51 protein-coding genes (2 of these 51 cut by a window edge) are annotated in these 57,671 nt (G+C 56.7%); 21 read left to right on the top strand and 30 right to left on the bottom strand.

Annotation, left to right across the window (positions count from 1 at the left end; genetic code table 11):
• Both panC and panD read left to right on the top strand, forming a co-directional pair.
• Positions 1-738, top strand: partial view of a pantoate--beta-alanine ligase gene (panC, locus tag CWM53_RS17865; RefSeq protein ID WP_100729980.1) — the 3' portion only. The gene continues 117 nt to the left of window position 1, outside the view; 738 of the gene's 855 nt are visible here — the last part of the coding sequence; its start codon lies off the left edge, out of view; it ends in the stop codon at positions 736-738.
• Between the two features lie 93 nt (positions 739-831).
• Positions 832-1,212 carry an aspartate 1-decarboxylase gene (gene panD, locus CWM53_RS17860; protein WP_008807395.1) on the top strand — a complete coding sequence of 127 codons (381 nt, stop codon included), beginning with the start codon at positions 832-834 and terminating at the stop codon, positions 1,210-1,212.
• A 35-nt stretch (positions 1,213-1,247) separates the two neighbouring features.
• Here panD and CWM53_RS17855 read toward each other — a convergent pair whose 3' ends face one another.
• The 4 genes from CWM53_RS17855 to CWM53_RS17840 form a co-directional block, all read right to left on the bottom strand.
• A complete protein-coding gene (locus CWM53_RS17855; RefSeq protein WP_074386852.1) occupies positions 1,248-2,501 on the bottom strand; it encodes a polysaccharide deacetylase family protein in 1,254 nt (417 codons plus the stop codon).
• Positions 2,502-2,559: 58 nt separating this feature from the next.
• Positions 2,560-3,000 (bottom strand): PTS sugar transporter subunit IIA, encoded by a 441-nt coding sequence (locus CWM53_RS17850; protein WP_061155735.1) that lies wholly within the window; start codon positions 2,998-3,000, stop codon positions 2,560-2,562.
• 122 nt (positions 3,001-3,122) lie between these two features.
• Positions 3,123-3,893 (bottom strand): ABC transporter permease, encoded by a 771-nt coding sequence (locus CWM53_RS17845; RefSeq protein ID WP_044614773.1) that lies wholly within the window; start codon positions 3,891-3,893, stop codon positions 3,123-3,125.
• The gene (locus CWM53_RS17840) at positions 3,890-4,816 is read right to left on the bottom strand and encodes an ABC transporter ATP-binding protein (protein ID WP_008807399.1); all 927 of its coding nucleotides are present in this window, start codon (positions 4,814-4,816) and stop codon (positions 3,890-3,892) included. Before CWM53_RS17840 ends, CWM53_RS17845 begins: the two co-directional genes overlap by 4 nt.
• Positions 4,817-5,000: 184 nt before the next feature.
• Here CWM53_RS17840 and can point away from each other — a divergent pair, with 184 nt between their 5' ends.
• Positions 5,001-5,663 (top strand): carbonate dehydratase, encoded by a 663-nt coding sequence (gene can, locus CWM53_RS17835; protein WP_012542834.1) that lies wholly within the window; start codon positions 5,001-5,003, stop codon positions 5,661-5,663.
• A 58-nt stretch (positions 5,664-5,721) separates the two neighbouring features.
• On the opposite strand, the gene hpt is transcribed toward can, so the two are convergent.
• Positions 5,722-6,258 carry a hypoxanthine phosphoribosyltransferase gene (gene hpt / locus CWM53_RS17830; protein WP_004204384.1) on the bottom strand — a complete coding sequence of 179 codons (537 nt, stop codon included), beginning with the start codon at positions 6,256-6,258 and terminating at the stop codon, positions 5,722-5,724.
• Between the two features lie 4 nt (positions 6,259-6,262).
• Positions 6,263-6,382: a hypothetical protein gene (locus CWM53_RS31195; RefSeq protein WP_012542835.1), complete on the bottom strand. Its 120-nt coding sequence runs from the start codon at positions 6,380-6,382 to the stop codon at positions 6,263-6,265.
• Between the two features lie 79 nt (positions 6,383-6,461).
• On the opposite strand from CWM53_RS31195, the gene CWM53_RS17825 reads away from it, so the two are divergent.
• Positions 6,462-8,852 carry a glucose/quinate/shikimate family membrane-bound PQQ-dependent dehydrogenase gene (locus CWM53_RS17825; protein WP_032732524.1) on the top strand — a complete coding sequence of 797 codons (2,391 nt, stop codon included), beginning with the start codon at positions 6,462-6,464 and terminating at the stop codon, positions 8,850-8,852.
• An 83-nt stretch (positions 8,853-8,935) separates the two neighbouring features.
• On the opposite strand, the gene cueO is transcribed toward CWM53_RS17825, so the two are convergent.
• The gene (gene cueO, locus CWM53_RS17820; RefSeq protein ID WP_100729981.1) at positions 8,936-10,546 is read right to left on the bottom strand and encodes a multicopper oxidase CueO; all 1,611 of its coding nucleotides are present in this window, start codon (positions 10,544-10,546) and stop codon (positions 8,936-8,938) included.
• Positions 10,547-10,692: 146 nt separating this feature from the next.
• On the opposite strand from cueO, the gene CWM53_RS17815 reads away from it, so the two are divergent.
• The 5 genes from CWM53_RS17815 to speD all read left to right on the top strand — a co-directional run bounded on the left by CWM53_RS17815 (position 10,693) and on the right by speD (position 15,307).
• Entirely contained in the window at positions 10,693-11,040 is a 348-nt protein-coding gene (locus CWM53_RS17815) for a YacC family pilotin-like protein (RefSeq protein WP_002888808.1), read from the top strand.
• Positions 11,041-11,293: 253 nt separating this feature from the next.
• Positions 11,294-11,704, top strand: a complete 411-nt coding sequence (locus CWM53_RS17810; RefSeq protein WP_061155738.1) for a hypothetical protein — start codon at positions 11,294-11,296, stop codon at positions 11,702-11,704.
• A gap of 560 nt (positions 11,705-12,264) precedes the next feature.
• On the top strand, positions 12,265-13,479 hold the full coding sequence (locus CWM53_RS17805; RefSeq protein ID WP_165784238.1) for an FKBP-type peptidyl-prolyl cis-trans isomerase: 1,215 nt from the start codon (positions 12,265-12,267) through the stop codon (positions 13,477-13,479).
• Between the two features lie 148 nt (positions 13,480-13,627).
• A complete protein-coding gene (gene speE / locus CWM53_RS17800) occupies positions 13,628-14,488 on the top strand; it encodes a polyamine aminopropyltransferase (protein ID WP_008807405.1) in 861 nt (286 codons plus the stop codon).
• 24 nt (positions 14,489-14,512) lie between these two features.
• A complete protein-coding gene (gene speD, locus CWM53_RS17795; protein WP_008807406.1) occupies positions 14,513-15,307 on the top strand; it encodes an adenosylmethionine decarboxylase in 795 nt (264 codons plus the stop codon).
• Positions 15,308-15,455: 148 nt separating this feature from the next.
• On the opposite strand, the gene yacL is transcribed toward speD, so the two are convergent.
• Together yacL and acnB are read right to left on the bottom strand one after the other, a co-directional pair.
• A complete protein-coding gene (yacL, locus tag CWM53_RS17790; protein WP_004204373.1) occupies positions 15,456-15,818 on the bottom strand; it encodes a protein YacL in 363 nt (120 codons plus the stop codon).
• Positions 15,819-16,005: 187 nt separating this feature from the next.
• Positions 16,006-18,603: a bifunctional aconitate hydratase 2/2-methylisocitrate dehydratase gene (gene acnB / locus CWM53_RS17785; protein ID WP_074386855.1), complete on the bottom strand. Its 2,598-nt coding sequence runs from the start codon at positions 18,601-18,603 to the stop codon at positions 16,006-16,008.
• Between the two features lie 428 nt (positions 18,604-19,031).
• Here acnB and CWM53_RS17775 point away from each other — a divergent pair, with 428 nt between their 5' ends.
• Positions 19,032-20,645: a DUF3300 domain-containing protein gene (locus CWM53_RS17775; protein ID WP_100631615.1), complete on the top strand. Its 1,614-nt coding sequence runs from the start codon at positions 19,032-19,034 to the stop codon at positions 20,643-20,645.
• An 11-nt stretch (positions 20,646-20,656) separates the two neighbouring features.
• Complete coding sequence (locus tag CWM53_RS17770) at positions 20,657-21,463, top strand: DUF2950 family protein (RefSeq protein WP_074386857.1); 807 nt, start codon at positions 20,657-20,659, stop codon at positions 21,461-21,463.
• A gap of 56 nt (positions 21,464-21,519) precedes the next feature.
• Here CWM53_RS17770 and CWM53_RS17765 read toward each other — a convergent pair whose 3' ends face one another.
• The 5 genes from CWM53_RS17765 to pdhR all read right to left on the bottom strand — a co-directional run bounded on the left by CWM53_RS17765 (position 21,520) and on the right by pdhR (position 29,093).
• Positions 21,520-21,804 (bottom strand): hypothetical protein, encoded by a 285-nt coding sequence (locus CWM53_RS17765; RefSeq protein ID WP_074386858.1) that lies wholly within the window; start codon positions 21,802-21,804, stop codon positions 21,520-21,522.
• A gap of 164 nt (positions 21,805-21,968) precedes the next feature.
• Positions 21,969-23,393, bottom strand: a complete 1,425-nt coding sequence (gene lpdA / locus CWM53_RS17760; RefSeq protein ID WP_061155744.1) for a dihydrolipoyl dehydrogenase — start codon at positions 23,391-23,393, stop codon at positions 21,969-21,971.
• A 206-nt stretch (positions 23,394-23,599) separates the two neighbouring features.
• A complete protein-coding gene (gene aceF, locus CWM53_RS17755; protein ID WP_047667434.1) occupies positions 23,600-25,498 on the bottom strand; it encodes a pyruvate dehydrogenase complex dihydrolipoyllysine-residue acetyltransferase in 1,899 nt (632 codons plus the stop codon).
• A 14-nt stretch (positions 25,499-25,512) separates the two neighbouring features.
• Entirely contained in the window at positions 25,513-28,176 is a 2,664-nt protein-coding gene (gene aceE / locus CWM53_RS17750) for a pyruvate dehydrogenase (acetyl-transferring), homodimeric type (protein ID WP_061155746.1), read from the bottom strand.
• 137 nt (positions 28,177-28,313) lie between these two features.
• Positions 28,314-29,093, bottom strand: coding sequence for a pyruvate dehydrogenase complex transcriptional repressor PdhR (gene pdhR, locus CWM53_RS17745; RefSeq protein WP_002888699.1), 780 nt, complete (start codon positions 29,091-29,093; stop codon positions 28,314-28,316).
• A gap of 644 nt (positions 29,094-29,737) precedes the next feature.
• On the opposite strand from pdhR, the gene aroP reads away from it, so the two are divergent.
• The 3 genes from aroP (at position 29,738) to CWM53_RS17730 (ending at position 33,649) form a co-directional block, all read left to right on the top strand.
• Complete coding sequence (gene aroP, locus CWM53_RS17740) at positions 29,738-31,108, top strand: aromatic amino acid transporter AroP (RefSeq protein WP_074386859.1); 1,371 nt, start codon at positions 29,738-29,740, stop codon at positions 31,106-31,108.
• 184 nt (positions 31,109-31,292) lie between these two features.
• Positions 31,293-32,699, top strand: a complete 1,407-nt coding sequence (locus CWM53_RS17735; protein ID WP_100676338.1) for a glycoside-pentoside-hexuronide (GPH):cation symporter — start codon at positions 31,293-31,295, stop codon at positions 32,697-32,699.
• On the top strand, positions 32,699-33,649 hold the full coding sequence (locus CWM53_RS17730; RefSeq protein ID WP_100631619.1) for a family 43 glycosylhydrolase: 951 nt from the start codon (positions 32,699-32,701) through the stop codon (positions 33,647-33,649). The genes CWM53_RS17735 and CWM53_RS17730 overlap by 1 nt, the downstream gene beginning before the upstream one ends.
• A gap of 120 nt (positions 33,650-33,769) precedes the next feature.
• On the opposite strand, the gene ampE is transcribed toward CWM53_RS17730, so the two are convergent.
• Entirely contained in the window at positions 33,770-34,624 is an 855-nt protein-coding gene (ampE, locus tag CWM53_RS17725; RefSeq protein WP_061155750.1) for a beta-lactamase regulator AmpE, read from the bottom strand.
• Entirely contained in the window at positions 34,621-35,184 is a 564-nt protein-coding gene (ampD, locus tag CWM53_RS17720) for a 1,6-anhydro-N-acetylmuramyl-L-alanine amidase AmpD (protein WP_047667433.1), read from the bottom strand. Before ampD ends, ampE begins: the two co-directional genes overlap by 4 nt.
• A gap of 133 nt (positions 35,185-35,317) precedes the next feature.
• On the opposite strand from ampD, the gene nadC reads away from it, so the two are divergent.
• The 4 genes from nadC (at position 35,318) to hofC (ending at position 39,415) form a co-directional block, all read left to right on the top strand.
• On the top strand, positions 35,318-36,211 hold the full coding sequence (gene nadC / locus CWM53_RS17715; protein WP_100676339.1) for a carboxylating nicotinate-nucleotide diphosphorylase: 894 nt from the start codon (positions 35,318-35,320) through the stop codon (positions 36,209-36,211).
• A 181-nt stretch (positions 36,212-36,392) separates the two neighbouring features.
• Positions 36,393-36,824 carry a prepilin peptidase-dependent pilin gene (ppdD, locus tag CWM53_RS17710; RefSeq protein WP_008807418.1) on the top strand — a complete coding sequence of 144 codons (432 nt, stop codon included), beginning with the start codon at positions 36,393-36,395 and terminating at the stop codon, positions 36,822-36,824.
• 10 nt (positions 36,825-36,834) lie between these two features.
• Positions 36,835-38,220 carry a type II secretion system protein GspE gene (gene gspE, locus CWM53_RS17705; protein ID WP_100676340.1) on the top strand — a complete coding sequence of 462 codons (1,386 nt, stop codon included), beginning with the start codon at positions 36,835-36,837 and terminating at the stop codon, positions 38,218-38,220.
• Complete coding sequence (gene hofC / locus CWM53_RS17700) at positions 38,210-39,415, top strand: protein transport protein HofC (RefSeq protein ID WP_100729982.1); 1,206 nt, start codon at positions 38,210-38,212, stop codon at positions 39,413-39,415. The genes gspE and hofC overlap by 11 nt, the downstream gene beginning before the upstream one ends.
• Positions 39,416-39,451: 36 nt before the next feature.
• Here hofC and CWM53_RS17695 read toward each other — a convergent pair whose 3' ends face one another.
• Complete coding sequence (locus tag CWM53_RS17695) at positions 39,452-40,495, bottom strand: GMP reductase (protein ID WP_100729983.1); 1,044 nt, start codon at positions 40,493-40,495, stop codon at positions 39,452-39,454.
• Between the two features lie 342 nt (positions 40,496-40,837).
• Between CWM53_RS17695 and coaE the strand changes: the two genes are divergently transcribed.
• Genes coaE through yacG form a run of 3 tightly spaced genes read left to right on the top strand, consistent with a single transcriptional unit; the run spans position 40,838 to position 42,405 of the window.
• Complete coding sequence (coaE, locus tag CWM53_RS17690; RefSeq protein ID WP_100729984.1) at positions 40,838-41,458, top strand: dephospho-CoA kinase; 621 nt, start codon at positions 40,838-40,840, stop codon at positions 41,456-41,458.
• Positions 41,458-42,201, top strand: a complete 744-nt coding sequence (gene zapD / locus CWM53_RS17685; RefSeq protein WP_100729985.1) for a cell division protein ZapD — start codon at positions 41,458-41,460, stop codon at positions 42,199-42,201. Before coaE ends, zapD begins: the two co-directional genes overlap by 1 nt.
• A 9-nt stretch (positions 42,202-42,210) precedes the next feature.
• Entirely contained in the window at positions 42,211-42,405 is a 195-nt protein-coding gene (yacG, locus tag CWM53_RS17680; protein ID WP_008807425.1) for a DNA gyrase inhibitor YacG, read from the top strand.
• 52 nt (positions 42,406-42,457) lie between these two features.
• Here yacG and mutT read toward each other — a convergent pair whose 3' ends face one another.
• From mutT to mraY, 13 genes are all read right to left on the bottom strand, one after another.
• Positions 42,458-42,850: an 8-oxo-dGTP diphosphatase MutT gene (mutT, locus tag CWM53_RS17675; protein ID WP_012968936.1), complete on the bottom strand. Its 393-nt coding sequence runs from the start codon at positions 42,848-42,850 to the stop codon at positions 42,458-42,460.
• A gap of 57 nt (positions 42,851-42,907) precedes the next feature.
• The gene (secA, locus tag CWM53_RS17670) at positions 42,908-45,613 is read right to left on the bottom strand and encodes a preprotein translocase subunit SecA (RefSeq protein ID WP_074386864.1); all 2,706 of its coding nucleotides are present in this window, start codon (positions 45,611-45,613) and stop codon (positions 42,908-42,910) included.
• 62 nt (positions 45,614-45,675) lie between these two features.
• Positions 45,676-46,173 (bottom strand): secA translation cis-regulator SecM, encoded by a 498-nt coding sequence (secM, locus tag CWM53_RS17665; protein ID WP_061155761.1) that lies wholly within the window; start codon positions 46,171-46,173, stop codon positions 45,676-45,678.
• Positions 46,174-46,496: 323 nt separating this feature from the next.
• Complete coding sequence (lpxC, locus tag CWM53_RS17660) at positions 46,497-47,414, bottom strand: UDP-3-O-acyl-N-acetylglucosamine deacetylase (RefSeq protein WP_002888632.1); 918 nt, start codon at positions 47,412-47,414, stop codon at positions 46,497-46,499.
• A 100-nt stretch (positions 47,415-47,514) separates the two neighbouring features.
• Positions 47,515-48,666, bottom strand: coding sequence for a cell division protein FtsZ (gene ftsZ, locus CWM53_RS17655; RefSeq protein ID WP_002888628.1), 1,152 nt, complete (start codon positions 48,664-48,666; stop codon positions 47,515-47,517).
• A 62-nt stretch (positions 48,667-48,728) separates the two neighbouring features.
• On the bottom strand, positions 48,729-49,991 hold the full coding sequence (ftsA, locus tag CWM53_RS17650; protein ID WP_004204343.1) for a cell division protein FtsA: 1,263 nt from the start codon (positions 49,989-49,991) through the stop codon (positions 48,729-48,731).
• Positions 49,988-50,818, bottom strand: coding sequence for a cell division protein FtsQ (ftsQ, locus tag CWM53_RS17645; RefSeq protein ID WP_004204342.1), 831 nt, complete (start codon positions 50,816-50,818; stop codon positions 49,988-49,990). The genes ftsA and ftsQ overlap by 4 nt, the downstream gene beginning before the upstream one ends.
• Position 50,819: 1 nt before the next feature.
• The gene (locus CWM53_RS17640; protein ID WP_100676342.1) at positions 50,820-51,740 is read right to left on the bottom strand and encodes a D-alanine--D-alanine ligase; all 921 of its coding nucleotides are present in this window, start codon (positions 51,738-51,740) and stop codon (positions 50,820-50,822) included.
• Positions 51,733-53,208 (bottom strand): UDP-N-acetylmuramate--L-alanine ligase, encoded by a 1,476-nt coding sequence (gene murC / locus CWM53_RS17635; protein ID WP_008807431.1) that lies wholly within the window; start codon positions 53,206-53,208, stop codon positions 51,733-51,735. The genes CWM53_RS17640 and murC overlap by 8 nt, the downstream gene beginning before the upstream one ends.
• Positions 53,209-53,256: 48 nt before the next feature.
• Positions 53,257-54,327: an undecaprenyldiphospho-muramoylpentapeptide beta-N-acetylglucosaminyltransferase gene (gene murG / locus CWM53_RS17630; RefSeq protein WP_008807432.1), complete on the bottom strand. Its 1,071-nt coding sequence runs from the start codon at positions 54,325-54,327 to the stop codon at positions 53,257-53,259.
• Complete coding sequence (ftsW, locus tag CWM53_RS17625; RefSeq protein WP_061155763.1) at positions 54,324-55,598, bottom strand: cell division protein FtsW; 1,275 nt, start codon at positions 55,596-55,598, stop codon at positions 54,324-54,326. Before ftsW ends, murG begins: the two co-directional genes overlap by 4 nt.
• On the bottom strand, positions 55,598-56,914 hold the full coding sequence (gene murD, locus CWM53_RS17620; RefSeq protein WP_061155764.1) for a UDP-N-acetylmuramoyl-L-alanine--D-glutamate ligase: 1,317 nt from the start codon (positions 56,912-56,914) through the stop codon (positions 55,598-55,600). The genes ftsW and murD overlap by 1 nt, the downstream gene beginning before the upstream one ends.
• A gap of 2 nt (positions 56,915-56,916) precedes the next feature.
• Positions 56,917-57,671 carry the 3' portion of a phospho-N-acetylmuramoyl-pentapeptide-transferase gene (mraY, locus tag CWM53_RS17615; protein ID WP_008807434.1) on the bottom strand. The gene runs 328 nt beyond the window's last position, so the window shows 755 of its 1,083 coding nt (coding positions 329-1,083); its start codon lies beyond the right edge, outside the window — the gene reads right to left on this strand; the stop codon is at positions 56,917-56,919.

Below are 57,671 nucleotides of genomic sequence, written 5' to 3'. Positions count from 1 at the left end.
CTGGTTGATGAGGCTAAAGCCAGCGCGGACGTGGTGGTGGTCAGTATTTTCGTCAATCCGATGCAGTTTGACCGCGCCGACGACCTGGCACGCTACCCGCGTACCCTGCAGGATGATTGCGAAAAGCTGAACAAGCGCCATGTCGACTTTGTCTTCGCACCGACGCCGGCGGAAGTCTACCCGCAGGGCACCGAAGGCCAGACCTACGTCGACGTCCCAGGCCTGTCCACTATGCTGGAAGGCGCCAGCCGCCCGGGCCATTTCCGCGGCGTGTCGACCATCGTCAGTAAGCTGTTCAATCTGGTTCAGCCGGACGTCGCCTGCTTCGGCGAGAAAGACTTCCAGCAGATGGCGCTGATCCGCAAGATGACCGCCGACATGGGCTACGATATCGAGATTATCGGCGTGCCGATCGTCCGCGCGAAAGATGGCCTGGCGCTGAGTTCGCGTAACGGCTACCTGACCGCCGACCAGCGCAAAATCGCCCCCGGCCTGTACAAGGTGCTGAGCACGGTGGCGGAAAAACTGGCCGCCGGCGATCGCCAACTCGACGAGATCATCGCTATCGCTGAACAGGAGCTGAATGAAAAAGGCTTCCGCGCCGACGACATTCAGATCCGCGATGCCGACACCCTGCTTGAGCTGACAGATGCCAGCCAGCGCGCGGTGATCCTGATGGCCGCCTGGCTGGGTCAGGCCCGCCTGATCGACAACCAGATCGTCACGCTCGGTCAGTAGACAGCGGGTAAAAATCGGGCAATACTTGCCCGGGCTTTTCTCAGGGCGGACGACCTGTCCGCTCTGCTACATTAAGGTTGAAGGGTAGAAGTTATGATGCGTAATATGCTGCAGGGCAAGCTCCACCGCGTAAAAGTCACGCAGGCTGACCTGCACTATGAAGGTTCATGCGCCATTGACCAGGATTTCCTGGATGCGGCCGGTATTCTGGAGAATGAAACCATTCACCTCTGGAACGTCACCAACGGCAACCGTTTCTCCACCTACGCCATTGCCGCCGAACGGGGTTCCAGAATCATCTCCGTCAACGGCGCCGCCGCGCACTGCGCCAGCGTCGGCGATATCCTGATCATCGCCAGCTTCGTCACCATGTCGGACGAAGAGGCGCGCACCTGGCAGCCCAACATCGCCTACTTCGAAGGCGACAACGAAATGAAGCGCCAGGCGAAAGCCATTCCGGTTCAGGTCGCCTGATGACCGCGGCGCTGCGCTCAGGCACAGCGCCGGTGTTACCCCTGCGGCTGGTTACTGATCAGCCGCGACATCGTCTCCAGCGAATCCGTCCGTAAGATATATAACCGCTTCAGCAGAAACGGATTGTCCCCCGGCTTCACCTTCCCCCGCACCGTCGTCACCGCCATATGAAATCCGGCGTCATTCGCCGCCTGCACCGCCGTGGCGTTATAGCCGCCGAAGGGATAGGAAAGGTAGAGAACATGCGGATTAAACTGGCTGAGCGCCCGGCGCGAGTGGGCGAAATCAAACAGAATATTATGGTAATTGCGGCTGAATAAAATCGGCCGGCGGCTGGCGTCAACCCGATGCAGGAAGTGGGTATGCGACTGAATATCAAAAACATCCTGGATCTGCCGTAGCTCAGAAATACTCATGAACTGCAGCGATTTCGGATCCCATTTCTGCGGATGGCGCTTAATACGCGAGGAGATAATAAATGCAGTGGCATGGAAGCCGTACTGTTTCAGCACCGGATAGGCGTAACGGTTTACCGATTTCAGGCCGTCATCGAAGGTAATGACCACTGCCCGCGCCGGAAGGTTGATTTTATTACGCACATAGCCTTCCAGTTGATACAAGGTCAGCGTGGTATAGCCCTGATCACGCAGCCAGGTCATCTGGTTGTTGAAGGCGCGTACCGAGGTGGTGGTCGAGGTATGGCGGAAACGGGTGTTCTCTTCGTCGCGCAGAATGTGGTGATAGGTCAGCACGGGAATACCGTTATCTTCCTGCGCATCCAGACTGCTGACCCACGCCAGCCGGTCGCCAATGCGGATCTGAAACCAGGTCTGATTGAGCCGGTCTTTCAGCTTGCTGAGGATCGGATAGCGCAGATTAGTGGCCAGCGTACCAAACGGCACGCTGCTCACTGAAGGAGCGTCATAGAGCGGCGTATCTTTCCAGGTGAGTAAATTCTGGTTACTCAACGGTTTATTGAGATCCCCCAGTCGGTCCTCCACTCGCTGTTTACCCTGTACCGGCTCGAGGTGGCCTTTATCAATAAACCCGGTGCCGAAGCCGAAGCGAAATTCATAATAGTCAGCCGCCGTCGGGACGACCGCGAGGATCTGCCCGGCACGCACATTGCCGACGCTGACCACACGGTTCCCCACCTGCGCCCAGATAACCGCGTCTTCGGTGGTTTGCATATAGCGCACAGGCTTGCCCTGCTGGCTAAGCAGGCTGGCGGAAGCGCTGAGCGAGGTCAGTAAAAAAAGAAGCGTAAAAAATCGGGCAAGCATGCGCATCGAACCGGTAAACCATCAACGGCAGCTATTGTAACAAAAGCAGCATCTGTCACGCTGCTTAATTTCCGAAGGTATCATGACGCAAGCGGAACGGGGGATTCTTCTGCTGCTGATGCCACAAGCTGCTCACCATCGGCCCGCCCGCACTGACGATAGTCTGACGGAACGCATCGCTGCTTAACGTGCCCCGCAGCAGATACATTCGCTCAAGTAATGAATAGCTGACGCCGGAGATCACTTCGCAATGGGTATGCTTGTGGCTCATCAGCGCGGCGGCCCGATAAGGTGCCGCGCCGGTTCTGTCGGTCAGGAAAATGACGCCATCCCCGGAGTCGGTGGCATGCAGCGCATCGCACATCATCCGGCTCAACATATTGCTGCTGAGATTGCGCCAGTAATTGACCGCCCGACACTGGGCCAGCGGACCAAACTTTTGTTCAAGACGATCCAGCATCTCCTGCGCCAGCTCATCGTGACAGGTAATAACCCAACCAAGCATGCTTCCCTCCTTAGCCAGCAAACAATGTAGCAAGGGGAGGATGGCGTATCGGTGATGGCGGTCAAAGATAAGCGGTTAGCGCTTCGCGTATTGGCGTCAGGAAGCGCTAACCGTGATGAACATCAGCTGCGCAGGCCGCGGCCGCGCTGGATTAACGACCAGCAAAGCAGATAGAAGGCGACGATGAAGACCACCAGCACCGCAAAGGTGGTCACCAGCGGCACATCGTTGATACCCAGGAAGCCGAAGCGGAAACCGCTGATCATGTAGACGATGGGATTCAAATGCGACAGCCCCTGCCAGAACGGCGGCAGCAGGGTCAGCGAATAGAACACCCCGCCGAGGTAGGTCAGCGGCGTCAGCACAAAGGTCGGGATCAGGCTGATGTCGTCAAAGGTCTTGGCAAACACCGCGTTCAACAGGCCCGCCAGCGAGAACAGCACCGCGGTGAGGAGCAGCGTCAGGGCGACAAACAGCCAGGAGTGAACCTGGAACGGCACAAAGAACAACGACACCGCCGTCACCAGGATACCCACGCACAGCCCGCGCGCCACGCCACCGCCAACGTAGCCGGCGATAATGACATGCGTTGGCACCGGCGCCACCAGCAGCTCTTCAATATTGCGCTGAAACTTGGCGCTGAAGAACGACGAGGCGACATTAGCGTAAGCGTTGGTGATCACCGCCATCATGATCAGGCCCGGCACGATAAACTGCATATAGGTAAAGCCATGCATCTCGCCGATGCGCGACCCGATCAGGTTGCCAAAAATCACGAAGTACAGGGTCATGGTGATCACCGGCGGCACCAGCGTCTGGATCCAGATGCGCATAAAACGGTGGATCTCTTTGGTCCAGATGCTTTTCAGCGCGACCCAATAAAGCTGCATCATGCTGACTCTCCTTTTCGCTCATGCACCAGCGTGACAAACAGCTCTTCCAGACGGTTAGCTTTGTTACGCATACTCAGTACCTGCACCCCCTGGGCGCTCAGTTGGGCAAAGACGCTGTTAATCCCCTGCTCGCGCAGAACCTCGACTTCCAGCGTCGAGGTATCGACCAGCTGGTACTGGTAGCCTTCGAGCTTCGGTACCGGGCTTTTTGGCGCGAGGTCGAGAATAAAGGTCTCAGACTTTAGCTTCGACAGCAGCGCTTTCATCGAGGTGTTTTCCACCAGCGCGCCGTGCTGGATGATGCCGATGTTGCGGCACAGCATTTCGGCCTCTTCGAGATAGTGGGTGGTCAGGATAATGGTGGTCCCGCGATCGTTCAGATCCTTGAGAAAGCCCCACATTGAGCGACGCAGTTCAATATCGACGCCAGCGGTCGGTTCGTCGAGGATCAGCAGCTTCGGCTCATGCATTAACGCGCGGGCGATCATCAGGCGACGCTTCATCCCGCCGGAGAGCATCCGCGCGCGTTCGTTGCGTTTTTCCCACAGATCGAGCTGTTTTAGGTATTTTTCGCTGCGGGCGACGGCTTCCTTGCGTTCCACGCCGTAGTAGCCCGCCTGGTTAACGACGATCTGCTGCACGGTCTCGAACGGGTTGAAGTTAAACTCCTGCGGCACCAGGCCAAGCTGACGCTTGGCGTTGACGACATCTTTTTCCAGATCGTAGCCAAAGACATTGACCTGACCGGAGGTTTTATTCACCAGCGAACTGATGATGCCGATAGTCGTGGATTTTCCGGCCCCGTTCGGCCCCAGCAGGGCATAGAAATCCCCCGCCTCGACCTGCAGGTCGATTCCCCGCAGCGCCTGAACCCCGCCGGGGTAGGTTTTTTTGAGCTGTTTTAATTCCAGAGCAATGGTCATTAAATATCTCTTCTCGTGTCGTGACACGTCATTAATCCGCCTGACTCTCGTTTGCGTTCTACTGGCGCTGGCGCCGCTAACGCATCGGTAGCCTGACGTATCACGGGTTAAGATGGTTTTAAAAAAGGTGAGCTTACCCTATATTAGCGCAACGCACTTACTTGGTTACAGGCCGATAACGTCCATGAATGATATAGATACACTCATCAGCAATAATGCACTATGGTCAAAAATGCTGGTGGAAGAGGACCCCGGCTTTTTTGAGAAACTGTCGCAGGCGCAGAAACCGCGCTTTCTGTGGATTGGCTGCTCTGACAGCCGCGTTCCCGCTGAGCGACTTACCGGCCTGGAACCAGGCGAACTGTTTGTCCATCGTAACGTCGCCAATCTGGTGATCCACACCGACCTGAACTGCCTGTCGGTGGTGCAGTATGCCGTCGATGTCCTCGAAGTCGAGCACATTATCATCTGCGGCCATTACGGCTGCGGCGGCGTGCAGGCGGCGGTGGAAAACCCGGAGCTGGGGCTCATCGACAACTGGCTGCTGCATATCCGCGATATCTGGTTTAAGCACAGCTCACTGCTGGGTGAAATGCCGGAGGAGCGCCGTCTGGATACCCTTTGCGAACTCAACGTGATGGAGCAGGTGTACAACCTGGGACATTCGACGATTATGCAATCGGCGTGGAAGCGCGGACAGAAGGTCACCATCCACGGCTGGGCATACGGCATTCACGACGGGCTGCTGCGCGATCTGGATGTCACCGCCGTGAGCCGGGAAACCCTCGAACAGCGCTATCGCCACGGGATCTCCAACCTCAAGATCAAGCATATCAACCACAAATAGCCTTCAGACTTAGCCACCCTGGAGAGCGCGGCGCGCGCTGTCCAGAGTGGGATATCTCTTACTCGTCCAGCAGGGTGACTTTGCCAATATACGGCAGATGACGGTAGCGCTGGGCGTAGTCGATACCGTAGCCCACCACGAACTCGTCCGGAATGGCGAAACCGACAAACTCAACCGGGACGTTGACTTCACGACGGCTTGGTTTATCCAGCAGCGTACAAATGGCCAGCGATTTCGGCTCGCGCAGGCTGAGGATCTCACGCACTTTAGACAGGGTATTGCCGGAGTCGATGATGTCTTCCACGATCAGTACGTCTTTACCGCGGATGTCTTCATCCAGATCTTTGAGGATTTTCACATCACGGGTAGTGGACATGCCGCTGCCGTAGCTGGAGGCGGTCATAAAATCGACTTCATGCGGCACCTGCACTTCACGGCACAGGTCGGCCATGAACATAAATGAGCCGCGCAGCAGCCCCACCAGCACCATTTCGCTGCCGCTGTCCTGGTAATGTTCGTTGATTTGACGACCCAGTTCCGCGATGCGCGCTTTGATCTCGGATTCCGGGATCATCACTTCTACAGTATGTTTCATAAGACTAACCATTTGATTCTAAATATAAATCATCAAAGCCGCTGCTTTCGCCCCGGCGATGACCGGCAAGCCACCCAGTATACCAGCAAAAAGAAATCTTCGGTGCAGGGATTAATAAAGCCATATTTGTGATTCCGATCACACTTGTTAAAACCTATAATTAATTGCAGTTAAAAAATTAACAAACACATGAGTAACTTTCTATGGCTGAAACAAAGTCTCAACAATCAAGGCTCCTGGTGACGCTGACTGCGCTATTTGCAGCGTTCTGCGGCCTCTATCTTTTAATCGGCGGAGCATGGCTGGTCGTGCTTGGCGGCTCCTGGTACTACCCTATCGCCGGTCTGGTGATGCTGGGCGTGACCGTAATGCTGCTGCGCGGCAAACGCGCTGCGCTGTGGCTGTACGCTGCGCTGCTGCTGGCGACGATGATCTGGGGCGTCTGGGAAGTCGGCTTCGACTTCTGGGCGCTGACGCCGCGTAGCGACATCCTCGTCTTCTTTGGTATCTGGCTGATCCTGCCCTTTGTCTGGCGTCGTCTGTCCGTGCCTTCCGCTGGCGCCGTAGGCGCGCTGGTCGTCGCCCTGCTGATCAGCGGCGGCATGCTGACCTGGGCCGGTTTTAACGACCCGCAGGAAGTCAACGGCACCCTGAGCGCCGACGCCACCCCGGCCGCGCCGATCTCCAACGTTGCCGACGGCGACTGGCCGGCCTATGGCCGCAACCAGGAAGGCCAGCGCTTCTCTCCGCTGAAGCAGATTAACGCCGACAACGTGAAGAACCTGAAGGAAGCCTGGGTATTCCGCACCGGCGACCTGAAGCAACCGAACGACCCGGGTGAAATCACCAACGAAGTGACGCCGATTAAAGTCGGCGACACGCTCTTCCTGTGTACCGCCCACCAGCGTCTGTTCGCGCTGGACGCGGCCACCGGTAAAGAGAAGTGGCATTTTGACCCGCAGCTGAATGCCGATCCGTCGTTCCAGCACGTCACCTGCCGCGGCGTCTCTTATCACGAAGCCAAAGCGGATAACGCCCCTGCTGACGTCGTCGCCGACTGTCCGCGCCGCATTATCCTGCCGGTGAACGATGGCCGTCTGTTCGCGGTAAACGCCGACAACGGTAAGCTGTGCGAAACCTTTGCCAATAAAGGTATTCTCAACCTGCAGACCAACATGCCGGTCACCACGCCGGGTATGTATGAACCCACTTCTCCGCCGATTATCACCGATAAGACCATCGTGATTGCCGGCGCGGTCACCGATAACTTCTCTACCCGCGAGCCGTCTGGCGTGATCCGCGGCTTTGATGTGAATACCGGTAAACTGCTGTGGGCCTTCGATCCGGGCGCGAAAGATCCGAACGCCATCCCGAGCGATGAGCATCACTTCACGCTCAACTCACCGAACTCCTGGGCGCCTGCCGCCTACGACGCTAAGCTGGATCTGGTCTATCTGCCGATGGGCGTGACCACCCCGGATATCTGGGGCGGCAACCGCACGCCGGAGCAAGAGCGTTACGCCAGCTCGATTGTGGCGCTGAACGCCACCACTGGTAAGCTGGCCTGGAGCTACCAGACCGTCCACCACGATCTGTGGGATATGGATATGCCCTCCCAGCCGACGCTGGCGGACATTGAGGTTAATGGTAAAACCGTACCAGTCGTCTATGCCCCGGCGAAAACCGGCAACATCTTCGTACTGGATCGCCGTAATGGCGAGCTGGTGGTCCCGGCCCCGGAAAAACCGGTTCCGCAGGGCGCTGCCAAAGGGGATTACGTCGCCAAAACTCAGCCGTTCTCCGATCTGAGCTTCCGTCCGAAGAAAGATCTGACCGGGGCGGACATGTGGGGTGCCACCATGTTCGATCAGCTGGTGTGCCGCGTGATCTTCCACCAGATGCGCTATGAAGGTATCTTCACCCCGCCATCTGAGCAGGGCACTCTCGTCTTCCCGGGTAACCTGGGGATGTTTGAATGGGGCGGTATCTCCGTCGATCCGAACCGTCAGGTGGCTATTGCCAACCCGATGGCGCTGCCGTTCGTCTCTAAACTGATCCCACGCGGCCCGGGCAACCCGATGGAGCCGCCGAAAGATGCGAAAGGCTCTGGCACCGAGTCCGGCGTGCAGCCACAGTACGGCGTCCCGTACGGCGTGACCCTGAACCCGTTCCTGTCGCCGTTCGGTCTGCCGTGCAAACAGCCAGCCTGGGGCTATATCTCCGCGCTAGATCTGAAAACCAACGAAGTGGTATGGAAAAAACGTATCGGTACTCCGCAGGACAGTCTGCCGTTCCCGATGCCGGTTAAGCTGCCGTTCACCATGGGGATGCCGATGCTTGGCGGCCCGATCTCTACGGCCGGTAACGTCCTGTTCATCGGCGCGACCGCAGATAACTACCTGCGCGCGTACAATATGAGCAACGGCGAGAAGCTGTGGGAAGCCCGTCTGCCAGCCGGCGGTCAGGCCACCCCAATGACCTACGAAGTGAATGGCAAACAGTATGTTGTCATCTCTGCCGGCGGTCACGGCTCGTTCGGTACCAAAATGGGCGATTACATTGTCGCCTATGCGCTCCCGGATGACGCCAAATAAAACGCAAAACGGCAACGAAAGTTGCCGTTTTTTTTTGTGTTTATCCCTTCTCCCCATGGAAGATGGCAGCAGGCCGCCGAGCCCTAAACCGTGAATCCTAACATCATCCCGGTGTCTTCATGCTCCAGCAGGTGGCAGTGGGCCATATAGGCAAACTCCTTCGGCGCCGGATGATCAAACTTCACCAACACTTCACTGACGTCACCTTCCACGCGGACGGTATCTTTCCAGCCGCTGCGGTGCGCGGCTGGCGGCTTGCCGTTCTCGCTGAGGATGCGGAACTGGGTGCCGTGGATATGGAACGGATGCAGCATCATGTCGCCCTTACCCGATATCACCCAGCGCTCATACTGGCCTCTGGCTGCGGCAAACATCGGCACATTCATGTCGAAGGCTTTGCCGTTGATGCGGTTGGCGTTGTGGAAATCAAACCCCTTGCCTGACGACATGTCATGATCCCGACCAGCCCCGTGGTTCATATTGCTCATATTGCTCATGTCACCGTGGTGCATATTGCTCATGTCGCCCATGCCGCCATGCCCCATCATGCCGTGGTCCATTCCCGCCATCGCCTGGTCGCCATACTTTTCCATCAGCGCCTGCATGCCCATCCTGTCGAGCATCGGATCCATCGACAGCTGGAGCTGACGCTGCGTCAGCCCCGTCAGGGACGGTAGCGCTGGCAGCGCGGCCAGCGTATCCAGCAGTTTGCCGGAGGCGGGAATGACCAGTGGCTGAACGCGCAGCACCGGCTGCGGTTTATCAAAAGGCGCAATAGCCATGCCCATCTGGCTCACCGGCAGGGTCACCAGATCGAAAGGTTTACCGTCGCTGGTGTCCACCAGCACCTCAAAGCGTTCCCCCATCAAAACCGGCAATTCATCGACCTTGACCGGCTCGGCCAACAGACCGCCGTCACTGGCCACCACGTACAGCGGACGCTTATCGCTGGTGGCAAAATTGAGGGAACGGGCATTACAGCCGTTTAGCAAGCGCAGACGGAGCCAGCCGCGCGGGGCGGCATGTTCGGGATAGAGAGCGCCATTGGTCAGCAGCGTATCGCCAAACCAGCCGACGGCGGCGCTCATCACATCCAGCTGGTAGTCGATCTCGCCGGCGGCGGTGAACTTCTTGTCCTGGACAATCACCGGCACATCATCGATTCCCCATTGTTTAGGCAGCAGCAGGCGTCCGCTCTCTTCATCCTCGATCAGCACCAGGCCGGCCAGCCCCATCGCCACCTGCCGGCCGGTGGTCCCGTGTTGATGGGGATGAAACCAGCAGGTGGCCGCCCGCTGCGTCGGCGTGAAGCTCACCGTACGGGTGGCGCCCGGGGCGATAACGCCCTGCGGCCCTCCGTCGACCTCGCCCGGGACCTCCAGACCATGCCAGTGCAGCGTGGTCTCTTCCGCCAGCTGGTTGGTAATGTCCACCGTGATGGCCTTCCCCTGCGTCAACTGTAGCGCAGGACCCAGCAGCGAACCGTTATAGCCCCAGGTGGTGGCGTGCAGAGCGCCAAACTGCGTTTTGCCCGCCTGGATCGTCAGGGCGATACGGTTGTGCGCATCGGCCGTCAACAGCGTCGGTATCGGCAGAGCCGGGCGACTGGCCGCAAAAACCGCACGGCTCCATAGCGGTAATGCGCTGGCCACGCTGACCGCGGCGGTCAGTTTGAGGAAGTCTCGACGTTGCATATTCACATCCTTTTTATTCTGCGGGCGAATATTTGAGCTTAAACCCTACCGTAACGGGAAGGTCAAGCAGAAGAGTAAGAATAAAGATCGGCGCTGTGTAAAGAAGTATGCTAATTTGAAGCGTCGGTGATCTAATGGTAGAAAAAATGAAGACGCTTTTCAGAACAATGGTACTCGGCAGCCTGCTTGCTCTCTCCGCCAACAGCTACGCGCTCAGCGAATCAGAAGCAGAAGATATGGCTGATTTAACCGCGGTTTTTGTGTTTCTGAAAAACGACTGTGGCTACCAGAACCTGCCCAATACACAGATCCGACGCGCGCTGGTGTTCTTTGCCCAACAGAACCAGTGGGACCTGAGCAACTACGACAGCTACAACATGAAAGCGCTTGGTGAGGACAGCTACCGCGATCTCAGCGGTATTAACATCCCGACGGCGAAAAAATGCAAAGCGCTGGCCCGCGATTCGCTCAGCCTGTTGGCTTACGTCAAATAATGACCGGCGCGGACGGTCACGCTCCGCGCCTTTGCCGTTTCATTTGTCACATTTAAATATTTATATCTATATTTATTATTGTATATAAACAAACATTATTTAATTGCAAACCTATCAATTCGCCAAATAAATTAAACCCCTAATAATGATGAATGACTAAAAAACTAATAAAATATCATTATTCATATATTGCAAAATAAAAAGCACCCTTCTAGAATCCGGTAAAAATATATCTACTTCATGGACTGAAATTGTGAATATCTCGCCGACTCTCCGTATTATCCCGCTCGCCGCACTTTTATTAGTGGGCTGTAGCAATACCTCATCTCGCCAGCAGGTAAAACCGATCACCACGCCGCTCACATCACAGCAGCAGGCTGAGCAGGAGCGAGCGGCCAGCGAACAGGAGCGTATTGAGTCCTGCCGAAAGGCGCTGGATTCACTTAAAGAGGTGAACCCACAGCAGGCAACTAAACTCAGCAATGAGTTCAATGCCCTGGTGCGTTCGGCATCGCAATACAACAACGTGCGCGAGAAAGTGGCCGATCCCACCCGACTGGGCATTGACTCCATGTATCAGTTTAAATCCATCAAACTGTGTTCCGATATCCAGAAAACGCTGATCGATACCCTGGTACAGCGTGGTGAAAACAAACTGCCATGAACAAACCCGCCACGCTGACTCCTAAAGCACCACTGCTGATGCTCGTCGCGGCGCTGGCGCTTTCAACCTCATTCTACGCCGGTGCTACGCCGGCTTTTCTCGATTACGCCCAGCAGCAAACTCAGCAAGCTCAGGCGCAAGAAGAGAAAAGCTCTGCGGCCACAGCAAAGCAAGCGTCAGACGCTCGCCAGAACGCGGACAATAAAAAAACGACGGCCAATAACGCACAGTTGCAAAAAAGAATCGCCAGCCAGCAGGCAACGATTGCGCAAAAAGATAAAACTATTCAACAATTAAAAAAACAGCTTACCGCCACGCCAGCCACGGAAACGTCCATTGCGAATGAGCAAGCGGCGTTAAATAATAAAATACAACAATTACAGCTCGCCTTAACCGCCGCCACGGCGGAAAATGAGACGTTAATTAAAAAGGAAGCGGTTGCCCAGAATAATACTCTGCAACAGAGCCAGGCTGCCGCACTTAAGCAGATCCAACAATTAACGTCGCAGCTTCAGAACGTCGAAGCGGAAAATAAACGGCTCAGCGCCAGCCTCACCACGCTGAATACGGATAAACAAACGCTGACCACCCGGTTGGCCGCCGCGGAAAAAGCACAGCAGACCGCGCTCGGCCAGCTCAAAGCCCTCGACACAGACAAGCAGTCACTCACCGCCCGGCTGATGGCTGCGGAAAAAGAGAAACAGGCCGCCCTCGACCAGGCCAAAGCCCTTAACGCCGACAAACAGCCGCTGGCCACCCGACTGGCCGCGGCGGAAAAAGAGAAGCTGGCTGCCCTCGAGCAGGTTAAAGCACTGACCACCGATAAGCAGTCGCTGACTATCCGGCTCGACGCCGCGGAGAAAACGCAGCAGGCCGCTCTCGACCAGGTCAAGGCGCTAAACGCCGACAAGCAGTCGTTGACCGCCCGGTTGGCCGCCGCGGAAAAAGCGCCAACGACCCGTCCTGATCCAGCCGCAGCGCCAAAAAATGAGCCACCGGAGATGGCGGTGGTTGTTGCGGCCTACCGCCTGCAGGCGGACAAAGACAACGCCCAGCTACGGATGAAAGAAGATGAAATCCAACTGCTGAGAACACAGCTTTCTGTACAGTCCAAAACGCGTAGCGGCGAGAGCGCCAACATCAAACTCAGCGCATCCGGAGAACAGCAGGCTTATGCGATCGGCGCCTCGATGGGAACAGAAGCCCTTAACGTCCTCACCACCCGTCGCACTCAGGGGATTACCGTCGACGCCGGGCTGGTGCTACGGGGTATCGAAGATGCCTTTAGCGGCCAGCTTCGTCTCGGAGAACAGGAGCGTAACAAGGCGCTGTTTGACGTCTCACAGCAGGTTTTCCAGAACCTGAATAAAATCGAGCAGAAAAACATCAGCGCCGGTAAGAAATATCAGCAGACGTTTGCGCGCAAAAAAGATGTGGTCTTCAAAGATGGCGTCTACAGTCGTATCGATTATCCAGGCAAAGGAAAAATAAGCGGTAACGATCTGGTCACCGTAGTAATCAAAGAGACGCTGACGGACGGGACAGTGATCAACGATATGGAAGCGAAAGATCAGGCGCTCACCCAGAAGCTGGATGCCTATCCCCCGGTGTTTCGCGGACCGCTGCAACGTCTGCAGAACCATGGATCCTTGACGCTGGTCGTCCCGCCCGAAAAAGCCTATGGCAGTAAAGGATTGCCACCGAAAATCCCGCCTGGCGCCACCATGGTTTACTCCGTGCGGATAGTAGATACCCAACCCGCACCGGCGAAATAATCTCGTCCACCTCACCGCCCTCCCCGGGCGGTGGCGTTTATTCCTGCCGCATTGCTGCAATAACCGCCGTGCATCCTCATCTATAGTTGTCTATGATGTTGCACTCGTTTTACGGGTGTAACAGATGTTAACGAAGAGGAGCCTCACCGTGGCCGATAATCCACTGTGGCATGAAACGCTGCATGACCATTTTGGTCAGTACTTTAGCGTTGATAACGTGCTGTACCACGAAAAAACCGATCATCAGGATTTGATCATCTTCGACAACCGCGCCTTTGGCAGGGTGATGGCGCTGGATGGCGTCGTACAAACCACCGAACGTGATGAGTTTATCTATCACGAAATGATGACCCACGTGCCGCTGCTGGCCCACGGCAACGCGAAGCATGTCCTGATCATCGGCGGCGGCGACGGCGCGATGCTGCGCGAAGTCTCTCGTCACCGTAGCATCGAAACCATCACCATGGTGGAAATCGATGCCGGGGTGGTCTCATTCTGCCGTCAGTACCTGCCCAACCATAGCGCCGGGGCCTACGACGATCCGCGCTTCACGCTGGTGATTGATGATGGCGTCAATTTTGTTAACCAGACGACGCAAACGTTTGACGTGATCATTTCGGACTGTACCGACCCTATTGGTCCGGGCGAAAGCCTGTTCACCTCGGCTTTTTATGAAGGCTGCAAACGCTGCCTGAACCCGGGGGGCGTATTCGTTGCGCAAAACGGCGTTTGTTTCCTGCAGCAGGACGAAGCGGTCGGAAGCCATCGCAAGCTGAGCCATTATTTTCGCGACGTCAGCTTCTACCAGGCAGCCATCCCAACCTATTACGGCGGGATCATGACCTTTGCCTGGGCGAGCGACAACGAGGCGTTGCGCCATCTCTCCAGCGAAATCATTCAGGCGCGCTTTCACAAAGCCAACCTGACCTGCCGTTACTACAATCCGGCAATTCATACGGCGGCCTTCGCCTTACCACAATATCTGCATGATGCTCTGTCCGCACCGTGACGCGAAGTAAGGGGGTGAACTAAATTGAAAAAATTGAAGCTGCACGGCTTTAACAACCTGACCAAAAGCCTGAGTTTTTGTATCTACGATATCTGTTACGCCAAAACGGCGGAAGAGCGCGACGGCTACATCGCCTATATCGACGAACTTTATAATGCCAATCGCCTGACGGAGATCCTGACAGAAACCTGTTCTATTATCGGCGCCAATATCCTGAATATCGCCCGCCAGGATTATGAACCCCAGGGCGCCAGCGTGACCATTCTGGTCAGCGAAGAGCCTGTCGATCCCAAGCTTATCGACCAAACCGAACATCCAGGTCCGCTACCGGAAACCGTGGTCGCCCATCTCGATAAGAGCCATATCTGCGTGCATACCTACCCGGAGAGCCATCCGGAAGGCGGCCTGTGCACCTTCCGCGCCGATATCGAAGTCTCTACCTGTGGGGTCATTTCACCGCTCAAAGCGCTGAACTATCTGATCCACCAACTGGAATCGGACATTGTGACCATTGACTACCGCGTGCGCGGCTTCACCCGCGATATCAATGGGATGAAGCATTTTATCGATCATGAAATCAATTCGATTCAGAACTTTATGTCCGATGACATTAAGTCGTTGTATGACATGGTCGATGTGAACGTCTATCAGGAAAATATCTTCCATACCAAAATGTTGCTCAAGGAGTTTGACCTTAAGCACTACATGTTCCATACCCGACCGGAAGAGTTGACCGCCGAAGAGCGCAAGGTCATTACCGACCTGCTGTGGAAAGAGATGCGCGAGATTTACTACGGCCGCAATATTCCTGCCGTGTAATATTAGAAAGGCCCGGTGGCGCTTGTGCTTGCCGGGCCTGGGGTTCTGCGCCGCCTGGTCGCCCGGGTAAGGCACCAGCCGCTACCCGGGGATTTCCCCTGCTCACGCTACGCTTAGCAGGGCTACGGTCTTGCGCCACCCGGCATAATTAACGCTGCTGCATAAATTCACGATAAGCGGCAACGACCTGCAGGAAATCCTCCACGCCGCAGAGAGAGAGGCTTTCTTCGTCGTAGTAGCTCATCCCCTCCTCGATTTCATCGCCAGAAAACTCCAGCTGATTGGCGCGGATCATCACCTCTTCGCCATCCAGCCACAGCGTATATTCATGGCCAGCCCGCTGCCAGGAACGTTCACTGCCCTTCACGGTGCGTGCAGCCTGCTCTACTTCATCAAGCAGGGCAAGATTGTCTTTCACCTCTTCGTTGAACCAGTGGCCAATCGCCTCGTGATCCATCGACATTCGCACCTTTACCACTCCGGTAATATCGCGCAGAAATTCGTAGTCCATAGTCTTTTCCTCTGCAAGGGCAATGCGTCACCGCTGCACTGTACCCATGCAGTAATTATCGCAGCAGACAGAAAGAAAAAAAGCGTAACGGGCAGGAGGTTTGGAAATAAAAATGCCCGGTGATGCAATGTTCACCGGGCATTGGGGAGTTTGTCGCCAAACGGTCAGCCGGGCTGACCGAATGGTTTTACACCGCGGTCTGGAAGATCACGCCGTCAGCTTTTTCAGTGTACTGATCCAGCTGGTTGAAGTTCAGATAACGATAGGTATCTTCCGCTGTCTTATCCACCTGCGCCACGAAGGTCTGGTACTCTTCCGGCGTCGGCAGTTTGCCGAGCAGAGAAGCCACCGCTGCCAGCTCGGCAGAGGCCAGATAGACGTTAGCGCCGGTACCTAAACGGTTCGGGAAGTTACGGGTAGAGGTGGAAACCACCGTTGCACCGTCGGCCACGCGCGCCTGGTTACCCATACACAGGGAACAGCCAGGGATTTCGATACGCGCTCCGCTCTTACCAAACACGCTGTAGTAGCCTTCTTCGGTCAGCTGCGCGGCGTCCATACGGGTTGGCGGCGCCACCCACAGGCGAGTCGGCAGCTGGCCTTTGTGGCTGTCCAGCAGCTTACCGGCGGCACGGAAGTGGCCGATGTTGGTCATGCAGGAACCGATGAACACTTCGTCGATCTTCTCGCCCTGCACGTCTGACAGCAGGCGGGCATCGTCCGGATCGTTCGGCGCACACAGGATTGGCTCTTTGATATCCGCCAGATCGATGTCGATCACTGCTGCGTATTCCGCGTCAGCATCGGCTTCCAGCAGTTGCGGATCCGCCAGCCATTTTTCCATACCCTGGATACGACGCTCCAGCGTACGGCGGTCGCCGTAGCCTTCGGCGATCATCCACTTCAGCAGGACGATGTTGGAGTTCAGATACTCAACAATCGGCTCTTTGTTCAGCTTGATAGTACAGCCGGCAGCAGAACGCTCAGCGGACGCATCGGTCAGTTCAAATGCCTGCTCGACTTTCAGATCCGGCAGACCTTCGATCTCCAGGATACGGCCAGAGAAGATGTTTTTCTTACCTTTCTTCTCAACGGTCAGCAGGCCCTGCTTGATGGCATACAGCGGGATGGCGTGAACCAGGTCGCGCAGGGTGATACCCGGCTGCATTTTCCCTTTGAAGCGCACCAGCACCGATTCCGGCATATCCAACGGCATCACGCCGGTCGCAGCGGCGAAGGCCACCAGACCAGAGCCCGCCGGGAAGGAGATACCGATGGGGAAACGGGTGTGGGAGTCACCGCCGGTACCCACGGTATCCGGCAGCAGCATACGGTTCAGCCAGGAGTGGATAACGCCATCGCCCGGACGCAGAGAAACACCGCCGCGGTTCATGATGAAATCCGGCAGGGTATGGTGCGTGGTCACGTCAACCGGCTTCGGATAAGCCGCGGTGTGGCAGAAGGACTGCATCACCAGGTCAGCGGAGAAGCCCAGGCACGCCAGGTCTTTCAGTTCATCACGGGTCATTGGACCGGTGGTATCCTGAGAACCGACGGAGGTCATCTTCGGCTCGCAGTAGGCGCCCGGACGGATACCGGCAACGCCGCAGGCGCGGCCAACCATTTTCTGCGCCAGGGAGAAGCCGCGGTTGCTTTCCGCCACGTCTTTCGCCTGACGGAATACATCGCTGTGCGGCAGACCCAACGCTTCGCGCGCTTTGGTGGTCAGGCCGCGGCCGATGATCAGCGGAATACGGCCACCGGCGCGCACTTCGTCGATCAGCACATCGGTTTTCAGCTCGAAGCTGGCCAGCAGTTCGTTGGTCTCGTGGTTACGCACTTCGCCTTTGAACGGGTAAACGTCAATCACGTCGCCCATGTTCAGGTTGTTCACGTCCACTTCGATAGGCAGCGCGCCCGCATCTTCCATGGTATTGAAGAAGATTGGGGCAATTTTGCCGCCCAGGCACAGGCCGCCGCCGCGCTTGTTCGGCACGTTCGGGATATCGTCGCCCATAAACCACAGCACCGAGTTGGTGGCGGATTTACGCGAAGAACCGGTACCGACAACGTCGCCGACGTAGGCCAGCGGGTAGCCTTTCTGCTGCAGCGCTTCGATTTGTTTAATCGGGCCGACCGCACCCGGCTGATCCGGCTCAATACCTTCGCGGGCGTTTTTCAGCATCGCCAGCGCATGCAGTGGGATATCCGGGCGAGACCAGGCATCCGGCGCCGGAGACAGGTCATCGGTATTGGTTTCGCCGGTGACCTTGAAGACGGTAACGGTGATTTTCTCTGCCAGCTGCGGGCGGTTCAGGAACCACTCAGCATCAGCCCAGGATTGCATGACCCGTTTAGCATGCTCATTACCTGCTTTTGCTTTCTCTTCTACGTCGTAGAAGTTATCGAACATCAGCAGAGTATGAGACAGCGCTTTCGCGGCAATCGGCGCCAGTTTCGCGTCGTCCAGCGCATCAATCAGCGGGTGAATGTTGTAACCGCCCTGCATGGTGCCCAGCAGTTCAATGGCTTTTTCAGGGGTTACCAGGGGGGAGGTCGCTTCGCCTTTGGCGATCGCGGCAAGGAATCCAGCTTTAACATAGGCGGCTTCGTCAACGCCCGGCGGTACACGGTTAATCAGCAGGTCTAACAGGAATTCTTCTTCGCCCGCAGGCGGGTTTTTCAGCAGTTCTACCAGCGCGGCCATTTGGGTTGCATCTAAGGGTTTGGCAACAATCCCCATGGCGGCACGCTCAGCTACGTGCTTACGGTATTCTTCTAGCACGACGGTTCTCCTCGCTCTCATTGTCATAATGCGGCCTACACGTCCTCAATCAATCTGCTTCGGTATTGGCAGTTTGCCGCCTTGACGCATCTTGAAGGATTTAGTGGCTGGGCGATTTTCTTCACGCTCCTGTGAGACAGCAGTTTGTAGGGTAAATGCCCGATACCGCGTCGGCAGCATAGCAGGATTTTTGAAAGGTGTTAATCTGTTTACAAAAAAGCAACATTAAAATTTAGCTGAATCGTTAAGGGCAGGATATTGCAGGCTTTCTGTTCAAATCCCGCGACAAAAATTCCTCTCGGTGTCGAGTTTGCTGGGCCGATCCCAACAAAAATCAAAAAAAACACACCACTTACATATACTCAGCAGACGAGCCGTTTTCGCCGATACTTAAGCGAGATGGGTTACTTTTTGGGTCAGGAGCTTCTATGTCACTGCCGTTCAAACCCCATATTATCGCCCTGGTCTGCAGCGCAGGCTTACTCGCGGCGGCGGGAACACTCTATGTGCAAAGCCGTACCCCAGAGACGGTCACTGAGGCGACGGCGCAGCCTGCACCGACACCTGCACCGACACCTGCGCCAACCCCAGCCACGCCACCTGCCACCGCACAACCGGCAGCCACCACCTATACGCCGGCGCAGATTGATCAGTGGGTCGCGCCCATCGCGCTTTATCCGGACAGTTTGCTGTCGCAGGTGCTGATGGCCTCCACTTATCCGGACAACGTCATGCAGGCGGTGCAGTGGTCCCAGGACAACCCTACCCTGAAAGGTGACGCGGCCGTGCAGGCGGTGACCAGCCAGCCGTGGGATCCCAGCGTCAAATCCCTTGTCGCCTTCCCAGCCCTGCTGGCGATGATGGGCGAGAACCCGCCGTGGGTAGAAAACCTCGGCAACGCGTTTTTGGCCCAGCCACACGATGTGATGGACTCGGTACAGCGCCTGCGCACCATTGCCCAGCAGACCGGGACGCTGAAATCCACGCCGCAGCAGAAAGTGATTGTCACCGCTGCTGCGCCTGCACCGACCACTACCGCAAAAAGCAACACCGTATCAACGTCAACCACTACCGCGGCGGCGCCCGCGCCGACCCAGGTCATTAAAATAGAACCGACCGACCCGCAGGTGGTGTATGTCCCGAACTACAACCCTGCCTCGGTCTATGGCACCTGGCCGAATAGCGCCTATCCGCCGGTCTACCTGCCGCCCCCTCCCGGCGAGCAGTTTACCGACAGCTTCGTCAAAGGCTTTGGTTACAGCCTCGGCGTCGCCACGACCTGGGCGCTGTTTAGCAGCATCGACTGGGATGATGATGACCATCATCACGATGACGATTACCATCACGGCGGTTACCAGCACAATGGCGATAACATCAATATCAATGTGAATAATTTCAACCACATTACCGGGCAGAATCTGCCGGGCAACCGCGTTAACTGGCAACACAACCCAGCCTATCGCGGAAACGTGCCTTATCCCGATAATACCGTCGCCCAGCGCTTCCATCAGACCAACGTTGCCGGTGGACTGAGCGCCACCCAGCATACGCCGGTCGATCGCGATGCCCAGCGCCAGGCGGCAATGACCCAGCTTCAGCAGCGCAATGCGCCGGCGGCCACAGCGGGTAACCTGGCGGCAAACAATCCCTCGCGTGATGCCCAACGTCAGGCAGCCTCGGCGCAATTAAAACAAGCTACCCAGCGCAGCAACTATCGCGGTTACGACAGCACACCGACCCAGCAGCAGCGTCGCGATGCGGCAAAAACGCAGTTGAAAAATCCCACGCCGCAGCAACAGCAGCGTCGAGAAACCGTCAAAAGCCGCGAGCAGAACCCGACACCTCAGCAGCAACAGCGTCGGCAGCAGCAGGTTAGTCATTTACGTACCAGCGCTCTTAGCGGCAACGAAAGCCGCGCCCCCTCCTGGCAAGCGCAGCAGGAACGGGGACTGCAAAGCCGCCAGTTTTCCGGCGTAAACCGCGAACAGCGCAACGGCGCCAGAGAACGTTCTTCCGAACACCATGAACTGCGCCGCCGCTGAGGATGAGCAGAATGAGAAATCTATTACCTATTGCCCTGTTCACATTGATGCTGTCACCGTTAGCCGCGTTCGCCCAGCAGCAGTTTTCTACCCCGGAACAGGCCGCGAGCGCGCTGGCTGAGGCGCTCAGCCAGCAAAATGAAGCGGCGCTGAGCAAGGTGCTCGGCGATAACTGGCAGCAATTTTTACCGCCCGATGGGATCGACCCCAGCGCCGTCGACCGCTTTCAGCGCGACTGGCAGGTGAAACATGTCATCGTGCAGCAGGGTGATAACGCCTGGCTCGACGTCGGCAGCGAGGCATGGCGGCTGCCCGTGCCTATCGTAAAAACGTCACAGGGATGGCGCTTTGATATGGCCGCAGGCGAAGAGGAGATCCTCACCCGCGCCATCGGTCGCAATGAGCTGTCAGCGATAGCCGCCATGCACGCTTACGTTGATGCCCAGCAGGATTACTACCAGCTGAACCACCGCTGGGCGCAGAAAATCATCAGCAGTGAAGGCAAAAAAGATGGGTTGTACTGGCCGACGTCGCCGGGTGAAACGCCCAGCCCGCTGGGGCCAGCTTTCAGCCCAACAGAGCCCGGTACCGGTTATCATGGCTATCGTTTCCGCATTATCGCAGGCCGCGAAGACCAGGATACGGCCTTGCTGGCCTGGCCTGTGGAATGGGGCGAAACCGGGGTGATGAGCTTTATGATCGATCAGCACGATACCGTTTATCAGGCTAATCTCGGTGAAGAGAGCGCCGCAAAAGCGCAGGCCATCACGCGCTTTGCCCCCGATGCTGACGCCGGCTGGCAGGTTGTCAAACCATAAAAAAACGCCAGGTTGCGCTCAAGCAACCTGGCGTTTCTATTCGCTTAGCCCTTCGCTTAGCCCTGATGGGGCATCAGAGACGGGTCGCCAGCAAAAGTCGGCTTTGTGCTGGATAATGCCGCTTCATCAGCGCTGATGCTTCCGGAGTTCGCCGCCCATACCCCTTCATTGCTCTTTGTCACCTGCTGATGCTGGGCATTCAGATCCTGGCCCATCGCCGCAATATGGGTCGTTTCCGTACCACCGCTGTTGTCCGCCCAGGGGATGGTGGCGTCAGCCGCGTAGGCCACACCGGATAGGCACGTTGCAGCGACCAGCGCTGCGGTTAAAAAGCGTTTCATCTCACACCTCAACTATATCGTTAACTGCCTATAAGTTTATGGCGTGACTATTTTCAAAGTATGTATAAGGTGTAGCGGTTTATGAACGGTGACATAGTTCTAAACATCAGGCATAAAAAAAGCGGCTCCGGGAGCCGCTTATGCTTTTTGCCTGAAAGAAAAAGTTACTTTTTCTTCGCTTTGGCGTTTGGCAGATCGGTGATGCTGCCTTCGAAGACTTCTGCCGCCAGGCCAACAGACTCGTGCAGAGTCGGGTGAGCATGGATGGTCAGCGCGATGTCTTCAGCGTCACAGCCCATTTCGATAGCCAGACCGATTTCACCCAGCAGCTCGCCGCCGTTGGTGCCGACAATCGCGCCGCCGATAACACGGTGGGTCTCTTTGTCGAAGATCAGTTTGGTCATACCGTCTGCGCAGTCGGAAGCGATAGCACGGCCGGAAGCAGCCCACGGGAAGGTGGCGGTTTCGTAGCTGATGCCTTTCTCTTTCGCTTCTTTCTCAGTCAGACCAACCCATGCCACTTCTGGCTCGGTGTAGGCGATGGACGGGATCACTTTCGGATCGAAGTAGTGTTTCAGACCAGAGATAACTTCTGCGGCAACGTGACCTTCATGGACGCCTTTGTGCGCCAGCATCGGCTGACCGACGATATCGCCGATAGCAAAGATGTGCGGCACGTTGGTGCGCATTTGTTTGTCAACGCGGATGAAGCCACGATCGTCCACTTCCACGCCGGCTTTGCCTGCATCGAGGTTTTTGCCGTTCGGTACGCGACCGATAGCCACCAGCACGGCGTCGTAACGCTGTGCTTCAGCCGGCGCTTTTTTGCCTTCCATGGAAACGTAAATACCGTCTTCTTTCGCTTCAACGGCAGTCACTTTGGTTTCCAGCATCAGGTTGAATTTCTTGCTGATGCGTTTAGTGAAGACTTTCACCACGTCTTTATCGGCCGCCGGGATAACCTGGTCGAACATTTCAACCACGTCAATCTCTGAACCCAGCGCATGGTATACGGTACCCATTTCCAGACCGATGATACCGCCACCCATGACCAGCATGCGTTTCGGTACGGATTTCAGTTCCAGCGCGTCGGTGGAATCCCATACGCGCGGATCTTCATGCGGGATAAACGGCAGCTGAATCGGACGGGAGCCCGCCGCGATGATCGCGTTGTCGAAGTTGATCACGGTTTTACCGTTTTCGCCTTCCACTTCCAGGGTGTTGGCGCCGGTAAATTTACCCAGACCGTTAACCACTTTCACTTTACGGCCTTTGGCCATACCAGCCAGGCCACCGGTCAGTTGAGTGATAACTTTTTCTTTCCAGGTGCGGATCTTGTCAATGTCGGTTTTCGGTTCGCCGAAAACGATGCCGTGATCGGCCAACGCTTTCGCTTCTTCGATAACTTTTGCCACGTGCAGCAGCGCTTTAGACGGGATACAACCTACGTTCAGACAAACACCACCGAGGGTGCTGTAACGTTCTACGATGACGGTTTCCAGACCTAAATCAGCGCAACGGAAGGCTGCAGAGTAACCTGCGGGGCCTGCCCCAAGTACCACGACCTGAGTTTTGATTTCAGTACTCATCATGACCTCTGTAATTTATATCCGGCGGGTCTGACGCTATTATTCTTACGCCCAAGTCCACCGGGACGTTCTATCCGCGTGTATTTTACAAAATTGTTAACAATTTTTAAACAACAAACGGCAAACGATTTTGTCCTTTGTTGCTGATAATCCCCAACAGCCTGAGGTTATCAGAAAAAAGCCGGCCGTCAGGCCGGCTTTTTCGATTACATCACCAGGCGGCGAATGTCGCTCAAGGTGTTGTTAATGATGGTAATGAAGCGGGCACCATCAGCACCGTCGATGACGCGGTGGTCGAAGGACAGAGAGATCGGCATCATCAGACGCGGAACGAACTCTTTACCATTCCATACCGGCTCCATCGCGGACTTAGACACGCCCAGGATGGCCACTTCCGGCGCGTTAACAATCGGCGCGAAGTGGGTGGTGCCCAGGCCGCCGATGCTGGAGATGGTGAAGCAACCGCCCTGCATTTCGCCAGCCGTCAGCTTGCCATCGCGCGCTTTCTTCGAGATGGTGGTCAGTTCACGAGACAGCTCGGTGATGCTCTTCTTGTTCACGTCTTTGAAGACCGGAACCACCAGACCGTTCGGGGTATCAACCGCCACACCGATGTTGATGTATTTCTTCAGCGTCAGGCGCTGGCCATCTTCGGAGAGCGAGCTGTTGAAGCGCGGCATCTGCTCAAGCGCAGCGGCAACGGCTTTCATGATGAAGACCACTGGGGTGAATTTCACGTCCAGTTTACGCTTCTCAGCTTCGGCGTTCTGCTGCTTACGGAACGCTTCCAGATCGGTGATATCGGTTTTGTCGAAGTGGGTAACGTGCGGGATCATCACCCAGTTACGGCTCAGGTTAGCACCAGAGATTTTCTGGATACGACCCAGTTCCACTTCTTCGATTTCACCAAACTTGCTGAAGTCAACCTTCGGCCATGGCAGCATGCCCGGGATACCGCCGCCAGCGGCAGCCGCCGGTGCGGATTCAGCGCGTTTAACCGCGTCTTTCACATAAGCCTGAACGTCTTCGCGCAGGATACGACCTTTACGGCCGGTGCCTTTCACTTTTGCCAGGTTAACGCCGAACTCGCGCGCCAGGCGGCGAATCAGCGGCGTCGCGTGAACGTAAGCATCGTTTTCAGCGAATTCGGTTTTGCCTTCTGCTTTCGCAGCCGGTGCAGCGGCAGGCTTAGCAGCCTGAGCCGGTGCAGCAGCCGGTGCCGGAGCAGCAGCTTGAGCCGGAGCGGCGGCAGGCGCAGCGCCTTCCACTTCGAAGACCATGATCAGGGAACCGGTTTTGACTTTATCGCCGGTGCTGATTTTGATCTCTTTGACGGTGCCTGCGAACGGCGCCGGCACTTCCATAGAAGCTTTGTCGCCTTCGACGGTGATCAGGGACTGCTCGGCAGCCACTTTATCGCCGACTTTAACCATCACTTCAGTGACTTCAACTTCATCACCGCCGATGTCCGGGACGTTAACGTCTTTCGCGCCAGCGGCGGCAGCCGGTGCCGCGGCAGCCGGAGCGGCAGCTTGTGCCGGAGCCGCGGCAGGCGCAGCACCCGCCACTTCGAAGATCATGATCAGGGAGCCGGTGGACACTTTATCGCCGGTGTTGATTTTGATCTCTTTCACGGTACCCGCGAACGGCGCCGGCACTTCCATAGAGGCTTTATCGCCTTCTACAGTGATCAGGGATTGCTCAGCGGCGATGGTGTCGCCCACTTTAACCATGATCTCGGTGACTTCAACTTCATCGCCGCCGATATCCGGGACGTGAACTTCTTTCGCTGCCGCGGCAGCTGCTGGCGCAGCCGCAGCCGGAGCGGCTTCTTTCTTCTCTTCCTGCGCAGGTGCAGCGGCTGCTGCACCCTCGGCGGAATCGAAAATCATAATCAGTTTGCCAGTCTCGGTTTTGTCGCCGACGGAGACTTTAATCTCTTTCACGACGCCAGCCTGCGGAGACGGGACTTCCATAGAGGCTTTATCGCCTTCTACGGTGATCAGCGACTGTTCAGCTTCTACTTTGTCGCCAACTTTGACCAGGATCTCGGTGATTTCAACTTCATCAGCCCCGATGTCCGGTACTTTGATTTCGATAGCCATTATTCTTTTACCTCTTACGCCAGACGCGGGTTAACTTTTTCTGCATCGATGTCGAATTTAGCGATAGCGTCAGCCACCACTTTCTTATCGATTTCACCACGTTTAGCCAGTTCGCCCAGCGCCGCAACGACCACATAGGAAGCATCGACTTCGAAGTGGTGACGCAGGTTTTCACGGCTGTCGGAACGACCGAAGCCATCGGTACCCAGTACGCGGTAATCATCAGCCGGTACATAAGTACGAACCTGCTCGGCGAACAGTTTCATATAGTCAGTGGATGCCACGGCCGGAGCGTCGTTCATCACCTGAGCGATGTACGGCACGCGCGGGGTTTCCAGCGGGTGCAGCATATTCCAGCGTTCGCAATCCTGGCCATCACGCGCCAGTTCGGTGAAGGAGGTGACGCTATAGACGTCAGAGCCCACGCCGTAGTCTTTCGCCAGGATCTGCGCTGCTTCACGAACGTGACGCAGGATAGAACCGGAGCCCAGCAGCTGAACTTTACCTTTGCTACCTTCGATGGTTTCGAGTTTGTAGATACCTTTACGGATACCTTCCTCGGCGCCTTCCGGCATAGCCGGCATATGGTAGTTTTCGTTCAGCGTAGTGATGTAGTAGTAAACGTTCTCTTGCGCTTCGCCGTACATACGAACCAGACCGTCATGCATGATGACCGCCACTTCGTACGCGTAAGACGGGTCGTAGGAGATACAGTTCGGGATAGTCAGCGACTGAATATGGCTGTGGCCATCTTCGTGCTGCAGACCTTCGCCGTTCAGCGTCGTACGACCGGAAGTACCACCGATCAGGAAGCCGCGAGCCTGCTGGTCGCCTGCCTGCCAGCACAGGTCGCCGATACGCTGGAACCCGAACATCGAGTAGTAGATGTAGAACGGGATCATCGGCAGGTTGTTGGTGCTGTAAGAGGTCGCCGCAGCCAGCCAGGATGCGCCTGCGCCCAGCTCGTTGATCCCTTCCTGCAGAATCTGGCCTTTCTCGTCTTCTTTATAGTAGGCAACCTGCTCACGGTCCTGCGGGGTGTACTGCTGGCCGTTCGGGCTGTAAATACCGATCTGACGGAACAGACCTTCCATACCGAAAGTACGCGCTTCGTCGGCGATGATCGGCACGAGGCGGTCTTTGATGGATTTGTTCTTCAGCATCACGTTCAGGGCACGAACGAACGCGATAGTGGTAGAGATCTCTTTATTCTGCTCTTCCAGCAGCGGAGCGAAATCTTCCAGCGTCGGCAGCTCCAGCTTCTCAGAGAAGTTCGGCTGACGGCTCGGCAGATAGCCGTGCAGTTTCTGGCGCTGAGCGTGCAGATAGGTGTGCTCTTCGGAACCTTCCGGGAAGGTGACGTACGGCAGTTTTTCGAGATCGGCATCGGCAACCGGCACGTTGAAACGATCGCGGACGTAACGAACGCCGTCCATGTTCATTTTCTTAACCTGGTGGGCGATGTTTTTACCTTCAGCGGTGTCACCCATGCCGTAACCTTTAATGGTATGGGCGAGGATTACGGTCGCTTTGCCTTTGGTTTCCTGCGCTTTTTTCAGTGCAGCGTAAACTTTCTTCGGATCGTGGCCGCCGCGGTTCAGGGCCCAAATCTGCTCGTCAGTCCAGTCGGCAACCAGCGCTGCGGTCTCCGGATATTTACCGAAGAAGTGCTCGCGGACGTAAGCGCCGTCTTTGGATTTGAAGGTCTGGTAATCGCCGTCAACGGTTTCTTCCATCAGCTGAATCAGCTTACCGCTGGTGTCTTTACGCAGCAGCTCATCCCAACGACCGCCCCAGATAACCTTGATAACGTTCCAGCCAGCACCACCGAAGATGCCTTCCAGTTCGTTAATGATTTTGCCGTTACCCGTCACCGGGCCGTCAAGGCGCTGCAGATTACAGTTGATAACGAAGACCAGGTTGTCCAGCTTCTCACGGGTGGCGATGGTGATCGCGCCTTTAGATTCCGGCTCGTCCATCTCACCGTCGCCCAGGAAAGCATAAACGGTTTGTTTGGAGGTGTCTTTCAGACCACGGTGTTCCAGATATTTCAGGAACTTAGCCTGATAAATCGCCCCGATTGGACCCAGGCCCATCGAAACGGTCGGGAACTGCCAGAATTCCGGCATCAGTTTCGGGTGCGGATAAGAGGACAGACCTTTACCGTGAACTTCCTGACGGAAATTGTTCATCTGCTCTTCAGTCAGACGACCTTCCAGGAAAGCACGCGCATATACGCCCGGAGAAATGTGACCCTGGAAGTAAACCAGGTCGCCGCCATCCTGCTCGTTGCGTGCACGGAAGAAGTGGTTGAAGCACACTTCGTAGAAGGTTGCAGAAGACTGGAAGGACGCCATGTGGCCGCCCAGTTCGAGATCTTTTTTCGATGCGCGCAGGACGGTCATGATGGCGTTCCAGCGGATCGCAGAACGGATACGACGTTCCAGATCCAGATTACCCGGGTATTCCGGTTCATCTTCAACGGCAATAGTGTTTACGTAACCGCCGGTCGATGCGCCAGCAGCCACTTTCACCCCGCCTTTGCGGGCTTCAGAAAGGAGTTGGTCAATAAGATACTGAGCGCGCTCAACACCTTCTTCACGGATGACCGATTCGATCGCCTGTAGCCAGTCGCGAGTTTCGATCGGATCCACGTCATTTGGTAAACGTTCTGACATGGGGGGTATTCCTTATCTATCTAATCGTTGATTAATCTGGAACCTGTCCCATTGAACTCTTTGCTCTTCACGTTTGAACAACCAAAAATTCAATAAGACAGGTTCTGCGTTTAGTTGCCGCGCTCTAAAAATGGCGCTTAAGAACCGGAGTTCTCGTCCTTTCGTTGCTGTAAACGACGCAGTGAGCGTTCTCTACGACTCTGCTCACGGCTACGGTCCAGCAAAATTTCCTCAATGAACGCCAGGTGACGGTGCGACGCCTCACGCGCCTGCTCCGGCTCCCCGGCCATTATCGCCTCGAAAATGCGAGTACGATGGTTGCTGACCAACGGGAGCATTTCCCGGCGGGCATACAGCAATTCAAAGTTCTGACGAACGTTTTGTGCCAGCATCGGCTCCATACACCTTAGCAGATGGAGCAAAACCACATTGTGTGCCGCCTCGGTGACGGCGATTTGATACTGGACGACGGCGCCGGACTCAGCGTCCAGATCGCCCGACTGCTGAGCGCGTTCAATAGCCTGATGCAGCTCGCGGATACGATCGCGATCTTCATCATTGCTGCGCAGCGCCGCGTAATAAGCCGCGATGCCTTCCAGCGCGTGACGGGTCTCAAGCAGATCGAATTGGGATTCAGGGTGATCGGACAGCAGCTCGACCAGCGGATCGCTGAAGCTCTGCCACAGGCGGCTCTGAACAAACGTTCCACCTCCCTGACGACGAAGCAACAAGCCCTTGGCTTCGAGGCGTTGAATCGCCTCACGCAGCGAGGGGCGGGAAACGTCGAACTGTTTGGCCAGTTCGCGTTCGGGCGGAAGTTTTTCACCGGGGCGCAAGGTCCCCTCAAGGATCAGAAACTCCAGCTGCTGCTCTATCACATCGGATAATTTTGGTTGGCGGATTTTGCTGTAGGCCATATTCCCTGTCTCTGCCATTAGCCCGGAGTCAATTGGTCTTACCAATTTAAAGTTCGTAGCGCTAAAGTAACAAAGTATTCACCTTCTGTCCATACAGGTTTTGATTGAAATCAGTAAACCGCGGACATTTTAACAACCTTACAGAAATAACATTTCAGAAATGTAACCTTGCACAAATGTTACGTTTACTCACAAAGGGGTAGCGTTAACTTTATGGAAACGAAAAATTACGCTATCTGAACCGATTCAACTGTGCCATAAATGAATATAAAATCATTTTAATAGAATAGATAACCACTACAGGGTAGTGAGACGGAATAATACAGAATATGTCTATTGATGTCTTTTTAGACACATCGTCATCATCCCTTCATAAAGCAGGTGCATTCGGTCGCGCTTAACACTATTCTCCCTCAGACGAAAGGCCTTTTTTTGAATTACTACACCGCCTTCCGTAAACAAAACAATACAGAAACGGAAGTCGCTAAATACACAAACACAACAATATGTGCGCGCCATCACTCAGGTAAAAAGTGGGCCACTTCGCCCAAATTTTCGCTGGCTATGCTTTCTGGCAGGGACAGCAGAGAAGCAGCAACCTGACGGATGACGTACACAAAAAATAACCACACACGAGGTTTCATATGGAAGGTCAACAGCACGGCGATCGGCTGAAGCGCGGCCTGAAAAACCGCCACATTCAGCTTATCGCGCTGGGCGGGGCTATCGGCACCGGCCTGTTTCTGGGAAGCGCGTCCGTCATTCAGTCCGCCGGCCCGGGTATCATTCTTGGTTACGCGATTGCCGGCTTTATCGCCTTTCTGATCATGCGTCAGTTGGGTGAGATGGTGGTGGAAGAGCCGGTAGCAGGTTCGTTCAGCCACTTCGCATATAAATACTGGGGCGGCTTTGCCGGCTTCGCTTCCGGCTGGAACTACTGGGTGCTGTATGTCCTGGTGGCCATGGCGGAACTCACCGCCGTCGGCAAATATATCCAGTTCTGGTGGCCGGAAATCCCGACCTGGGCCTCGGCGGCGGTCTTCTTCATCGCTATCAACGCCATTAACCTGACCAACGTGAAAGTGTTCGGGGAAATGGAGTTCTGGTTCGCGATTATCAAAGTGGTCGCCGTGGTGGCGATGATTCTGTTCGGCGGCTGGCTGCTGTTCAGCGGCAACGGCGGCCCGCAGGCGACGGTACGTAACCTGTGGGATCAGGGTGGCTTCCTGCCGCACGGCTTTACCGGACTGGTAATGATGATGGCGATCATCATGTTCTCCTTCGGCGGTCTGGAGCTGGTGGGGATCACCGCGGCGGAAGCGGATAATCCGGAGCAAAGCATTCCGAAAGCCACCAACCAGGTTATCTACCGTATCCTGATCTTCTATGTTGGCTCGCTGGCGGTGCTGCTCTCCCTGCTGCCGTGGACCCGCGTGACCGCGGACACCAGCCCATTCGTCCTGATTTTCCATGAGCTTGGCGATACGCTGGTGGCAAACGCCCTTAACGTCGTGGTGCTGACGGCGGCTCTGTCGGTTTATAACAGCTGCGTCTACTGCAACAGCCGTATGCTATTCGGCCTTGCGCAGCAGGGTAACGCGCCGAAAGCGCTGCTCAGCGTCGACAAACGCGGCGTACCGGTAAATACCATCCTCGTCTCTGCCCTGGTGACCGCGCTGTGCGTGCTGATCAACTATCTGGCGCCGGAATCCGCCTTCGGCCTGTTGATGGCGCTGGTGGTCTCGGCTCTGGTTATCAACTGGGCGATGATCAGCCTGGCGCATATGAAATTCCGTCGCGCCAAACAGCAGCAGGGGGTCACCACTCGCTTCCCTGCCCTCTTCTACCCGCTGGGTAACTGGGTGTGCCTGCTGTTTATGGCGGCAGTGCTGGTGATTATGCTGATGACCCCGGGGATGGCGATTTCCGTTTGGCTGATCCCGGTATGGATTGCGGTGCTGGGCGTGGGCTATCTGTTTAAACAGAAAGCCGCCGCCGCCATAAAAGCACAATAATACATCTCATAAATATTTCTCTTTGCTCTGCGCCCCTCCCTGAATAACGGGCGCAGAGCATTGTTATCTGCTTCACACTTTCCCCTCCATAGCTGATATATCCATATCGTTAACGAGTTCCTGCAACGTATTTCCCTCGATAGCAGCCAATAATTCTCTCCATACTGCAACGGAGAGACCGCACATGGCAGACAATAGACTATCAATAAAGGAAAAGATTGGTTACGGGATGGGTGATGCCGGATGCAATATCATATTTGGCGCCATCATGCTGTTTGTTAACTATTTTTATACCGATATATTCGGTCTGGCGCCGGCGCTGGTCGGCGTACTGCTGTTGTCGGTGCGCGTCATCGATGCGGTGACCGACCCGATTATGGGCGCCCTTGCCGACCGTACCCGCAGTAAATATGGCCGCTTTCGTCCATGGTTACTGTGGATTGCCTTCCCCTACGCCCTGTTCAGCGTGCTGATGTTCACTACCCCTGAGTGGACCTATAACAGCAAAGTTATCTATGCGTTCGTGACCTACTTTCTGCTGTCGGTGACCTATACCGCGATTAACATCCCCTACTGCTCGCTGGGAACGGTGATGACCGCTGATCCGAAAGAGCGCGTTGCCTGCCAGTCCTATCGTTTTGTGATGGTGGGTATCGCCACGCTGCTGCTGTCATTGACGCTGCTGCCAATGGCCGACTGGTTCGGCGGCGCCGATAAAGCGAAGGGCTACCAGATGGCGATGACCGTGCTGGCCTTTATCGGCATGTGTATGTTCCTGTTCTGCTTCGCTACCGTGCGTGAACGCATACACCCGGCGGTGCAGACGAATGATGAACTGAAAAAAGACCTCAAAGACGTGTGGAAAAATGACCAGTGGGTGCGCATCCTGCTGCTCACGCTGTGCAACGTCTGTCCGGGCTTTATCCGCATGGCCGCCACCATGTATTACGTCACCTGGGTGATGGGACAAAGCACCCATTTTGCTACCCTGTTTATCAGCCTCGGCGTGGTCGGGATGATGATTGGCAGCATGCTGGCGAAAGTCCTCACCGACCGCTGGTGCAAACTGCAGGTCTTCTTCTGGACCAACATCGCGCTGGCGATTTTCTCCTGCGCCTTCTACTTCTTTAATCCACACGCCACCACGCTGATTATGGCGCTCTACTTCCTGCTCAACATCCTGCACCAGATCCCCTCCCCGCTGCACTGGTCACTGATGTCCGACGTTGACGACTACGGCGAGTGGAAAACCGGCAAGCGCATCACCGGCATTAGCTTCTCCGGCAATCTGTTCTTCCTCAAGGTTGGCCTGGCGGTCGCCGGGGCAATGGTCGGTTTCCTGCTGTCATGGTACGGCTACGACGCCGGCGCCAAAGCACAAAGCGCCTCCGCCCTCAACGGCATCGTGCTGCTGTTCTCGGTCATCCCCGGCGTCGGCTATCTGATCACCGCCGGCGTGGTGCGCCTGCTCAAGGTTGACCGCACCCTGATGCGCCAGATTCAGAGCGATTTAGAGAAGCGCCGCAGCAACTACAGCGAGCTGAACGAATACCAGGAACTGAAAACCAGTGAACACGTAAGGAAAGCCTGATGAACAACTGGCCAAACCCCTTTATTGAACAGCGTGCAGACCCCTTTATCCTGCGCCATCTTAGCCACTACTACTTTATTGCCTCGGTGCCGGAATACGACCGGCTGGAGATCCGGCGCGCGGCCACCCTTGAAGGATTGCCCGAAGCTGAACCAGTGGTGGTCTGGCGCGCGCCGCAAAGCGGGCCGATGAGCCAGCTGATTTGGGCGCCGGAGCTGCATGAAATAGACGGTAAGTGGTATATCTATTTTGCCGCTACCCATACCCACGATCTGGATGCGCTGGGGATGTTCCAGCATCGCATGTTCGTTCTCGAGTGCGCCGACAGCGATCCGCTGACCGGTCGCTGGCAGGAAAAAGGCCAGGTGGTCACGCCTTTCGATACCTTCGCCCTCGATGCCACTACTTTTATCCATCAGGGCAAACGCTGGTATCTGTGGGCGCAAAAATCCCCGCATATCGAAGGCAACTCAAACCTGTATCTTGCTGAAATGGCCAACCCGTGGACGCTAAAAGGCGAGCCGGTCATGCTGAGCAAGCCGGAGTTCGACTGGGAGTGCCGGGGATTTAAGGTCAACGAAGGTCCTGCAGTGCTGGTGCATGGCGATAAGCTGTTCATCAGCTATTCCGCCAGCGCCACCGATGAAAACTACTGCATGGGGTTACTCTGGATCGATCTGCAGGCCGATCCGCTGCAGCCGACGAACTGGCATAAAGCCCCGCAGCCGGTCTTTCGTACCAGCTATGAAAACCGCCAGTATGGCCCAGGCCATAATAGTTTTACCCAAACGCCGGAAGGAGAAGATGTGCTGGTGTATCACGCGCGGAATTACACCGAGATAGAAGGCGATCCGCTGTATGACCCTAATCGCCATACGCGGTTAAAACTCGTCAACTGGAGGGAGGACGGGATGCCCGACTTCGGCATCCCGCCGGCGGATACGCTGTAGCGGTTCGCTATGACGCCCGCTGGCGCGGGTTCTGCAGGCCGGGTCAGGCGCAGCCGCCACCCGGCAACAAGCGTCCCGCTGGTGCGTGCATCGTGGCAGGCAAAGTGCGGACTCAGGTCGTTAAACCAGGGTGCCGTAAATCGTCAGCAGCGCCATGATCACCACCACCACCAGCGAGGTTTTCTTGGCCATCGATACTGCGGCTTTTGGCGTCGCCACTTTATCCACATGCGGTTCACGGGCCAGGGAATACTGCGCCAGGCGGGTCAATACCTGATACTGCGACGAATGGCGGTCGCCTAGCGAGGCAAACCACGCCGGAAGGGCTTTCTCACCATGCCCCACCAGGGCATAGACCACCCCCACCAGACGCACCGGCAGCCAGTCCACAATATGCAGGATTCCATCGATTCCGGACTGCAAACGGTGATGCGGCGTCTGGTAGCGCGCCAGCCACGTCTGCCAGGCCCGCAGTACGCTGTAAGCGATAAGCGTCAGAGGGCCCCACGCCCCACCCACGACAAACCAGAAAAGCGGCGCCAAATAGTAGCGATAGTTAATCCACAGCAGCGCATTTTGCAGTTCGCTAAGGTATTCACGCTCATCACAGCCCGGCGGTACGCCGTGAATCAGCGTCAGCTCGCTGGCCATGGCATCGCAGGCTCGACTGTCATTGCGCGACGCCGCTTTCAGATAGGCATGATAATGCAGCCGAACCTTGCCAGCCCCGATGCACAGCAGGCCCAGCAAGATCCAGAACACCAGCAATGGTATGTTAAATAGCTGTCCCTGCAGCAGGCGCTGAATGAGATACACCACCACGACAGCCACCACCGTCATCAGCAGCGTGCCCAGCAGCGAAAAATGTTTTATCCGGCGGAACACCACCTCCAGCCGATGATCAAGCTGCCAGTGTTCGCCCAGCTTAAACAGCCGTTCGGCGATAAGCACCAGCAGCGTCGTAAACAGCGTCATGATGTCTCCTTATCTGACGGCGCACTGAGTAGCGCCCGGAATTTTATCCAGTCAAAGGCCGGTCCTGGATCGGTTTTCCGCACGGGCGCGATATCGCAGTGGCCCGCGATGTTTTCGGCGATAGCCGGGTAAATCGTGATCAGTAGTTCCGTCACCGCCGCCAGCTGCTGGTACTGCGCATCGGTATACGCCAGGGTATCCGTGCCTTCCAGCTCAATGCCGATGGAAAAGTCATTGCAGCGTTCGCGCCCCTGATAGCAGGAGACCCCCGCATGCCACGCACGCTTATCAAAAGGTACATACTGCACGATTTCGCCATCACGGCGAATCAGACAATGTGCCGAAACGCGCAGATGAGCAATCTCGGCAAAGAAAGGATGCGCATGCGGATCCAGGGTGCCAGTGAACAGCGCATCAATCCACGGACCACCAAATTCACCCGGTGGCAGGCTAATGTTATGCACCACCAGTAAGGAAGGGGCTTCTTCATCCGGACGGCAGTCATGGTGCGGCGAGGGAACCCGACGCGCGCCGACCAGCCATCCCTCGTTCAACTGCATGCGGGATCTCCTTTCGCGAACTCATGCTTCCGGGCCACACGCCGGCCCAAAGGATGAAGTGTGTATGGTACTGAAACGTCGTTCAGGTTAGCATGTTTCCCACTTCTGAATCTTATCTATCTGGAGCTTTATCATGTCGCCTCGTCGTTACAACCCCGACCGCCGCCGTGACGTGCTGCTGGAACGTATTAATCTCGATATTACCGATGCTGTCGCACACTCCCTGCGGGAAGATTTGGGCGGCGAAGTCGACGCCAACAACGATATTAGCGCGCAATTATTGCCGCAGGATGCACGCTCCCATGCGGTGGTCATTACCCGCGAAGATGGCGTCTTCTGTGGCAAACGTTGGGTGGAAGAGGTCTTTATTCAGCTCGCCGGTGACGACGTGAACATCACCTGGCACGTGGCCGACGGCGATGCGGTCAAAGCCGATCAGCCGCTGTTTGAACTCGAAGGTCCGTCGCGTATTCTGCTCACCGGCGAACGCACGGCGCTGAACTTTGTGCAAACCCTCTCCGGCGTCGCCAGCGTCGTCCGCCGCTACGTCGACCTGCTGGCCGGGACCAAAACCCAACTCCTGGATACGCGTAAAACGCTGCCAGGGCTGCGTACTGCGCTAAAATACGCGGTACTCTGCGGCGGTGGCGCCAATCATCGACTGGGCCTGTTCGACGCTTTCCTGATTAAAGAAAACCATATCATCGCCTCCGGCTCGATCCGTCAGGCGGTAGAAAAGGCGTTCTGGCTACATCCTGATGTGCCGGTGGAAGTGGAAGTGGAAACCCTGGATGAGCTGGAGCAGGCGTTAAAAGCCGGGGCCGATATCATTATGCTCGATAACTTCACCATCGATCTGATGCGCGAGGCGGTGAAAATCACCGCAGGCCAGGCGTCGCTGGAGGTCTCCGGTAACGTCACCTTTGACACCATCCGCGAATTTGCCGACACCGGCGTCGACTATATCTCTGTCGGTGCCCTGACCAAACATGTGCAGGCGCTCGACCTGTCGATGCGTTTTCGCTAAGCAATTGGCCTTCACGCCTCCGGGCGTGAGGGCCTGAATTTGCGAGCCGACTCGCAGCCGTTCATGCCCACCATGTAATCAAAGTAAAAACCCTGGAATCTGGTTTCCCGGATCGTTTTCGCCTCCTCGCCTGGTATCCCGAATCCCGTCACAGTGCTCCTGTCACAACAAGGAGCAACTTATGGATAAACAACGTGGTTTCACCCTGATTGAACTGATGGTGGTCATTGGGATCATCGCTATTCTCAGCGCCATTGGCATCCCGGCCTACCAGAACTACCTGCGTAAAGCCGCCCTCACCGACCTGCTGCAGACCTTTGTCCCCTATCGGACGGCCATCGAACTTTGCGCGCTCGATCATGGCGGCCTGACGGTATGTGACGGCGGCAGCAACGGCATTCCCTCGCCGACAACCACGCGCTACCTCTCCGCCATGAGCGTGGCCAAAGGGGTCGTCACCCTCACCGGCCAGGAAAGCCTGAACGGACTGGGCGTCACTCTGACGCCGACCTGGGATAACGCCGAGGGCGTCACTGGCTGGCAGCGCGTCTGCACCATCACCGGCAACAGCGCCCTTCAGCAGGCCTGCGAAGACGTCTTCCGGGTGAAGTAAGGGAAAACACATGAAAACAGAACAACTGATCCCTCTCTGCCGCCGCTATCACGCCATGCTGCTGCATAGCGACGAGCAGACAATAGCCATTGCGGTGGTCGATACCCCACCGGCGGAACTGATGGAGGCGCTGCGCTTCGCGACGCAAAAGCGAATCGATATTGAATGCTGGAACCAGGAACAGATGGACAAGCGTCTGCAGGCCCAGGAAAAGCAGGCGCAACTGGCGCAAAACGCGGGGCCAGAGAATATCGCCGAACGGGTCAACCAGATCCTCGAACAGGCTCTGCGTCAGCGGGCGTCCGATATTCATATCGAACCCACGGAAACGCATTTACGCATCCGCCTGCGGGTCGATGGCGTCCTTCACGCCCTGCCGTTGCTGGCCCCCGAGCTGGCCGCACCGGTTATCGCGCGACTCAAGGTGATGGCCAGTCTGGATATCGCCGAGCATCGTTTACCACAGGATGGTCAGTTCGCGCTGAACCTCGGCGGACGACCGCTCTCCTTTCGCATCGCCACTCTGCCCTGCCGCTATGGCGAAAAAATTGTCCTGCGTCTTCTGCATCAGGTTGACCAGGCCCTGGATCTGGAGGCCCTCGGGCTCTCCTCTTCCCAGCTGGCGGCCTTTCGCCAGGCGCTGAATCAGCCGCAGGGTCTACTGCTGGTCACCGGCCCGACCGGAAGCGGTAAAACGGTGACCCTCTACAGCGCCCTCCAGGCCAGAAACCGGGAGCAAGTGAACATCTGTAGCGTTGAGGATCCGCTGGAGATCCCCATCGCCGGGATGAATCAGACGCAAATTAATCCGCGTTCCGGACTCACCTTTCACAGCGTACTTCGTGCCCTGTTACGCCAGGATCCGGATATTGTCATGGTGGGCGAGATCCGCGATGCCGAGACCGCTGAAATCGCGCTCAAAGCCGCTCAGACCGGCCACCTGGTGCTTTCCACCCTGCACACCAACTCCACCAGCGAAACCCTTACTCGCCTGCAGCAAATGGGCATTGCCCGTTGGATGATATCTTCAGCGCTCTCGCTGGTTATCGCCCAGCGCCTGGTCCGCAAGCTGTGCCCCCACTGTCGGCGCAATGTCGGTAGCGCCGCCGACCTGCCGCACAGCCTGTGGCCGCGCCCGCTGCCGCGCTGGCAGGCGGCTGGCTGCGAACACTGTTATCACGGGTATCACGGCAGGCTGGCGCTATTTGAGGTCATGCCTGTCACCCCCGGGTTACGCCAGGGAATAGTCCAGGGGCTGAATGCCATTGAGATTGAATCTCTGGCGCGAGCCGCGGGGATGATGACGCTTTTTGAAAGCGGCTGTCAGGCTATCGAACAAGGGCTGACCAGCCTTGAAGAGGTGGTGCGGGTGCTGGGGATCCCCCATGGCGACTAAACGTCTCTGGCGCTGGCGCGGTATCGATGCGCACGGCGCTCCTGGCCAGGGGATGCTATGGCAAACCAGTCGTCTGGAGGTGCTGCATCACCTGCAGCAGCAGCACGTCATGCCGCTGGCCGTGCGCCGCTGTGCAGTGAAGTTGAGCCTCTGGCACCCTCGCTACAGCAGCGAAACGATCCGTCAGCTCGCCACCTTGCTGCAGGCCGGCCTGCCGCTGGCGGACGGTTTATCGCTACTGGCGCAGCAGCAACCACACCCGCAATGGCAAGCCCTGCTTGAGGCCCTGGGCCGCGAGCTGGCTCAGGGTGTAGCTTTCTCTACCGCGCTGGCGCAGTGGCCGCAAGCCTTTCCGCCACTTTATCTGGCGATGATTAGCACCGGCGAACTGACAGGCAAGCTTGATATCTGCTGCCTGCAGCTGGCCAACCAACAGCAGGAGCAGCAGAGGCTCGCCGGCAAGGTCAAAAAAGCGCTGCGTTACCCGCTGATTGTGCTCGCCCTGGCGCTGCTGGTGGTGCTGGGAATGCTCTATTTTGTCCTGCCCGAGTTCACCGCCATCTACCAGACGTTCAGTACGCCGCTGCCGCTGTTGACGAGGATGGTCGTTGCGGCAGGCGACATGCTCAGTCGCGGCTGGCCGCTACTGCTGGCCCTTTTCCTGAGCCCGCTGCTGCTCAACCAGCTGGTCCGGCGGCGTAGCGACTGGTTGCTGCGTCGCCAGCGGCTGCTGAACGCGCTCCCTCTCATCGGCCCCCTGATCGGCGGCCAACAGCTGAGCCAGATCTTTACCGTCCTGGCGTTAACCCAAAGCGCCGGTATTAGCTTTCTGCAGGGGCTGCAAAGTGTGGAAGCAACCCTGTCGTGCCCGCTCTGGCGCCAGCGCCTGGCGCAAGCCCGTGCGCTGATAGCCCAGGGGGAACCGATTTGGCAGGCGTTAAGCCGGTGCGGCGGTTTTACTCCGCTGTGCCTGCAGCTCATCCGTACGGGTGAAAGCGCGGGGGCGCTGGATCAGATGCTGGAAAATCTGGCGCGCCATCATCGAGAGCAAACGCATCAGCGAGCCGACAGTCTGGCTGCGCATCTCGAACCCCTCATGCTGGTGATAACCGGCTCACTGGTCGGCATCCTGGTGGTGGCGATGTATTTGCCCGTTTTTCATCTGGGCGATGCCATTGGTGGGGCGGGAGGGTGAGAAACGCTGGCGCAGCACAGGCGCCAGCGAAGCCGATTACAGGCTATTGAATATCCGGTTCTCTTGTTCCTGAACGCGGATAAAGGTCGTCCGTTTGGTCAGCTCTTTCAGACGCGAAGCGCCAACATAGGTGCAGGCTGAACGCAGGCCGCCAAGGATATCGCGAGCAGTATTGTCCACCGGGCCACGCAGCGGCAGCTTAACGGTTTTCCCTTCCGCCGCGCGGTATTTCGCGACACCGCCCACATGGCGCGTCATTGCCGACTCGGAGCTCATGCCATAGAACAGCATGAATTTTTCCCCGTTCTCTTCAACGATAGTTCCGCCGCTCTCTTCATGGCCCGCCAGCATGCCGCCGAGCATCACGAAATCGGCGCCGCCGCCGAAAGCTTTCGCCACATCGCCCGGCATGGTGCATCCGCCGTCGCTAATGATCTGGCCGCCCAGGCCATGTGCCGCATCAGCGCACTCGATCACGGCGGAGAGCTGCGGATAGCCGACGCCAGTTTTGACGCGGGTAGTGCAGACGGAACCTGGGCCAATCCCGACTTTCACAATATCGGCGCCGGAGAGGATCAGCTCTTCGCACATTTCACCGGTGACCACGTTCCCGGCGATAATGGTTTTCTGCGGCCAGGCTTCACGGGCTTTCGCCACAAACTGCACAAAGTGCTCAGAGTAGCCGTTAGCCACATCGATGCACACAAAGTTCAGCTGCGGATTCTGAGAGAGGATCTGTTGGGTCTTTTCGAAATCGGCATCGGAAGTGCCGGTGGAAACCATCACATGCTTGAGGACGTCTGCGGATGCGCCCTGTACAAACGCCTGCCATTCCTCAACGGTGTAGTGCTTGTGTACCGCAGTCAGAATACAAAAAGTGGCCAGCGCTTTCGCCATACTGAAGGTGCCGACGGTATCCATGTTGGCCGCAATAATTGGCACACCGGACCAGGTCTGGCCTGAATGTTTAAAAGTGAATTCACGTTCCAGCTCAACATCAGAACGGCTTTTGAGAGTAGAGCGTTTCGGGCGGATAAGAACGTCTTTGAAACCAAGCTTCAGATCTTCTTCAATACGCATGTGCGAATTCCTGGGGTTAATTGCATTATTGTGAGAGCACAACTCCAGTGACGTTATCATACGCACGAATCAGGCCTGCGCAAGACTGCGATTTTCACTTTTTTTACGCTACAATCGTATAAATTTACCTGGTGAATGGAGAAAAAAGCACTTATGCCTTTCCCCGCCAGCGTATTATTTTTAACCATTTGATTTGCTTGATTAAAAGAAACAGAATAGTGGGCGGCGATCCCGGTTGACACGTGACTATCACGATATGATCACTATCACCTCTCCGACGTGCGGCCAGTCATCGCTGTCTGAATGCAAAAATACGAGCAATCCGTTTCAGGGTCAGAAGATATGGGGTACACAGTCGCGTTAACAGGTGGGATCGGCAGCGGTAAAAGCACTGTCGCCGACACCTTCGCGCAGCTCGGGGTTAACGTTGTTGATGCCGATGTTATCGCCCGCCAGGTGGTCGAACCTGGCACCCCAGCGCTCCAGGCCATCGCCAGCCACTTTGGGTCGCAGATGATTGCCCCCGACGGCACGCTGAACCGCCGCCTGTTGCGGGAAAAAATTTTTGCTCACGTGGAGGATAAAGCCTGGCTTAACGCGCTGTTACATCCGCTGATCCAGCAGGAAACGCGCCGCCAGATGCAGGCTGCTACCTCCCCTTATCTCCTCTGGGTCGTACCTTTGCTGGTCGAAAACCGCCTGTCCGGCCAGGCCGATCGCGTACTGGTCGTCGATGTGCCAAAAGAAACGCAGATCGAACGCACCATGCTGCGTGACAAGGTCAGCCGCGAACATGCTGAACATATTCTTGCCGCTCAGGCCACGCGCGAGCAGCGCCTGGCCGTCGCGGACGATGTTATTGAAAACACTGGCACGCCGGATGCAGTGGCATCGGATGTTGCCCGCCTGCACGAAAAGTATTTAACGCTGGCATCGCAGGCCGCCTCACAGGAAAACTCGTAATGCATACCCCCGTTCTGTTTGAACATCCTCTTAATGAGAAAATGCGTACCTGGCTGCGCATCGAATTTCTGATCCAGCAGATGGCTTTCCATCCGATGATTGCCACTCATGCCGATGCGCTCCATTTTTTCCGTAACGCCGGCGATCTCCTGGATGTGCTGGAGCGTGGCGAGGTGCGTACCGACCTGGTTAAAGAACTGGAGCGCCAGCAGCGCAAGCTCCAGTCCTGGGCAGAAGTGCCGGGCGTCGATCAGGAGCGTATTAACGAGCTGCGCCAGCAACTGAAACAGTCCTCCAGCACCCTGATGGCCGCGCCGCGTATTGGTCAGTTTCTGCGGGAAGATCGCCTGATTGCGCTGGTGCGTCAGCGCCTGAGTATTCCAGGTGGCTGCTGCAGCTTCGATTTACCGACCCTGCATATCTGGCTCCATATGCCACAGGCGCATCGAGACGAGCAGGTGGCCAGCTGGCTTACCAGCCTCGATCCGCTGGTACAGTCCCTGAACCTGATCCTCGACCTGATCCGTAACTCTGCGCCGTTTCGTAAACAGACCAGCCTCAATGGTTTTTACCAGGATAATGGCGATGATGCTGACCTGCTACGCCTGCGTCTCGATCTGGCTCACCAGCTGTATCCGCAGATCTCCGGCCATAAGAGCCGTTTCGCTATCCGTTTCCTGCCGCTGGACAGTGAGTATGGGATCGTGCCGGAGCGCTTTGATTTTGAACTGGCCTGCTGCTAAGGAGATAACATGTCTGAAGAGACCATCGTCAACTGCCCGACCTGCGGCAAAAACGTGGTGTGGGGCGAGCAGAGTCCCTTTCGTCCATTCTGCAGCAAGCGCTGTCAGCTGATCGATCTGGGAGAATGGGCCGCAGAAGAGAAACGCATCCCCAGTGCGGGCGATCTCTCCGACAGCGATGACTGGAGCGAGCAGCAGCCCTGATTTACCGGCACGCTAACCCGATAATTATCGGGTTAGCGTTGTAGCCTGACGCTCAGCCCAGGCCGATAAGTTTGTTGATAACCGGTTCATTCGCCGGGGGGAACGCCTCTGGATCCAGTGTTTGTCCCGCCATCCACCGCCCCGGCTGCCCCTCTTTCCCCCATGGCTCACCTTGCCAACTTTCCACGAGGAAAAACCACAGCGTAATATGGCGGTCGGGGAACTGATATTCCAGCTTATCAAATAGCGTTGCAGACCTTACCGTAATCCCAACCTCTTCCTGCAGCTCGCGAATCAGTGCCTGCTCCGGCGTCTCATCAGATTCAATCTTCCCCCCCGGGAACTCCAGCTTATTCGCCATATGGGCATCGGCGGCGCGCTGGGTAATAAAGATTTCGCCTTGCGGATTGCGAATTATCCCGACGGCGATTTGCAGTTTTTTCATTGAATCAGCTCCATAAAAAAGGCGCAGAACTCTGCGCCTTTGTTTTTTTATCAGACCTTAGCTCAGACGGCCGTGGCACTGTTTGTATTTTTTACCAGAACCGCACGGACAGGGATCGTTACGCCCCACTTTACGCTCGCCGGTTTGTGCCGCCAGATCCTCGGCTGCGGCCTCATCATCGCTCTGATGACTGAGCTGCTGCATCTGCGCCAGGCGCTCGGCCTCTTCACGACGCTGCTGCTCCATCGCTTCAACTTCTTCCGGCATCCGCACCTGAACTTTGCTCAGGGTGCTGATCACTTCATACTTCAGTGACTCCAGCATCGCAGCAAACATAGAGAACGATTCGCGCTTGTACTCCTGCTTCGGATCTTTCTGCGCATAGCCGCGCAGATGGATACCCTGGCGCAGGTAGTCCATCGCCGCCAGATGCTCTTTCCACAGGGAGTCCAGGGTCTGCAGCATCACACCTTTCTCGAAGTGGCGCATCATCTCGGCGCCGACCACTTCTTCTTTACGCTGGTAGGTTTCTACCGCGCTCTGCAGAATACGTTCACGCAGGGTCTCTTCATGCAGCTCCGGCTCTTTATCCAGCCACTCTTTGATCGGCAGATCGAGGTCGAAGTCGTTTTTCAGACGCTCCTGCAGGCCTTCAATATCCCACATCTCTTCCAGTGACTGCGGCGGAATATGCGCATCGATAGTCGCTTTAAAGACATCTTCGCGGATGCTGTTGATGGTTTCGCTGACATCAGACACGTCCAGCAGTTCGTTACGCTGAGTGTAGATCGCGCGGCGCTGGTCGTTGGCCACATCATCATATTCCAGCAACTGCTTACGAATATCAAAGTTACGGCTTTCCACTTTACGCTGGGCGTTGGCGATAGCCTTAGTCACCCATGGGTGCTCGATGGCTTCACCCGGTTTCATCCCCAGTTTGCGCATCATGCCGGACACACGATCGGAGGCGAAGATACGCATCAGGGCATCTTCCATCGACAGGTAGAAGCGGGAAGAACCGGCATCACCCTGACGACCCGCACGGCCACGCAGCTGGTTATCGATACGGCGTGATTCATGGCGCTCGGTACCGATGATGTGCAGACCGCCTGCGGCCAGAACCGCATCATGGCGCACCTGCCAGTCCGCTTTGATTTTTTCAATCTGTTCCGGCGTCGGATTTTCCAGCGCGGCGACTTCCGCCTGCCAGCTACCGCCGAGCATAATATCGGTACCACGACCCGCCATGTTGGTGGCAATGGTCACCGCGGCAGGATAACCCGCCTGGGCGACGATATCCGCTTCGCTGGCGTGGAACTTGGCGTTCAGGACGTTGTGCTTAATGCCGGCTTTGGTCAGCTCGCGCGAAACCACTTCTGATTTTTCGATCGAGATAGTACCGACCAGCACCGGCTGACCGGCAGCGGTACGATCTTTAATATCTTCGATTATCGCCTGAATTTTTTCCGCTTCGGTCATATAGACCAGATCCGCCATGTCCTTACGGATCATCGGACGGTTGGTCGGCACGACAACGGTATCCAGCTTATAGATAGAGCTGAATTCGAAGGCTTCGGTATCCGCTGTACCGGTCATCCCCGCCAGTTTCTCGTACAGGCGGAAGTAGTTCTGGAAGGTGATAGAGGCCAGCGTCTGGTTCTCGTTCTGGATCTCCACGCCTTCTTTGGCTTCAACCGCCTGGTGCAGACCATCGGACCAGCGGCGGCCTTGCATCGTACGGCCAGTGTGCTCATCGACGATGATAACTTCGCCATCTTTAACGATGTAGTCAACGTCGCGGGTGAACAACGCATGGGCACGCAGCGCGGCGGTCACGTGGTGCATCAGCATGATGTTGGTCGGGGAGTACAGCGACTCACCTTCTTCCATAATGCCTTCCTGCACCAGCAGCTCTTCGATCAGTACCAGACCGCGTTCGGTCAGGTTAACCTGGCGGGCTTTCTCATCAACGGAGAAGTGGCCTTCACCGGTGAAGGTATCCGAATCCTCTTTTTCCTGACGGTTCAGGTGCGGGATGATTTTGTTTACCTTGCGGTACATTTCAGAGCTGTCTTCCGCCGGGCCGGAGATGATCAGCGGGGTACGCGCTTCGTCGATCAGGATGGAGTCCACCTCATCCACCAGCGCATAGTGCAGTTTACGTTGAACGCGCTCTTCCGGGCTGAAGGCCATGTTGTCGCGCAGGTAGTCGAAGCCGTATTCGTTGTTGGTGCCGTAGGTAATATCGGCAGCGTAGGCTTCACGCTTCGCCGGCGCTGGCAGACCGGACATATTGATGCCCACGCTCATGCCAAGGAATTCGAACAGCGGACGGTTGTTTTCGGCGTCACGCTGCGCCAGGTAGTCGTTGACGGTGACCACGTGAACGCCTTTACCGGTCAACGCGTTGAGATACGCTGGCAGGGTCGCAGTCAGGGTTTTACCTTCACCGGTACGCATCTCGGCGATACAGCGATCGTTAAGCACCATACCGCCCAGCAGCTGGACGTCGAAGTGGCGCATGCCGAACACGCGCTTACTGGCTTCACGAACGACGGCAAAGGCTTCCGGGATCAGGTTTTCCAGCACTTCGCCTTTTTCCAGGCGCGCGCGGAATTCAGCAGTTTTCGCTTTCAGCTCGTCATCAGAAAGTTTTTCCATCGCCGGTTCCATACCGTTGATGATATTGACAACTTTGCGCATACGACGCAGCGTACGGTCGTTACGGCTGCCGAAAACCTTGGTTAACATTTTAATAAGCATAATAAAATCTCAAACGCCCCGCGGTGCGGAGTCACAAAAAATAGGATGGTCCGTGGTTATTTTCAGCTGAGACGTTGAGGCCCTGCGCGGATCCCCGCCACCTGGCTAATCCAGGCACTCACGCGGAACGCAGAATATGAGGAAGGGATGTAAGCCACCTGGCGGATCACCACCGGCGGCGTACTGTCCTGGGTCAGCAGCGCGCTGAGCGTATCGAGCAGCGCCAGATGCTGGGCCTGCAGCGGGGACGACTCTTCCGCCACCGGCAATGCCTGCGGCGCCATCGCGAAGGAGAGATGACGAATGACGGTGCGAATGGCGTGCTGATGCCAGTAGTCGACGGTAAAGTTTGGCCGACGATTGCTCTCCAGCAGCGCCAGCTGGGAGAAATTGACTTTGCTCGGATTGTGGTTGCTGGCCGTCGCCTTCGCCGGCGTCGCGGTTTCATGGCTGTTGCTAAGCGCGGGCAGGCCAAAGCTGGCCGCGACCATCCCCAACAGGAGATGCGGCCAAAAATACCGTCTGCCAAACTGTCGCCAGCGCGTCAGCAATCCACTCACTTTTATTACCTTTCGTTGGTATACCCGTTATCGTTCAGGCTGCCTCTTAATTAGCGTTTTTTGCAGGACACCCTGACATCCACGGGGTAAAGCAACCCGGAGAAATAGTTTTGCGCTCAAATACTAACATTATTACCGCGCTGAGGCAGCATGAATGAAGGCGATTGCCCGGGGAAAACGCTTAATAAAACAGCGAACGCACGCTAATTATTGCCCGGCAATCACTGCGAAAAATAACTGGAAGGGGTTATAAAAGAAAAACGACTGGTTCCCTGGTCGGAGAGAGTACCAGGTTACCAGTCGAATTTACTGAATGGTCAGGCTTACGCCAGAACCATCGACGGTGCGCGGAACGCCATAGGCAGTTTTGCGTCGTCTTCGAAGGTCACATACTCCCAGGCTTCCTGTTTTGCCAGGACCGCCTGCAGCAGTTTGTTATTCAACGCGTGACCCGATTTGTACGCCGTGAATGCGCCGATAATGTTGTGACCACACATAAACAGGTCACCGATCGCATCCAGCATTTTGTGGCGAACAAATTCGTCTTCAAAGCGCAGACCGTCTTCGTTCAGTACGCGATAATCGTCAACAACGATGGCACAATCGAAGCTGCCGCCCAGGCACAGGCCGCGGGACTGCAGATATTCGATATCGCGCATGAAACCGAAGGTACGCGCACGGCTAATCTGACGCATGAACGCATCGGCCGAGAAGTTCAGCGTATAGCGCTGGGTGCTGGCATCAATCGCCGGATGGTTAAAATCGATGGTGAAATCCAGCGAAAAACCATTGTACGGTTTGAATTCAGCCCATTTGTCGCCATCTTCGACGCGAACAGTCTCTTTGATACGGACAAATTTCTTGGCGCAGTTCAGTTCATCGATGCCGGCGTCCAGCAACAGATAAACGAACGGAGCCGCACTACCGTCCATAATCGGGATTTCCGGTGCATCGACTTCAACAATAATGTTGTCGATACCCAGGCCAGCCAATGCGGCGTTCAGGTGTTCAACCGTAGAAATCCGCACGTCATGCTCATTAACCAGGCAAGTACAGAGCATGGTATCACGCACAGATTTGGCATCAGCCGGAAAATCTACCGGTGGATTCAAGTCGGTGCGACGATAGATGACCCCGGTATTTGCCGGCGCAGGGCGTAACGTCAGTGTGACTTTCTTGCCGGTATGCAAACCGACACCAGTCGCCTGAACGATACGTTTAAGAGTCCTTTGTTTGATCATCGTATAATCTCGCCAATTTACCTATCCAACCGAAGTGTACACCACTATCGGGAGGCCAGTTTAGCACAAAGAGCGCAGATGCCCAACTTCCAGTCGATTCTTAATCGGCTTGCTTACGCAGGAAGGCTGGGATATCCAGATAATCCGGCTCTTTCGCGGTTTGCGGCGTATTGTCGTTCACCACTTTTGCTGCCGGCTTCTGCTCTTGCGTCAGCGGCGACATGCCGTGCTGCTGGTAGCGATCCATCACCGGCTGCTGAACCTGTTTGTTGGTCACCAGGGTAATTTCCGGACGCTTGTCCATGCCGATACCGGTCGCCACCACGGTCACGCGCAGCTCGTCGTTCATATCCGGGTCCAGAGAGGTACCGATAACCACGGTCGCGTTATCCGACGCAAAGGCACGGATGGTGTTACCCACGGTTTCGAACTCATCCAGACGCAGGTCGAAGCCCGCAGTGATGTTAACCAGTACGCCGCGCGCGCCGGACAGGTCGATATCTTCCAGCAGCGGAGAAGAGATAGCCATTTCAGCCGCTTCTTCCGCACGGTCTTCACCACTCGCCACGCCGGAGCCCATCATCGCGTAGCCCATTTCTGACATCACGGTACGGACGTCCGCGAAGTCGACGTTCATCAGGCCCGGACGCGTAATCAGTTCGGCGATACCCTGCACCGCGCCTTTCAGTACATCGTTTGCCGCGCCGAACGCGTCGAGCAGAGAAATACCACGGCCGAGTACTTTCAGCAGCTTGTCGTTCGGGATGGTGATCAGTGAGTCAACGTGCTTGGACAGCTCGGTGATCCCCTGCTCAGCAAACGCCATGCGCTTCTTGCCTTCAAAATTAAACGGCTTCGTGACCACCGCAACGGTGAGGATACCCAGATCCTTCGCCACTTCCGCAACCACTGGCGCCGCACCGGTACCGGTACCGCCGCCCATGCCAGCCGCGATAAACACCATGTCTGCGCCATCAAGGGCCGCACGCAGCGCTTCGCGGTCTTCGTCCGCCGCATTACGGCCGACTTCCGGGTTCGCGCCAGCGCCCAGACCTTTGGTAATACCGCTACCGATCTGGATAGTCTGGCCAACAGCCGTTTTACGCAGCGCCTGCGCATCGGTGTTCACCGCGAAGAATTCAACACCCTCAATGCGCTCGCGCACCATGTGTTCAACGGCGTTACCGCCGCCGCCACCGACGCCGATGACTTTAATCACCGCGTCGTTGGTCAGTTCCATAGGTTCAAACATAGTTTCTCTCCGTCTTGTGCCTGTCGCCTGAGAACGCTAATTGTCTGCGTTCTCTTAAAAAATTAAAACTCTTTTCGCAGCCAGCTGTTGAGTCGTTTAATCCACGAGCCCACTGACGCCGTCACGCGTTTTTCGACTTCCGCTTCACCACTCAAATGTGACTCTTTGCCGTAGTGCAGCAGCCCAACCGCCGTCGAATAATACGGCTCCTGGGCGTAATCCGTTAAACCGGTGATGTTCAGCGGCGCGCCAATACGCACCTGGGTATGGAAAACCCGCTGCGCACAGGCCGCCAGGCCTTCAATTTGCGCCGCGCCGCCGGTTAACACAATCCCTGCCGCCAGATGATGTTTGACACCCTGCTGGCGGAGCTGTTCCTGCAGCTGCAGGATCTCTTCGTTGACCAGATTAAGCAGCTCGGTATAGCGCGGTTCAATCACCTCTGCCAGCGTCTGACGCTGCAGGCTGCGCGGCGGACGTCCGCCTACGCTCGGGACTTCGACGTTTTCGTCTTTACCGACGATGGAACCTAATGCGCAACCGTGACGAACCTTAATTGCTTCGGCATCGCTCGGCGGCGTACCAAAGGCATAGGCGATATCGCTGGTCACCACGTTCCCGGCATACGGGATCACTTTGGTATGACGCAGCGCGCCGCCGGTATAGACGGCGATATCCATTGTACCACCACCGATGTCCACGACGCAGACGCCCAGCTCACGTTCGTCTTCTGTTAATACCGAATAACTGGCCGCTAACCCGGCGAAAATAAGTTGGTCAACTTTCAGACCGCAACGTTCCACCGCTTTAACAATGTTTTTCGCCATATCGTTATGGCAGGTAATCAGATGCACCTTCGCCTGCATACGCACACCAGACAGCCCTACCGGATTTTTAATCCCTTCCTGGTAGTCGATGGCATATTCCTGCGGAATGACGTGCAGGACGCGATGTTCATCGCGGACGCGAACCGACTTCGCGGTGTGGACCACGTTCTCAACGTCATCCAGCGTCACTTCTTCTTCCGAAATCGGTACCATCCCGATTTCATTCTGACAGCTTATATGTTTACCCGAAAGTGCCAAATAAACTGATGAAATCTGGCAATCCGCCATCAGTTCGGCCTGGTCGATGGCGCGCTGTACGCATTTCACCACCGACTCGAGGTCGTTCACACCGCCTTTATCCATACCACGTGATGGGCAACTGCCCACGCCGATGATATTAATCATGCCGTCGGGCAGAACTTCCCCTACTAAAGCGGCCACCTTAGCGGTGCCAATCTCCAGTCCAACTACCAGTTTTCTGTCCGTCGCCTTGATCATTGTTGTTCTGCCTGTGCCTGATTCTGTTGTTGATTAGTTTCCTCTGCGGGAGCAGGTACCCAGCCCACTGCCGCACCCGAGTCATAACGCAAATCAACGTAGCTAATCCGTTTGCCGTCGGTCTGCGCCTGCTGCTGAAGAACCGGGTAGAGTTCCATAAAGCGCTGAAGCCGTTTCATGGTATCGCCACGGCCAAGGTTGAGCTTAATGTCATTATTAAGCGTCAACTGCCAGGAGCGACGGGCGGTCATCGCCGCCACTTTCAACGTGAATTTATCCTTTGCCAGCACCTGCCCCATGTCACGATACCCTTGCAGCACTTCGTTCTCACTGCCTTCCGGGCCGTATAACATCGGTAAATTCTGTTTACTGGTGCGATCCGCCGGTACGCTGAAGGCATTTCCTTCTGCATCCACCATATGTTGATCATTCCAGCGCGCAATCGGCACATATTCAACCAGATGAATCTTCAATTCATCGGGCCACTGCTTACGGACGCTCGCCTGCTTAATCCACGGCAAGCGTTCAATTTGACTCTGAATGATGTTCACATCCTGAGTCATAAAAGTACCTGGTGAACCCAACGCCAGAATCGCCTGGCGGATGTCATCATTGCGCGTATAGTGACGCTCGCCGGTCACCACCATCTTCGACAGCGGCAAGCGCTGCGCATCTTCCATCCAGCCAAGAACCATCCACCCGCTGACCAGCACGGTAAACAGCACCGCCAGCAGGAAAACGATCCCTGCCAGCCGCGTTCCATTACTCCGACGCGAAGAAGAAACGTCCTCTTCATGGTTCCGCGTATTCAGCGCAGCCTGCGACATATCACCCCGCCAGGTCCAGAATTCGTACAACAAGCTGGGAGAAGCTCATTCCTGCCTGACGCGCCGCCATCGGTACAAGGCTATGGCTGGTCATGCCCGGGGAAGTATTTGCTTCCAGCAGATAAAACTGGCCATCGCTGTCCAGCATCACGTCAATACGGCCCCAGCCTTTACACCCCAGAACATTCCAGGCTTTAAGCACCAGGCTCTGGATGTCTGACTCACGCGCGGGATCTTCAAATCCAGGGCAGAAATATTGCGTCTCATCAGACAGATACTTCGCCTCATAATCATAGAAGGTTCCCGCGGCCTGGATACGTATTGACGGTAAAATTTCTTCACCGACGATGGCGACGGTAAATTCCGGCCCACTAAGCCATTTTTCGACCAAAACTTCATCATCATGCTGAAAAGCCAGCGCCAATGCACTCGGTAAATCGCAGCTTTCGCTGACTTTCGACATCCCGACGCTGGAGCCTTCACGGCTCGGCTTGATGATGACCGGCAGGCCCAGCGCCGCAATCTGTTGTTCAACAGCAGCAGAAAGTCCTGCAGTAAACTGTGCGCGGGTCAGCGCGACCCACGGCGCGACCGGTAATCCCGCCCCCTGCCACAGCCATTTGCTGCGCAGTTTATCCATCGACAGCGCGGAGGCCATCACCCCGCTGCCGGTATAAGGCAACTGGATCAGATCCAGCAGCCCCTGCAGCGTGCCATCTTCCCCGCCGCGGCCATGTAGGGCAATAAACGCTTTCTTAAAGCCCAGATTTTTTAACTGGGTAATATCGACGTCGCGCGGGTCGATCGGATGAGCATCCACTCCGCCTTCGCGCAGCCCGGCCAGCACCGCGGCGCCTGAATTCAGCGACACTTCACGTTCAGCGGAGGTTCCACCGAAAAGCACCGCGATTTTATCAGCCATGGCGCTCTTCCTCCGTTTTTTGCGGAGCCAGTTTGATTTCAGCCAGGTGACGGGCAATTTTTCCGATATTGCCCGCGCCCTGCACCAGCACTAAATCGTTACCGGTCAGCACCGACGCCAGCATCTCCGCGGCCTGGGCCGGGTCAGAGACCAGGATCGGGTCAACTTTACCGCGACCGCGAATGGTACGGCACAGTGAGCGGCTATCGGCGCCCGGGATCGGCGCTTCACCCGCCGGATACACATCCAGCATCAGCAGCGCATCGACCTGGGTCAGCACGTTGGCGAAATCGTCATACAGATCGCGGGTACGGGTATAACGGTGCGGCTGGAACAGCATCACCAGATTTTTATCCGGCCAGCCAGCGCGCGCGGCTTTGATGGTGGCGTCCACTTCCGTCGGGTGATGTCCGTAGTCATCAATAAGCATCGCACTGCCCGGCTTGCCGTTGACTTCCGCCAGCGGAAACTCGCCAAGAAAATCAAAGCGGCGTCCGGTTCCCTGGAAACTTTCCAGCGCGCGCAGGATCGCCTGGTCGTCAATCCCCTCTTCCGTCGCTACGGCCACCGCCGCCGCCGCGTTCAATGCGTTATGGCGTCCCGGGGCATTGAGCGTGACCTGCAGGATCTCTTTATCCTGACGCACCAGGCGGAAATGACCTTGCGCCCCAAGCTGACGGTAATCCTCAACGCGAACGTCGGCGTCGTCGCTAAAACCGTAGGTGGTGATCTGCCGGCCGACGCGCGGCAGCAGTTCACGGATCACCGGATCGTCCACGCACATCACCGCGCGTCCGTAGAACGGCAGGTTGTGCAGGAAGTTAATAAAGGTCTGCTTCAAATTCTCGAAGTCGCCATGGTAGGTATCCATATGGTCGGCTTCGATGTTGGTCACAATCGCGACCATCGGCTGCAGATGCAGGAACGACGCATCGCTCTCATCCGCTTCCGCAATCAGATAACGGCTATGGCCGAGACGGGCATGCACGCCCGCCGCTTTCACCAGCCCGCCGTTGACGAAGGTCGGGTCAAGCCCGGCTTCGGCGTAAATACTGGACACCATCGCGGTGGTAGTGGTTTTGCCGTGAGTTCCGGCAATCGCGATCCCGTGGCGGAAGCGCATCAGCTCCGCCAGCATTTCCGCACGGCGGATCACCGGGATGCGCGCTTCGTGCGCGGCAACGATTTCCGGGTTATCCGCAGAAATCGCGCTGGAAACGACCACAACGCTGGCATCACGCACGTTTTCCGGGCGATGGTTGAAATAAATAGTGGCGCCAAGCTGCGACAGCTGTTGGGTTACCGGATTCGGCGCCAGGTCGGAGCCGCTGATCTGGTAACCTTCATTAGCCAACACTTCGGCAATACCGCCCATACCGGCACCGCCGATGCCGACAAAGTGAATGTGCCGGACGCGACGCATCTCGGGCACTATGGAACGCAGTTTTGCCAAATCTTGTGTATTCATTCTTTACGCCATCAACTTCTGTCATTCGGGCGGTGAAAATCACCGCAATTAGCGCGCCAAAGCTACGGCGCTGACCTCTTCTGCTACTCGCTCGGTAGCGTCCGGAATCGAAGCGCCACGCGCTCGTTCCGCCATATCCAACAGCGTTTCCCGATCCCAGCTCGCCAGGGTAGAGGCAACCGCCTCTACCGTGAACTCAGGCTGTTCGAGAATTTTCGCCGCGCCGGCTTTCTCCAGCGGCAGCGCATTCCAGTACTGCTGACGATCTTTGTGCTGGAACGGTACAAACAGCGCCGGTAAACCGGCGGCAGCGATTTCGCTGACCGTCAGCGCGCCGGAACGGCAAACCACGACATCTGCCCAGGCATACGCCGCGGCCATGTCATCAATAAATTCCGTCACTTTATGCTGCGGTTGCCCCGCAGCGGCATAGGCCTGCTGCACGGTTTGCTGGCCGCCTTTACCGCTCTGGTGCCAGATGGTCACCGCATCGCCAAGCTTCGCCGCCACCTGCGGCATGGTCTGGTTCAGGACGCGCGCGCCCTGAGAGCCACCGACCACCAGCACGCGAATCGGTCCATGACGCCCCACCAGACGCTGACCCGGCAGCGGCAGCGCCAGTACGTCGGTGCGCACCGGGTTCCCGACCACGTCCGCATGCGGGAACGCACCGGGAAACGCCTGCATCACTTTCTTCGCAATCTTCGCCAGCCACTTGTTAGTCAGGCCGGCAATACCGTTTTGCTCGTGGAGGACCACCGGGATCCCCAGCGACCACGCCGCCAGACCGCCAGGCCCGGAGACATAGCCGCCCATGCCCAGCACCACATCCGGCTGGAAACGCTTCATGATCGCTCGCGCCTGACGCCAGGCGTTGAAGATACGCACCGGCGCCAACAGTTGCGCTTTTATCCCTTTGCCACGCAGGCCGGAGATACGGATAAAATCAATCTCGATGCCGTTTTTCGGCACTAAATCCGCTTCCATACGATCGGCGGTACCCAGCCAGCGAACCTGCCAGCCCTGGTCCATTAAATGGTGCGCGACCGCCAGCCCCGGGAACACATGCCCACCGGTTCCGCCCGCCATCACCATCAACCGCTTTTCCTGACCGCTCATCGAACACCCCGCGTAAACGCCTGGGCTTTTTCCAGACGCGTTTCATAATCAATTCGCAACAACAACATGATGGCTGTCGACATAATCAGCAGACTGGAACCACCATAACTGATCAGCGGCAGCGTCAGACCTTTGGTCGGCAGCATTCCCGCCGCCGCACCGACGTTAACCAACGCCTGGAAGCTAAACCAGATACCGATGGCACAGGCGAGGAAGCCGGAGAAGCGATGGTCGATCTCCAGCGCTTTACGGCCAATCGACATGGCGCGGAAAGCGACGAAGAATACCATTAAAAGCGCCAGTACCACACCGATATAACCGAGTTCTTCGCCGATAATGGCGAAGATAAAGTCAGTGTGCGCCTCCGGTAAATACTCCAGTTTTTGCACCGAGTTACCGAGGCCCTGCCCCCACATCTCGCCGCGGCCGAAGGCCATCAGCGACTGGGTCAGCTGGTAGCCGCTGCCGAAGGGGTCTTCCCACGGGTTCCAGAAGGAAGTCACGCGGCGAATACGGTACGGTTCGGCGAGGATCAACAGGACCACCGCTGAGATACCCATGCCGATAATGGCGATGAACTGCCACAGCTTCGCGCCGGCGAGGAACAGCATCGCCAGCGTGGTGACGAACAGCACCACCACCGTACCGAGGTCAGGCTGCGCCAGCAGCAAGATCGCCAGCACGAAAATCACGCCCATCGGTTTTAAGAAGCCGCGCAGGTTGTTACGCACTTCGTCGGCTTTACGCACCAGATAGTTGGCGATATAGCAGAACAGCGACAGCTTGGTAAACTCCGCCGGCTGAATACGCAGCGGGCCAAGGGCGATCCAGCGCGATGCCCCGTTTACCGAGCTACCCACCACCAGTACGATCAGCAGCATCACAATTGAGGCAATCAGCATCGCGGTACTGTGGCGTTGCCAGAAGTCCATCGGTAACCGCAGCGTCACCAGCGCAAGGACAAAAGCCAGCACGATGTACAGGCCATCACGCTTGGCAAAAAGGAAAGGATCGCTCGCCAGGCGCTGTCCCACCGGCATTGACGCCGAGGTGACCATGATAAAGCCGATCGCCGCCAGGCCGAAGGTCAGCCACAGCAGCATCCGGTCATACATCACCAGACTGTCGTTATCTTTCGGGCGCGAGCCCATCACCCAGCCTTTCAGCGCGGCGAACAGCCAGGCGAAGATAAACATCCCCGGCAGTCGCGGCAGTCTCAACCGAGGCAAGCTCAGCTGCGGCATTCTCAGGCGTGGGAGAGAGAAACGCATCAACCTAACTCCTTCGCCAGACGGGCAAAAATATCGCCCCGTTGTTCAAAGTTCTTAAACTGATCCAGGCTGGCGCAGGCTGGCGACAGGAGGACCATATCGCCCGCTTTCACCAGGGGAGCAATCTGACGCATCGCCTGTTCCATGGTCTCAGTTTGTACCGCCACGTCCGGACGCAGCTCAGCGAGTTCGGCACCGTCGCGACCAAAGCAGTACAGGCGAATACGATCGCCGCCAAGGTAGCGCTTCAGCGGAGTAAAATCAGCGGACTTGCCGTCGCCGCCCAGCAGCAGATACAGCGTGCCATCCAGCTGCAGGCCGTTCAGCGCCGCCTCGGTGCTGCCGACGTTGGTCGCCTTTGAATCGTTAATCCAGCGGACGCCGTTGTGATCCAGCACCAACTGGAAGCGATGCGCCAGGCCGGTGAAGGTAGTCAATGCCTTCAGGCTGCTGGCCCGAGGCAGGCCTGCGGCATCGGCCAGCGCCAGCGCCGCTAACGCATTGCTGTAGTTATGCTGCCCGGTGATGGACATCTCTTTCACGTTGAGCACTTTCTCACCTTTGACCCGCAGCCAGGTTTCGCCCTGCTGGCGGTTAAGGTGGTAGTCACCGACATCGACACCAAAGCTGATGCAGCGATCGTCCGCGCCGCGTACCGGCATCGTGAGCGCATCGTCCGCGTTCACCACGCAGGTTTTTGCATTCTCGTAAATTCGCAGCTTCGCCGCACGATACTGCTGCAGCCCAAGCGGATAGCGGTCCATATGATCCTCAGTCACGTTGAGGATGGTTGCCGCCACAGCCTGCAGGCTGGAAGTGGTTTCCAGCTGGAAGCTGGAGAGCTCCAGCACATACAGCTCACGATCGGTGTCCAGCAGCATCAGCGCCGGCAGGCCGATATTACCACCCACGCCGACGTTAACCCCGGCCGCTTTCGCCATCTCGCCCACCAGGGTAGTGACGGTGCTTTTACCGTTAGAGCCGGTAATGGCGATAATCGGCGCCTGCGCTTCGCGGCAGAACAGTTCGATATCGCCAACGATTTCTACGCCAGCATCGGCCGCCGCGTTCAGGGAAGGATGGGCCAGCGCGATCCCGGGACTGGCGACAATCAGATCCGCCGCCAGCAGCCAGGTATCATTGAGCCCGCCAATATGGCTCTCGACCGATTCGGGTAGTTTATCCAGCCCCGGAGGCGCGACGCGGGTGTCCATTACACGCGGCGTCACGCCGCGCGCCATGAAAAAGTCCACGCATGACAGGCCGGTCATACCCAGCCCAATAATGACGACTTTTTTACCCTGATAATCTGCCATGATTAACGTACCTTCAGCGTCGCCAGGCCAATCAGCACCAGCATCAGCGAAATAATCCAGAAGCGCACGATAACGCGCGGCTCCGGCCAGCCCTTCAGTTCATAGTGATGGTGAATCGGCGCCATACGGAAGATGCGCTGACCGCGCAGCTTAAAGGAGCCAACCTGCAGGATCACCGACAGAGTCTCCACGACGAAAACGCCGCCCATAATCACCAGCAGGAATTCCTGACGCAGCAGCACGGCGATAATGCCCAGCGCGCCGCCGAGCGCCAGCGAACCGACGTCGCCCATAAAGACCTGCGCCGGATAGGTGTTAAACCACAGAAAGCCCAGACCCGCGCCGACAATCGCCGTACAGACGATCACCAGCTCGCCGGCATGGCGCAGATAGGGAATGTGCAGGTAGTTGGCGAAGTTCATGTTGCCGGTGGCCCATGCCACCAGCGCGAAGCCGGCCGCAACGAAGACGGTCGGCATAATCGCCAGGCCGTCGAGGCCGTCGGTCAGGTTGACGGCGTTGCCGGTACCGACGATAACGAAGTAAGCCAGCAGGATATAGAGCAGGCCCAGCTGCGGCATCACATCTTTAAAGAATGGCACTACCAGCTCGGTCGCCGGGGTGTCTTTCCCCGCCAGATAGAGCGCGAACGCCACGCCCAGCGCAATCACCGACATCCAGAAATATTTCCAGCGGGCGATCAGGCCTTTGGTATCTTTGCGCACGACTTTACGGTAATCATCAACAAAGCCGATGA

Source organism: Klebsiella sp. A-Nf5, from assembly GCF_002810545.1.
GTDB classification, from domain to species: Bacteria; Pseudomonadota; Gammaproteobacteria; order Enterobacterales; family Enterobacteriaceae; genus Klebsiella; species Klebsiella variicola.
Note: the sequence above shows the minus strand (reverse complement) of the source record. Positions and strands in the feature narration are given on the sequence as shown.

Excerpts from the sequence above, each read along its gene's own strand:
- murG (WP_008807432.1), bottom strand. The coding sequence starts at position 54,327 with ATGAGCGGTCAGGAAAAGCGGTTGATGGTGATGGCGGGCGGAACCGGT.
- CWM53_RS17765 (WP_074386858.1), bottom strand. The coding sequence starts at position 21,804 with ATGAAACGCTTTTTAACCGCAGCGCTGGTCGCTGCAACGTGCCTATCC.
- lpdA (WP_061155744.1), bottom strand. The coding sequence starts at position 23,393 with ATGAGTACTGAAATCAAAACTCAGGTCGTGGTACTTGGGGCAGGCCCC.
- zapD (WP_100729985.1), top strand. The coding sequence starts at position 41,458 with ATGCATACCCCCGTTCTGTTTGAACATCCTCTTAATGAGAAAATGCGT.
- CWM53_RS17775 (WP_100631615.1), top strand. The coding sequence starts at position 19,032 with ATGTCACTGCCGTTCAAACCCCATATTATCGCCCTGGTCTGCAGCGCA.
- CWM53_RS17735 (WP_100676338.1), top strand. The coding sequence starts at position 31,293 with ATGGCAGACAATAGACTATCAATAAAGGAAAAGATTGGTTACGGGATG.
- can (WP_012542834.1), top strand. The coding sequence starts at position 5,001 with ATGAATGATATAGATACACTCATCAGCAATAATGCACTATGGTCAAAA.
- mutT (WP_012968936.1), bottom strand. The coding sequence starts at position 42,850 with ATGAAAAAACTGCAAATCGCCGTCGGGATAATTCGCAATCCGCAAGGC.
- yacL (WP_004204373.1), bottom strand. The coding sequence starts at position 15,818 with ATGGACTACGAATTTCTGCGCGATATTACCGGAGTGGTAAAGGTGCGA.
- aroP (WP_074386859.1), top strand. The coding sequence starts at position 29,738 with ATGGAAGGTCAACAGCACGGCGATCGGCTGAAGCGCGGCCTGAAAAAC.
- ftsZ (WP_002888628.1), bottom strand. The coding sequence starts at position 48,666 with ATGTTTGAACCTATGGAACTGACCAACGACGCGGTGATTAAAGTCATC.
- ppdD (WP_008807418.1), top strand. The coding sequence starts at position 36,393 with ATGGATAAACAACGTGGTTTCACCCTGATTGAACTGATGGTGGTCATT.
- ftsW (WP_061155763.1), bottom strand. The coding sequence starts at position 55,598 with ATGCGTTTCTCTCTCCCACGCCTGAGAATGCCGCAGCTGAGCTTGCCT.
- aceE (WP_061155746.1), bottom strand. The coding sequence starts at position 28,176 with ATGTCAGAACGTTTACCAAATGACGTGGATCCGATCGAAACTCGCGAC.
- gspE (WP_100676340.1), top strand. The coding sequence starts at position 36,835 with ATGAAAACAGAACAACTGATCCCTCTCTGCCGCCGCTATCACGCCATG.
- CWM53_RS17825 (WP_032732524.1), top strand. The coding sequence starts at position 6,462 with ATGGCTGAAACAAAGTCTCAACAATCAAGGCTCCTGGTGACGCTGACT.
- CWM53_RS17850 (WP_061155735.1), bottom strand. The coding sequence starts at position 3,000 with ATGCTTGGTTGGGTTATTACCTGTCACGATGAGCTGGCGCAGGAGATG.
- CWM53_RS17695 (WP_100729983.1), bottom strand. The coding sequence starts at position 40,495 with ATGCGTATTGAAGAAGATCTGAAGCTTGGTTTCAAAGACGTTCTTATC.
- ftsA (WP_004204343.1), bottom strand. The coding sequence starts at position 49,991 with ATGATCAAGGCGACGGACAGAAAACTGGTAGTTGGACTGGAGATTGGC.
- cueO (WP_100729981.1), bottom strand. The coding sequence starts at position 10,546 with ATGCAACGTCGAGACTTCCTCAAACTGACCGCCGCGGTCAGCGTGGCC.
- CWM53_RS17845 (WP_044614773.1), bottom strand. The coding sequence starts at position 3,893 with ATGATGCAGCTTTATTGGGTCGCGCTGAAAAGCATCTGGACCAAAGAG.
- CWM53_RS17855 (WP_074386852.1), bottom strand. The coding sequence starts at position 2,501 with ATGCGCATGCTTGCCCGATTTTTTACGCTTCTTTTTTTACTGACCTCG.
- ampD (WP_047667433.1), bottom strand. The coding sequence starts at position 35,184 with ATGCAGTTGAACGAGGGATGGCTGGTCGGCGCGCGTCGGGTTCCCTCG.
- hofC (WP_100729982.1), top strand. The coding sequence starts at position 38,210 with ATGGCGACTAAACGTCTCTGGCGCTGGCGCGGTATCGATGCGCACGGC.
- ampE (WP_061155750.1), bottom strand. The coding sequence starts at position 34,624 with ATGACGCTGTTTACGACGCTGCTGGTGCTTATCGCCGAACGGCTGTTT.
- murD (WP_061155764.1), bottom strand. The coding sequence starts at position 56,914 with ATGGCAGATTATCAGGGTAAAAAAGTCGTCATTATTGGGCTGGGTATG.
- secA (WP_074386864.1), bottom strand. The coding sequence starts at position 45,613 with ATGCTTATTAAAATGTTAACCAAGGTTTTCGGCAGCCGTAACGACCGT.
- CWM53_RS17640 (WP_100676342.1), bottom strand. The coding sequence starts at position 51,740 with ATGGCTGATAAAATCGCGGTGCTTTTCGGTGGAACCTCCGCTGAACGT.
- aceF (WP_047667434.1), bottom strand. The coding sequence starts at position 25,498 with ATGGCTATCGAAATCAAAGTACCGGACATCGGGGCTGATGAAGTTGAA.
- panD (WP_008807395.1), top strand. The coding sequence starts at position 832 with ATGATGCGTAATATGCTGCAGGGCAAGCTCCACCGCGTAAAAGTCACG.
- CWM53_RS31195 (WP_012542835.1), bottom strand. The coding sequence starts at position 6,382 with ATGGCTTTATTAATCCCTGCACCGAAGATTTCTTTTTGCTGGTATACT.
- yacG (WP_008807425.1), top strand. The coding sequence starts at position 42,211 with ATGTCTGAAGAGACCATCGTCAACTGCCCGACCTGCGGCAAAAACGTG.
- hpt (WP_004204384.1), bottom strand. The coding sequence starts at position 6,258 with ATGAAACATACTGTAGAAGTGATGATCCCGGAATCCGAGATCAAAGCG.
- pdhR (WP_002888699.1), bottom strand. The coding sequence starts at position 29,093 with ATGGCCTACAGCAAAATCCGCCAACCAAAATTATCCGATGTGATAGAG.
- lpxC (WP_002888632.1), bottom strand. The coding sequence starts at position 47,414 with ATGATCAAACAAAGGACTCTTAAACGTATCGTTCAGGCGACTGGTGTC.
- ftsQ (WP_004204342.1), bottom strand. The coding sequence starts at position 50,818 with ATGTCGCAGGCTGCGCTGAATACGCGGAACCATGAAGAGGACGTTTCT.
- CWM53_RS17730 (WP_100631619.1), top strand. The coding sequence starts at position 32,699 with ATGAACAACTGGCCAAACCCCTTTATTGAACAGCGTGCAGACCCCTTT.
- coaE (WP_100729984.1), top strand. The coding sequence starts at position 40,838 with ATGGGGTACACAGTCGCGTTAACAGGTGGGATCGGCAGCGGTAAAAGC.
- CWM53_RS17770 (WP_074386857.1), top strand. The coding sequence starts at position 20,657 with ATGAGAAATCTATTACCTATTGCCCTGTTCACATTGATGCTGTCACCG.
- CWM53_RS17815 (WP_002888808.1), top strand. The coding sequence starts at position 10,693 with ATGAAGACGCTTTTCAGAACAATGGTACTCGGCAGCCTGCTTGCTCTC.
- nadC (WP_100676339.1), top strand. The coding sequence starts at position 35,318 with ATGTCGCCTCGTCGTTACAACCCCGACCGCCGCCGTGACGTGCTGCTG.
- CWM53_RS17840 (WP_008807399.1), bottom strand. The coding sequence starts at position 4,816 with ATGACCATTGCTCTGGAATTAAAACAGCTCAAAAAAACCTACCCCGGC.
- murC (WP_008807431.1), bottom strand. The coding sequence starts at position 53,208 with ATGAATACACAAGATTTGGCAAAACTGCGTTCCATAGTGCCCGAGATG.